Origin of the sequence: Specibacter sp. NPDC078709, assembly GCF_040686795.1 — a bacterium.
Lineage (GTDB): Bacteria > Actinomycetota > Actinomycetes > Actinomycetales > Micrococcaceae > Specibacter.
In genome coordinates, this window is record NZ_JBFBLU010000009.1 from 1 (window position 1) to 57,671 (window position 57,671).

General features: G+C 62.0%; 52 protein-coding genes (1 of these 52 running past the window's edge). 31 read left to right on the top strand and 21 right to left on the bottom strand.

Annotated elements, in window-relative coordinates; translation table 11 throughout:
- Nucleotides 1–65: 65 nt before the first annotated feature.
- The 3 genes from AB0P14_RS15175 to AB0P14_RS15185 all read right to left on the bottom strand — a co-directional run bounded on the left by AB0P14_RS15175 (nt 66) and on the right by AB0P14_RS15185 (nt 2,784).
- Nucleotides 66–878 carry an ABC transporter ATP-binding protein gene (locus AB0P14_RS15175; protein ID WP_363843995.1) on the bottom strand — a complete coding sequence of 271 codons (813 nt, stop codon included), beginning with the start codon at nt 876–878 and terminating at the stop codon, nt 66–68.
- Nucleotides 879–887: 9 nt separating this feature from the next.
- Nucleotides 888–1,913: an ABC transporter substrate-binding protein gene (locus AB0P14_RS15180; RefSeq protein ID WP_363843997.1), complete on the bottom strand. Its 1,026-nt coding sequence runs from the start codon at nt 1,911–1,913 to the stop codon at nt 888–890.
- A 67-nt stretch (nt 1,914–1,980) separates the two neighbouring features.
- Nucleotides 1,981–2,784 carry an ABC transporter permease gene (locus AB0P14_RS15185; protein WP_363844000.1) on the bottom strand — a complete coding sequence of 268 codons (804 nt, stop codon included), beginning with the start codon at nt 2,782–2,784 and terminating at the stop codon, nt 1,981–1,983.
- 389 nt (nt 2,785–3,173) lie between these two features.
- On the opposite strand from AB0P14_RS15185, the gene AB0P14_RS15190 reads away from it, so the two are divergent.
- The 3 genes from AB0P14_RS15190 (at nt 3,174) to AB0P14_RS15200 (ending at nt 6,739) form a co-directional block, all read left to right on the top strand.
- Nucleotides 3,174–3,596, top strand: coding sequence for a hypothetical protein (locus AB0P14_RS15190; RefSeq protein WP_363844003.1), 423 nt, complete (start codon nt 3,174–3,176; stop codon nt 3,594–3,596).
- A gap of 148 nt (nt 3,597–3,744) precedes the next feature.
- A complete protein-coding gene (locus tag AB0P14_RS15195; protein ID WP_363844006.1) occupies nt 3,745–5,142 on the top strand; it encodes an FAD-binding oxidoreductase in 1,398 nt (465 codons plus the stop codon).
- A 121-nt stretch (nt 5,143–5,263) separates the two neighbouring features.
- Nucleotides 5,264–6,739, top strand: a complete 1,476-nt coding sequence (locus tag AB0P14_RS15200; protein ID WP_363844009.1) for a stealth conserved region 3 domain-containing protein — start codon at nt 5,264–5,266, stop codon at nt 6,737–6,739.
- A gap of 120 nt (nt 6,740–6,859) precedes the next feature.
- Here the strand turns inward: AB0P14_RS15200 and fdhA are convergent, their stop codons facing one another.
- From fdhA to AB0P14_RS15230, 6 genes are all read right to left on the bottom strand, one after another.
- Nucleotides 6,860–8,071: a formaldehyde dehydrogenase, glutathione-independent gene (fdhA, locus tag AB0P14_RS15205; RefSeq protein WP_363844012.1), complete on the bottom strand. Its 1,212-nt coding sequence runs from the start codon at nt 8,069–8,071 to the stop codon at nt 6,860–6,862.
- Between the two features lie 670 nt (nt 8,072–8,741).
- Complete coding sequence (locus tag AB0P14_RS15210; RefSeq protein ID WP_363844014.1) at nt 8,742–9,272, bottom strand: DinB family protein; 531 nt, start codon at nt 9,270–9,272, stop codon at nt 8,742–8,744.
- 91 nt (nt 9,273–9,363) lie between these two features.
- A complete protein-coding gene (locus AB0P14_RS15215; RefSeq protein ID WP_363844016.1) occupies nt 9,364–9,999 on the bottom strand; it encodes an LUD domain-containing protein in 636 nt (211 codons plus the stop codon).
- Complete coding sequence (locus AB0P14_RS15220) at nt 9,996–11,522, bottom strand: LutB/LldF family L-lactate oxidation iron-sulfur protein (protein WP_363844018.1); 1,527 nt, start codon at nt 11,520–11,522, stop codon at nt 9,996–9,998. Before AB0P14_RS15220 ends, AB0P14_RS15215 begins: the two co-directional genes overlap by 4 nt.
- Entirely contained in the window at nt 11,519–12,316 is a 798-nt protein-coding gene (locus tag AB0P14_RS15225; protein ID WP_363844020.1) for a (Fe-S)-binding protein, read from the bottom strand. Before AB0P14_RS15225 ends, AB0P14_RS15220 begins: the two co-directional genes overlap by 4 nt.
- Nucleotides 12,317–12,439: 123 nt before the next feature.
- Nucleotides 12,440–12,895 (bottom strand): Lrp/AsnC family transcriptional regulator, encoded by a 456-nt coding sequence (locus tag AB0P14_RS15230; protein ID WP_363844022.1) that lies wholly within the window; start codon nt 12,893–12,895, stop codon nt 12,440–12,442.
- 144 nt (nt 12,896–13,039) lie between these two features.
- Here AB0P14_RS15230 and AB0P14_RS15235 point away from each other — a divergent pair, with 144 nt between their 5' ends.
- Nucleotides 13,040–13,777: a LysE family translocator gene (locus tag AB0P14_RS15235; protein ID WP_363844024.1), complete on the top strand. Its 738-nt coding sequence runs from the start codon at nt 13,040–13,042 to the stop codon at nt 13,775–13,777.
- 57 nt (nt 13,778–13,834) lie between these two features.
- On the opposite strand, the gene AB0P14_RS15240 is transcribed toward AB0P14_RS15235, so the two are convergent.
- Complete coding sequence (locus AB0P14_RS15240) at nt 13,835–14,869, bottom strand: adenosine deaminase (protein WP_363844026.1); 1,035 nt, start codon at nt 14,867–14,869, stop codon at nt 13,835–13,837.
- A 306-nt stretch (nt 14,870–15,175) separates the two neighbouring features.
- Between AB0P14_RS15240 and AB0P14_RS15245 the strand changes: the two genes are divergently transcribed.
- From AB0P14_RS15245 to AB0P14_RS15310, 14 genes are all read left to right on the top strand, one after another.
- Nucleotides 15,176–16,285 carry a DUF475 domain-containing protein gene (locus tag AB0P14_RS15245; protein WP_363844293.1) on the top strand — a complete coding sequence of 370 codons (1,110 nt, stop codon included), beginning with the start codon at nt 15,176–15,178 and terminating at the stop codon, nt 16,283–16,285.
- 49 nt (nt 16,286–16,334) lie between these two features.
- Complete coding sequence (locus tag AB0P14_RS15250) at nt 16,335–16,928, top strand: TerD family protein (RefSeq protein WP_363844028.1); 594 nt, start codon at nt 16,335–16,337, stop codon at nt 16,926–16,928.
- 69 nt (nt 16,929–16,997) lie between these two features.
- Entirely contained in the window at nt 16,998–17,579 is a 582-nt protein-coding gene (locus AB0P14_RS15255; protein ID WP_363844030.1) for a TerD family protein, read from the top strand.
- A gap of 103 nt (nt 17,580–17,682) precedes the next feature.
- A complete protein-coding gene (locus AB0P14_RS15260) occupies nt 17,683–18,264 on the top strand; it encodes a TerD family protein (RefSeq protein ID WP_363844033.1) in 582 nt (193 codons plus the stop codon).
- A 75-nt stretch (nt 18,265–18,339) separates the two neighbouring features.
- Nucleotides 18,340–19,533 carry a toxic anion resistance protein gene (locus tag AB0P14_RS15265; protein WP_363844036.1) on the top strand — a complete coding sequence of 398 codons (1,194 nt, stop codon included), beginning with the start codon at nt 18,340–18,342 and terminating at the stop codon, nt 19,531–19,533.
- A 35-nt stretch (nt 19,534–19,568) separates the two neighbouring features.
- Complete coding sequence (locus AB0P14_RS15270) at nt 19,569–20,126, top strand: hypothetical protein (protein WP_363844039.1); 558 nt, start codon at nt 19,569–19,571, stop codon at nt 20,124–20,126.
- Nucleotides 20,114–20,665: a TerD family protein gene (locus tag AB0P14_RS15275; RefSeq protein ID WP_363844042.1), complete on the top strand. Its 552-nt coding sequence runs from the start codon at nt 20,114–20,116 to the stop codon at nt 20,663–20,665. The genes AB0P14_RS15270 and AB0P14_RS15275 overlap by 13 nt, the downstream gene beginning before the upstream one ends.
- Before the next feature lie 348 nt (nt 20,666–21,013).
- A complete protein-coding gene (locus AB0P14_RS15280) occupies nt 21,014–21,742 on the top strand; it encodes a hypothetical protein (protein WP_363844045.1) in 729 nt (242 codons plus the stop codon).
- A gap of 112 nt (nt 21,743–21,854) precedes the next feature.
- A complete protein-coding gene (locus tag AB0P14_RS15285; protein ID WP_363844048.1) occupies nt 21,855–22,979 on the top strand; it encodes an HpcH/HpaI aldolase/citrate lyase family protein in 1,125 nt (374 codons plus the stop codon).
- Complete coding sequence (locus AB0P14_RS15290) at nt 22,976–24,520, top strand: phosphoribosyltransferase domain-containing protein (protein ID WP_363844051.1); 1,545 nt, start codon at nt 22,976–22,978, stop codon at nt 24,518–24,520. The genes AB0P14_RS15285 and AB0P14_RS15290 overlap by 4 nt, the downstream gene beginning before the upstream one ends.
- Nucleotides 24,517–25,686 carry a cysteine protease StiP family protein gene (locus AB0P14_RS15295; RefSeq protein ID WP_363844054.1) on the top strand — a complete coding sequence of 390 codons (1,170 nt, stop codon included), beginning with the start codon at nt 24,517–24,519 and terminating at the stop codon, nt 25,684–25,686. The genes AB0P14_RS15290 and AB0P14_RS15295 overlap by 4 nt, the downstream gene beginning before the upstream one ends.
- The gene (locus AB0P14_RS15300; protein WP_363844057.1) at nt 25,683–26,498 is read left to right on the top strand and encodes an HAD family hydrolase; all 816 of its coding nucleotides are present in this window, start codon (nt 25,683–25,685) and stop codon (nt 26,496–26,498) included. The genes AB0P14_RS15295 and AB0P14_RS15300 overlap by 4 nt, the downstream gene beginning before the upstream one ends.
- Before the next feature lie 133 nt (nt 26,499–26,631).
- Nucleotides 26,632–27,756, top strand: a complete 1,125-nt coding sequence (locus tag AB0P14_RS15305) for a DUF1524 domain-containing protein (protein ID WP_363844061.1) — start codon at nt 26,632–26,634, stop codon at nt 27,754–27,756.
- Between the two features lie 77 nt (nt 27,757–27,833).
- Nucleotides 27,834–28,241, top strand: coding sequence for a hypothetical protein (locus tag AB0P14_RS15310; protein ID WP_363844064.1), 408 nt, complete (start codon nt 27,834–27,836; stop codon nt 28,239–28,241).
- A 4-nt stretch (nt 28,242–28,245) separates the two neighbouring features.
- Here the strand turns inward: AB0P14_RS15310 and AB0P14_RS15315 are convergent, their stop codons facing one another.
- On the bottom strand, nt 28,246–28,872 hold the full coding sequence (locus AB0P14_RS15315) for a LysE/ArgO family amino acid transporter (RefSeq protein WP_363844067.1): 627 nt from the start codon (nt 28,870–28,872) through the stop codon (nt 28,246–28,248).
- Between the two features lie 64 nt (nt 28,873–28,936).
- Here AB0P14_RS15315 and AB0P14_RS15320 point away from each other — a divergent pair, with 64 nt between their 5' ends.
- From AB0P14_RS15320 to AB0P14_RS15330, 3 genes are read left to right on the top strand one after another with little or no spacing between them, the layout of a single operon-like run.
- Nucleotides 28,937–29,824 carry a LysR family transcriptional regulator ArgP gene (locus AB0P14_RS15320; protein WP_363844070.1) on the top strand — a complete coding sequence of 296 codons (888 nt, stop codon included), beginning with the start codon at nt 28,937–28,939 and terminating at the stop codon, nt 29,822–29,824.
- A 9-nt stretch (nt 29,825–29,833) separates the two neighbouring features.
- On the top strand, nt 29,834–31,180 hold the full coding sequence (locus AB0P14_RS15325; protein WP_363844073.1) for an MFS transporter: 1,347 nt from the start codon (nt 29,834–29,836) through the stop codon (nt 31,178–31,180).
- A gap of 22 nt (nt 31,181–31,202) precedes the next feature.
- Nucleotides 31,203–31,901 (top strand): hypothetical protein, encoded by a 699-nt coding sequence (locus tag AB0P14_RS15330; protein ID WP_363844076.1) that lies wholly within the window; start codon nt 31,203–31,205, stop codon nt 31,899–31,901.
- Between the two features lie 37 nt (nt 31,902–31,938).
- On the opposite strand, the gene AB0P14_RS15335 is transcribed toward AB0P14_RS15330, so the two are convergent.
- Nucleotides 31,939–33,426, bottom strand: coding sequence for a TIGR01777 family oxidoreductase (locus tag AB0P14_RS15335; protein WP_363844079.1), 1,488 nt, complete (start codon nt 33,424–33,426; stop codon nt 31,939–31,941).
- A gap of 144 nt (nt 33,427–33,570) precedes the next feature.
- On the opposite strand from AB0P14_RS15335, the gene AB0P14_RS15340 reads away from it, so the two are divergent.
- Both AB0P14_RS15340 and AB0P14_RS15345 read left to right on the top strand, forming a co-directional pair.
- Nucleotides 33,571–37,260: a TM0106 family RecB-like putative nuclease gene (locus AB0P14_RS15340; protein WP_363844082.1), complete on the top strand. Its 3,690-nt coding sequence runs from the start codon at nt 33,571–33,573 to the stop codon at nt 37,258–37,260.
- Nucleotides 37,261–37,267: 7 nt separating this feature from the next.
- The gene (locus tag AB0P14_RS15345; RefSeq protein WP_363844085.1) at nt 37,268–37,918 is read left to right on the top strand and encodes a DUF1345 domain-containing protein; all 651 of its coding nucleotides are present in this window, start codon (nt 37,268–37,270) and stop codon (nt 37,916–37,918) included.
- 25 nt (nt 37,919–37,943) lie between these two features.
- Here AB0P14_RS15345 and AB0P14_RS15350 read toward each other — a convergent pair whose 3' ends face one another.
- From AB0P14_RS15350 to AB0P14_RS15370, 5 genes are all read right to left on the bottom strand, one after another.
- On the bottom strand, nt 37,944–39,218 hold the full coding sequence (locus tag AB0P14_RS15350; protein WP_363844088.1) for a M18 family aminopeptidase: 1,275 nt from the start codon (nt 39,216–39,218) through the stop codon (nt 37,944–37,946).
- A gap of 56 nt (nt 39,219–39,274) precedes the next feature.
- Nucleotides 39,275–39,961: a response regulator transcription factor gene (locus tag AB0P14_RS15355; RefSeq protein ID WP_363844296.1), complete on the bottom strand. Its 687-nt coding sequence runs from the start codon at nt 39,959–39,961 to the stop codon at nt 39,275–39,277.
- A gap of 32 nt (nt 39,962–39,993) precedes the next feature.
- Complete coding sequence (locus AB0P14_RS15360) at nt 39,994–40,827, bottom strand: histidine kinase (protein WP_363844299.1); 834 nt, start codon at nt 40,825–40,827, stop codon at nt 39,994–39,996.
- A 499-nt stretch (nt 40,828–41,326) separates the two neighbouring features.
- Entirely contained in the window at nt 41,327–42,217 is an 891-nt protein-coding gene (locus AB0P14_RS15365) for an ABC transporter permease (RefSeq protein ID WP_363844090.1), read from the bottom strand.
- A 2-nt stretch (nt 42,218–42,219) separates the two neighbouring features.
- Nucleotides 42,220–43,167 carry an ATP-binding cassette domain-containing protein gene (locus AB0P14_RS15370; protein WP_363844093.1) on the bottom strand — a complete coding sequence of 316 codons (948 nt, stop codon included), beginning with the start codon at nt 43,165–43,167 and terminating at the stop codon, nt 42,220–42,222.
- A 180-nt stretch (nt 43,168–43,347) separates the two neighbouring features.
- Here AB0P14_RS15370 and AB0P14_RS15375 point away from each other — a divergent pair, with 180 nt between their 5' ends.
- A complete protein-coding gene (locus AB0P14_RS15375; protein ID WP_363844096.1) occupies nt 43,348–44,034 on the top strand; it encodes a phosphatase PAP2 family protein in 687 nt (228 codons plus the stop codon).
- Here the strand turns inward: AB0P14_RS15375 and AB0P14_RS15380 are convergent.
- Nucleotides 44,031–45,230 (bottom strand): MFS transporter, encoded by a 1,200-nt coding sequence (locus tag AB0P14_RS15380; protein ID WP_363844099.1) that lies wholly within the window; start codon nt 45,228–45,230, stop codon nt 44,031–44,033. The genes AB0P14_RS15375 and AB0P14_RS15380 overlap by 4 nt on opposite strands.
- A gap of 180 nt (nt 45,231–45,410) precedes the next feature.
- Entirely contained in the window at nt 45,411–47,093 is a 1,683-nt protein-coding gene (locus AB0P14_RS15385) for an ATP-binding cassette domain-containing protein (protein ID WP_363844101.1), read from the bottom strand.
- 115 nt (nt 47,094–47,208) lie between these two features.
- On the opposite strand from AB0P14_RS15385, the gene AB0P14_RS15390 reads away from it, so the two are divergent.
- The 7 genes from AB0P14_RS15390 to AB0P14_RS15420 all read left to right on the top strand — a co-directional run bounded on the left by AB0P14_RS15390 (nt 47,209) and on the right by AB0P14_RS15420 (nt 53,705).
- Entirely contained in the window at nt 47,209–48,579 is a 1,371-nt protein-coding gene (locus AB0P14_RS15390) for a histidine kinase (RefSeq protein WP_363844104.1), read from the top strand.
- Nucleotides 48,576–49,280, top strand: a complete 705-nt coding sequence (locus tag AB0P14_RS15395) for a response regulator transcription factor (RefSeq protein WP_363844107.1) — start codon at nt 48,576–48,578, stop codon at nt 49,278–49,280. Before AB0P14_RS15390 ends, AB0P14_RS15395 begins: the two co-directional genes overlap by 4 nt.
- 130 nt (nt 49,281–49,410) lie before the next feature.
- Nucleotides 49,411–50,292, top strand: coding sequence for an ATP-binding cassette domain-containing protein (locus AB0P14_RS15400; protein WP_363844110.1), 882 nt, complete (start codon nt 49,411–49,413; stop codon nt 50,290–50,292).
- Entirely contained in the window at nt 50,289–51,056 is a 768-nt protein-coding gene (locus tag AB0P14_RS15405; RefSeq protein ID WP_363844113.1) for an ABC transporter permease, read from the top strand. Before AB0P14_RS15400 ends, AB0P14_RS15405 begins: the two co-directional genes overlap by 4 nt.
- A 12-nt stretch (nt 51,057–51,068) precedes the next feature.
- Complete coding sequence (locus tag AB0P14_RS15410; protein ID WP_363844116.1) at nt 51,069–51,530, top strand: hypothetical protein; 462 nt, start codon at nt 51,069–51,071, stop codon at nt 51,528–51,530.
- 150 nt (nt 51,531–51,680) lie between these two features.
- Nucleotides 51,681–52,991 (top strand): sensor histidine kinase, encoded by a 1,311-nt coding sequence (locus AB0P14_RS15415; protein ID WP_363844119.1) that lies wholly within the window; start codon nt 51,681–51,683, stop codon nt 52,989–52,991.
- Between the two features lie 57 nt (nt 52,992–53,048).
- Nucleotides 53,049–53,705 (top strand): response regulator transcription factor, encoded by a 657-nt coding sequence (locus AB0P14_RS15420; protein WP_363844121.1) that lies wholly within the window; start codon nt 53,049–53,051, stop codon nt 53,703–53,705.
- Nucleotides 53,706–53,790: 85 nt separating this feature from the next.
- Here AB0P14_RS15420 and AB0P14_RS15425 read toward each other — a convergent pair whose 3' ends face one another.
- Both AB0P14_RS15425 and AB0P14_RS15430 read right to left on the bottom strand, forming a co-directional pair.
- Nucleotides 53,791–56,904: an NPCBM/NEW2 domain-containing protein gene (locus AB0P14_RS15425; RefSeq protein ID WP_363844302.1), complete on the bottom strand. Its 3,114-nt coding sequence runs from the start codon at nt 56,902–56,904 to the stop codon at nt 53,791–53,793.
- Nucleotides 56,790–57,671 carry the 3' portion of a TIM-barrel domain-containing protein gene (locus tag AB0P14_RS15430; RefSeq protein WP_363844124.1) on the bottom strand. The gene runs 687 nt beyond the window's last position, so the window shows 882 of its 1,569 coding nt (coding positions 688–1,569); its start codon lies beyond the right edge, outside the window; the stop codon is at nt 56,790–56,792. The genes AB0P14_RS15425 and AB0P14_RS15430 overlap by 115 nt, the downstream gene beginning before the upstream one ends.

Consider the following 57,671-nt stretch of genomic DNA (forward strand, 5'->3'; position numbering starts at 1 on the left):
CGGGTCATGACGGTCTTATAAGACCGTCATGACCCGCCAACGCCGTCTTTTTTCACGTGGGCTGCTCAGTCCTCTGCGTGCGTGGCCCCCAACAAGTCTCGGACACGCGCAGAGATATCGCCAAACTCCGGCAAAGCCAGTGTTTCGCCAAAGTCCCGATTGCTGCCGAATGGGACGTCGATGATCTCCTGAATCCGGCCGGGCCGAGGACTCATGACTACCACCCGGTTGGCTAAGTAGACCGCTTCCGAAACCGAGTGCGTCACCAAAATGACAGTGGTCCCGGTTTCACGCCAGATCCGGTGTAGCTCAATGTTCATTTTCTCCCGAGTGAGGGCGTCAAGAGCACCAAACGGCTCATCCATGAGCAGTACATCGGGTTCATGTAGCAGCGCGCGGCACAGTGAAACACGCTGCTGCATGCCGCCGGAAAGCTCGTGCGGGAGTGATTTTTCAAAGCCTGTCAGTCCCGTCATGGCGATCAGTTCATCAGCTCGCCTGTTTGCGTGAGTCCTGTCCATGCCACGCATCTCTGCCTGCAGCAAGATATTGGCCCGCACATTACGCCACTCCAGAAGCGCTGCCCTCTGGAAAACGTAGCCAATGTCCTGACGCGGGGCCGTCACTTCGGATCCACGCAGACGCACAGAGCCACTCGTAGCTCGGGTCAGTCCGGCAACCACCTTGAGCATGGTGGACTTTCCGCAACCAGACGGTCCTGCAATCGAGACAAATTCTCCTTGCCGAATGGTCATCGAAGCGTCCTCGACAGCCACCACCCGGTGTCCTTTCTTGGAGGAAAACGTGACGTTGAGGTGCTCAATTTCAACCACAGGATCCACCTGCAGCTTTGATTTCTCCGGTGACATTGCGGTCATGACCATTCCCTACTTAGGTGCGAATGCGGCATTGAAGTACTTGCTGGTCTCGCCACCAGAATCGATTAGACCAGCATCTGCAAGTGTCTTGATCGTGGCAGTCCAGTCCTCGTCTGCGTTGAACCCAGGGCGCTTGCCCTCAGTGTTCGTGGTGGTCAGCAGTTTGATGGTCTGCTTCCACTGTTCCTGGACCACATCCTGGGCCGGAATCTGCGGGTCCTTGCCGTCCATGGCCTTGGCTGCTTCTTCCGGGTTCTTGATGGCTTCCTCAAACGACTCGGAAACAGCGGCAACCATCGCCGTGGCCAGTTCCGGGTTCTTCTCGAGGAATCCGTCAGAGGCCACCAGACCGTTGGAGAAGAAATTCACACCCGCATCCGAGTAGCGCAGATACGTCATTTCCTTGCCGCTCTTCGCTGCAATGGTTGGACCCTGATCGTGAGCGAAGCCAATCAATCCGTCCACCTTGTTGGACAACAATGCCGCCATTTTCCCCGCCGCGTCGAGGTTCTGCTGGTTGACATCACCTTCGGCCAGACCAGCAGCCTTCAGGAAGATCGGGAATGTGGTGGTGGGGGCGTCTCCGGCCGAAACGGCAATGGTCTTGCCTTTCAGATCCGCTGGAGTCTTGATACCGGAATCTGTGAACACCTGAACAGCTGACGGGGTTGTTTGTAGGAACACGCCAATGCTCTTGACCTTCACACCCTTGTCAATATTGGCCAGCAGAGCCGGAGTGTCCGCCCATCCGAAGTCGACCTGATCCTGGCCTGCCGCCTGAACAGTCTTGGTGGATCCCTGGCCAGCCTTAATGCTCAAGTCAATGCCGTGCTTCTTGAAGATTCCCTTTTCAACGCCGTAGTAGAGGGCTGCATGTTCACCATACGGGTACCAGTTGAGCATCAGTGTTGCTGCGGTGGACCCACCCTCTTCTGGCTTCGGCTTGGCAGCGTCATTGCCACCACAGGCAGCTAAGCCCAGAGCAGCGGCTGCAGCGAGGGAAGTAGTGAGGACAGAGCGACGTGAAATGTTCATGTTTTCTCCCATTTGGAAATTCTGTTGGTGCTGTTTGAACTGCTGCTAAATGATTCTTGCTGGGCAATCAGCCTGCCGTGGCGGCCGATCCCGTGACCCTCCGTGAGGAGTGCCACGGGATCAGGAACCACTCGGCGATTTGGATAAGCGCAAAGAGGAGCACTCCCATGAGGGACATGATGATCAGTGCTGCGAAGAGCATCGCCGTGTCGATATTGCCGTTGGCTTGGAGAATGACGTAACCAAGTCCTTCGTTTGCCCCCACAAATTCACCGACGACGGCGCCAGTCACAGCGAGGGTGGCCGCCACCTTCAAACCCGAAAATAGTTGGGGCAAGGATGCCGGCAGCCGCACCTTCAAGAATGTTTTGATGGAGCTTGCACCCATAGTGGAAGTCAGTTCCAGAATCTCCGGGTCAACCGATCTCAGGCCGGCCATACCAGAAACCACGATTGGAAAGAACGCCATGAGGACAGCAACCACAATTTTTGGTTCCATGCCGAATCCCAGCCACACCACGAACAAAGGGGCTACTGCAATTTTCGGAATGACCTGCGCGAACAAGATGAGCGGATATGCGGTTTTTTCAATGGTCTTGGAGTAAATCATCAGGACGGCAACAAGTTCTCCGATGACCACCGCGATGGCAAACCCGATGACGGTTTCAATGGTGGTAACCCAGGTATGACCGCCCAAATAGGCAGCATTTTCCACCATGGTGGTCCAGGTATCCACCGGACTGGGGAGGATATAGGGAGCAACCCAACCGTTTTCAGTGACCATCCACCAAGCGCCAAACAAGATGACGACAAAAACTACGGGCCTCCAGAGATCCAAGAGCCAGCCACGAGCCTTAGAAGGCTTTTTCAAACGTGGGGCCGGGGGAACAGTCGACCGTTTTGCTTCATGGGCTGACGAATTCTCGACTTCGCTCGCAAGCTGCATTGCCTCTACCTTTACATCTTTGTGAGGGCCATTCATGATCACTTCTTCCCGGATAGCCACTTGGGAAAGCGCTGTCCCGGTATGCAGAACACTATGTGCCGAACATCACAGATGTCAATTTGGAGTAGTCTCCGAACATTGTGGATGCCGTTTTCACGTGGGCTGCTCAGTCCTCTGCGTGCGTGGCCCCCAACAGGTCCCGGACACGCGCCGAGTTATCGCCAAACTTCCACACCCCTAGCCAACAGGCACGTGCCCGCCATAGTGTGAAAGCTGAAAACACTGCAACTTTTTCATGAACTCAGGAGAACCCCATGGGATTCAGCATCAGCAACGCCGCACTACGACTGGTGTCCGGAGCGTTCATCCTCAACTCCGGTATTGGCAAGCTCAAACTCGCACCCGAACACGCCGCGGGCTTGCAGTCAGCGGCGGAACGGGTCATTCCCCTGGTGAGCAGCTGGACCCCGGCAGAATTTGGCAGCCGGCTCGCTTACTCCGAGATCGCCGTTGGAGCAGTCGTCTTGGCCCCGTTCGTACCGAGCCGTCTGGCCGGGCTGGCGCTCGGAGCATTCTCCGGCGGACTCGTGGCCACCTATCTGAAGTCCCCCGGGATGACCGAGGACGACGGCATCCGCCCCACCTCCGCCGGGACAGCAATGGCCAAAGATTTTTGGCTGGCCGGAATCGCCGTGGCGCTCCTATTCCACCGCAAGAAGCGGCCGATGGCAGGCTGAGCCGGGATCCGGCGTCGGACTTCAGCGGTGGACTTCAGCGTGAACTTCAGTACGGGCCCTAGCCAGATCAGCCCAGCGGTGACAGGCTTGGAAACAGGCCGTCTGGGGGCCTGACGCATTGTGCGGCGGCCTTCATTGAAAGGGCATCATGGAATCGCCTCAAGCGCCGGAACCCGCCACTGTCCCCACCATCGATTTTGGCGCATTGGGCCGCAATCTAGCCGGTGCGCTCTTTGAGCCGGGCGCCCCCGTGTACGACGAATTAGCCACGCCATGGAATCTTGCCGTGCAAACCTCTCCGGCCGCCGTGGTGGAAGCCGCCAACGCCGCAGACGTGGTTGAATGCGTGAAATTTGCGGCCGCGAACTCACTCCCCGTCGCCGTACAGGCAACCGGACACGGCATTGCCAGCGACTTCGAGGGCGCCCTCCTCATCCACACCCGGTTGCTAGACTCCTGCACCCTCAACAGCGACAGCAACACGGCGCGGACAGGTGCGGGAGTCACGTGGGCGACCGTCCTCACCCAGGGCGCAGACCTCGGCCTGATCGGCTTATGCGGCTCGGCGCCCGGAGTTGGTGTGGCAGGCTACACGAGCGGCGGCGGCATCGGCCCCATGGTGCGAACTTTCGGCGCGGCCTCCGACAAAGTGCGCTCCTTCGATGTGGTCACCGGCGACGGGGAATTGCGCCATGCCACGGCACAATCGGAGCCCGATCTTTTCTGGGGTCTGCGCGGCGGCAAAGGCTCCCTGGGCATCATCACGGGTATGGAATTCGAACTCCTTGAACTCCCCGTCATCTACGCCGGCGCCCTGTTTTTCGACACGGCCCACGTCGAAAACGTACTCCGCACCTGGGCCCAATGGTGCCCCACTCTCCCCCACACGGCCACCACCTCGGTAGCCATGATGCAATTGCCGCCCATGCCCGGCGTGCCCGAACCACTCGCGGGCAGGTTCACCATCGCCGTGCGGTACGTCTTCGTCGGAACAGCGGACGAGGGCGCCACTTGGCTTGCGCCGATGCGCTCGGCTGGGGTGTTGCTGATGGATGCCGTAGGGCCCATGCCTTCCTCCATGATCGGGTTGGTCCACTCCGATCCTGAAGATTCCCTGCCCGCTGCGGAGAGATCCACGCTGTTAGCTGACTTCCCCCTTGAGGCCGTCGAGACACTGTTGGAGGCTGCCGGACCCGACAGTTCCTCCCCGCAACTGATGGTTGAGATCCGGCAACTTGGTGGGGTCCTGCCTCAGCTGCCGGAGGCGCCAAGCGCGCTGTGCCACCGGGAAGCCGGGTTCGGGCTGCACTCGGTCGCGGTTGGTCCACCTCCGGAGTTGCCAGCCTTTGGCGCGCACGCGGAGGCGATGATCCAAAATATGGCTCCCTGGGCACATGGAGGAAGTCTCGCCAACTTCGCAGCTGGCAACGGAAGTGGCGCATTTGCCGAAAGCTACACGCCTTCCGTCCTGGAGAAACTATCCACCCTGGCCCGGCACTTTGACCCAGGGAACGTCTTCAGATTGGGTCAGGTCCCGACCCGGTAGGCTCGTAAGCGCCCCACCGGCCAGCCTTCAGGAGTCCGCAGTGCCCAGCAAGCCCACAACGCCCGCGTCACCTGCGTCTCCCGCGTCACCTGCGTTTGAAGCTATCCGCTCGCGTCGAGACGTGACGGTCAGCCGCGACAGACTTGCCCTACTCAACACGGCTGGAGTTACACCCCAAGAGGCCATGGTCGCCGATCTTTTGGCCGTTCGTGCGGCGCTGGATAGTGGCGGGATCGAGTACCTGCTGGTGCGCGGCAACGACGAACGGCCAGTGCTGGCGATCGAGCGTTCCCTGCGCGAACGCCTCGAACGGTGCCTGACGGCCGCCTTCATCCAAGAACCGTTTTATGCGCGCAGCGTTGACACCCGCAAATCCACCGTGTTGTTGGCCGAGGGATTGCTGGCCAAACTGCCCGAAACACAGATCGTGCGTCTCTTCCGCCCACGAGTAGCTCCCACTGGAGGGCTGTATTACGGGGCGGCATGGGGAGTACAAATTGAGTTGTGGGCCTTTTCCGCGGACCACATTGACCTGCCGCTGGAAAACTCGCTCACGCGCCGAACGGTGGAACGTGGGGAAGCTAAGCGCAGCACCGTGGAGCTTCACGGATTGAACTGGCCCACCATTGAGAACATGTTCATTGATCATGCCTTTGATGTCCGCTTCGACATCGACATGGTATTTTCCTGGGTTGACGGCAGCGCCGCCTCTTACCAGTCAGCGCGCCGGGAGCTTGAATCAGAAGCGTTGCTAGGCGAGGGCGATGACCATGAAGCCCGGTTTCGCCAAGTAGATGAACTGAAGTACGCACTACGTTCGGTGCATCTTTTTGCCCCGTGGATCCGGCACATCTTCATTGCCACGGATTCGCCGGCTCCGCAGTGGCTTGCCGAGCACCCGAAAGTCTCCCTGGTCCGCAGCCAGGAGCACTTTGCCGACACCTCAGTCTTACCAACGCACAATTCCATGGCGGTGGAGTCTCAGCTGCACCACATCGAGGGCCTAGCGGAACACTTCCTATATTCCAATGACGACATGTTTTTGGGTCGCCCGCTTTCACCGGACCTCTTCTTTACCCCTGGAGGAATCACCCGCTTCATGCTCTCCCCCAACCGGATCGGGCTGGGCGAAAGCGATGTGCAACGCAGTGGTTTTGAGAACTCGGCCCGCGTCAACCGCAGGCTTTTATGGGAGCGCTTCGGCACCTTCACAACCCATCATCTGGAACACAGCGCGGCGCCGCTGCGTCGTTCGGTCCTAGCTGAACTGGAACAGGAATTTGCGCCGGAGTTCGCGGCCACGGCCGCCAGCACATTCCGGGCAGCAGGAAACATTTCGGTGACCAACTCCCTGTACCACTACTACGCCTTGCTGACCGGCCGGGCCGTCATGCACAAGGACGGTCGGGGCGTTTACGTGGATACGGCAAATATGGCAGGGCTCGCCGACTTGCCGCAGGTGCTGGCCCGGCGCAATGCGGATTTTCTGTGCCTCAATGACGGTAGTTTTGGCGACGCCGACCCCGAAAGGCGCAGGGCACTAGTCACCGACTTTTTGGAACAGTACTTCCCGTTCAATGCGCCGTGGGAAAAATGATGGGGGGCAGGCAAACGCCGGTTCAGCTGAGCCGAGGTTTCTCGCAAAAAGCCAAACCGGCGTATGCCTGCCCAAGGCGCCTGAACAACCTTAGTTAGTTGCAGCGCCTAGTTGCCCTGCCTAGTCCAGGTAACCGTTGGGGTTCAGGACGTATTTGGTGGCTGCACCGGCGTCGAACTCGGCATAGCCGCGCGGCGCGTCGGTGAGGGAGATGGCCTGGGCGTTGACGTTCTTGGCGATGGAGACCTTGTCATGCAAGATCGCCATCATCAGACCGTGGTTGTACTTCATGACCGGGCACTGCCCCGTGGTGAAGGCCAACGACTTTGCCCAGCCGGTGCCCAAACTCAACGACAAGGAGCCCTTCTGAGCTGCCGCATCGATGCCGCCCGGATCGCCGGTCACATACAGCCCGGGAATGCCAAGGGAACCACCGGCAGCCGTGATGTCCATGAGGTCGTTGAGCACCGTGGCCGGCGCCTCACCGGCCCCGTCGCCGTGGCCCTTAGCCTCAAACCCGACGGCGTCTACGGCACAGTCGACCTCGGGCCTACCCAGGATCTGCTCAATTTGCTCCGCCGGCCCACCCTTGCTGAGGTCCACGGTCTCACAGCCGAAGGACCTTGCCTGGGCGAGGCGGCCCTCGTTCATGTCAGCGACAATGACGACGGCGGCACCCAGCAGATGGGCGGACGTTGCCGCGGCGAGGCCAACCGGTCCGGCACCGGCAATGTAAACGGTGGAACCAACACCTACCCCTGCTGTGACGGCGCCATGGAATCCGGTGGGGAAGATGTCGGAGAGCATGGTCAGGTCCATGATCTTCTCCAGTGCCTGATCCCTGTCCGGGAACTTGAGCAGGTTCCAATCGGCATAGGGAACCAGCACGTACTCGGCCTGCCCACCGACCCATCCACCCATGTCGACGTAACCGTAGGCGCTGCCTGGCCTGTCGGGGTTGACGTTCAGGCAGATGCCGGTCTTGCGCTCCTTACAATTACGGCAGCGGCCACAGGCGATGTTGAAGGGGACCGAGCAGATGTCCCCCACCTTGATGAATTCGACGTCGGGGCCCACCTCGACCACTTCGCCGGTGATTTCGTGGCCCAGAACCAGATCCGACGGAGCCGTGGTGCGTCCTCGCACCATGTGTTGGTCGGAGCCACAAATGTTGGTGGCCACTGTGCGCAGGATGACGCCGTGAGGAACTTTTCTTCCCACATTGGCAGGGTTGACGCCCGGCCCGTCCTTGAGTTCAAATGTTGGATAGTCGATGTCAATGACCTCGACGACTCCGGGTCCCTTGTAGGCAACTGCTTTGTTTCCTGACATGGTTTTTCCTTCCCAGTTAGTTCAGAAGACACCTAATTGGCGCTTCAAGTGCAACGAGAAATCAACCCCTGCCGTGTAGAGCGGCACACTGAAAATGCGCGCCTAGGGCGCGTGATTAGTAGTGGTTAATGGGGTCGTTGTCAGTCTAGGTCTGGGCGGGGAAATATGTAAGGGGCTCCGGTCTCGACACGCTCGATCACCGGCGGGGCTCCACCTGAAGCGAGTACGCAGGCGCCTGAGCGTCCGGCGCACAAGCTACAAACTTTGCATCCGCGTGTTATGCCGATATCGGCATAATGCGTACGGTTACAACGTAACGGTGCGCCACTCGTGAAGCTGCGCACGGTTACGTGCTAACCAGACACAGCTCCAGTGCCATCTCCGGCTGCGCGGAATGGGCAGTTGCAGCAACCGTTTGAGTCAGCTGATTGCTGGGTTTCCAAAAAGCCGGCTCAGGACTTTAGTTATACGCGGGCCGGTGGGTCTGCGTTGCGGTGCTGTAAGAGTGGCGCAGCTCAGCCGGGCGTGGCGTGCGTATAACCTAAGTGGATCTTCTTGGGCCAGCAACGACACCTCGCACCTCGCACCTGCGTATTATGCCGATATTGGCACAATACGTACCGTTAGGCCGTAACCGTGCGCAGCTCATTGAGTGGCGCCTCATTGTGTCTTAACCACGCGCAGGCGCAAAGTCACTCTGAGTCAGCAATCCCTTGACATAGGCCGCCTGACCGCCGTGTTGCACGCAGTCATCGAGAATGCTGATGAGCCGAACACCCAGCGTCACCGGCGGATCCCAGCGTTCATCCACGATTTGGTCCAGCTCGGCATCGCTCAACCCACCAACATATTCCAAACTTCGGGCCAGAACCGCCTGCAGGTACTCGCGCAGCAGTTCCGTGGAATCCACATGAACGGCCGCCGCCTGCTCTGCCGTGTGTCCGTAGCCGGTATCGGCGGGGTCCAGCCCAAAAGCAAAGCGGGCAGCGTACTCTCCGCTGCGCCACACAGATTCAGTCCCGGCCACCTCGGCAATTTGTTCGTCTTGCCCGCGCGACAGGTGCCACACAAGCCAGGCTATGGAATTGCCGCTCCCGCCCGGGCGCCAATTCGCGTTCTGTGGCTCCAGACCGTGCAGGACACCGCCAACAATGGTGCCAATCCTGCCGAAAGCGTCAGTCAACAACTCCGAAGGTCTCATGACGTTCATGCTTTCACCGGGAGCGGCAACTGTCGAGAGGTGGCCTCGACAGGCTCGATCGCCGGGACCCGGCGATCGAGCAGCGGAGACGCTACGTCAGGATGATGACGTCCAGGGTTCGCGGCCCGTGGACGCCCTCAACACGTTCGAGTTCAATATCGCTCGTGGCGCTGGGCCCGCTGATCCAGGTTTGCGGTCGGGTTGCTTCCAAACGGGCAATCGCCTCCGGCAGCACCTCCACAATGTCCCCCGCACGCAGGATGCAGATGTGCCGATCCGGAACGAGGGAGATGATACGCCGACCCTGATCATCACTGCCATCCAGCATGATGGTTCCGGTCTCGGACACGGCCGTCGCGGCAGCGGTGACCACGGCGTCCACAGCATCCAGTTCCGCTACGGTGAGGCGGCTCTCCGGCGAGTCAACATGCACAGCCAACGTCCCGGCGTCGTTCTTCAAAGCTGCAAGCCACTCCTGCTCCAGGCCATGCGGCACCACAATCGAGGCACTGCCGGCGAGCAGTTCGGCCAGCCGCGCGGCAACGTCGGCGACGGGCGTGAGGAACACGTTCGCCTTGTAGTCCACCAGCCTGTCCACGAGCTGCTCCAGGCGCTGCGCCGCGGTCATGTCCGAGCTGCGGCGGTAACCCCGGGGCACCACGGGCGTCACCGGCGCATCCCGCAGGGCCGATTTGATGCGGTTCATGATGTCCTCGCGGGCGCTCATGCCTGCTCCCCTTCGCTCTTTGTTGAGCCAAGTACGACGGCGGCGCCTGGCTGATGTTCTTTGTCCCACCACTGGCGGAACGACTGGCTGGGTGGGGCCGGGATGTTCCTACTTTGGGTCCAGCCGCCAGCGATGCCGGGGAGCCGTTTGATGACTTTGGCGCGTCCGGCAACGAGCTTGCCCAAAGGCAAGCCCTTCTCCAGCAGGGCCAAATGCGAGCCCTTGGAGAACGCCCATTCGGCGCCCTTCATCATGAGGTCCATCTGGGTGGGGATCTTGACCTTGGCGCGTTTGGAATCAACGTCTTCGCCGCGTAAGTGGACCAGGATTTCGGGGATGTTGATCTTCACGGGGCAAGCGTCAAAGCAGGCGCCGCATAGTGAGGAGGCGTAGGGCAGGGAGTTATTTTCCTCGCTCTTGATACCTGTCATTAGGGGTGAAAGGATGGCGCCGATGGGACCCGGGTAGGTGGATCCGTAAGCGTGTCCTCCGGTGCGTTCGTACACGGGGCACACGTTCATGCACGCCGAACAACGGATGCAGTTCAGTGCCGTGCGGCCGTATTCATCGGCGAGTGCTGCGGTGCGGCCGTTGTCCAGCATGACCAGGTGGACGTTTTGTGGGCCGTCGCCGGGGGTGACGCCGGTCCACAGCGAGGTGTAGGGGTTCATGCGCTCGCCCGTGGAAGACCGGGGCAGCAATTGCATGAATACTTCAAGATCGGTCCACGACGGCAGCAACTTTTCAATGCCCATGACGGTGATGAGCGTTTCCGGCAGGGTCAGGCACATGCGGCCGTTCCCTTCGGATTCCACCACGGTCAAGGTGCCGGTGTCGGCCAAGCCGAAGTTGGCACCCGAGACGGCCACCTTGGCGGAGAGGAACTTTTTGCGCAGGTGTGTGCGGGCGGCTTCGGCCAGACGGGCCGGGTCATCCGTCAGGTTTGGGTCCACCACGGGCATTTCGCGCAGGAAGATTTCGCGTACCTGGCTGCGGTTTTTGTGGATAGCCGGGACCAGGATGTGACTGGGCTTGTCGTGGTCTAGCTGGACGATCAGCTCAGCCAGGTCAGTCTCGTAGGCCGCTATGCCCTGCTCTTGAAGGTATTCGTTCAAGCCGATTTCCTGGGTGGCCATGGACTTGACCTTGACCACTTCAGTTTCACCGGTCTCGCGGATCAGGCAGGTGACAATCTCGTTGGCTTCCTGGGCGTCGCGGGCCCAGTGAATGATGCCGCCGCGGGCGGTGAAGTTCGCTTCGAACTGCTCCAGCAGGGCTGGCAAATTCGCCATCGTGGCGTCCTTGATGGCGCTGCCGGCGTTGCGCATGTCTTCCCAGTCGGGAAGTTCGGCAACCACTTTCAGCCGCTTGTCGCGAATGGTGTGGGTTGCGTGGCCCAGGTTGGCCCGCAATTGCTCATTGCCGAGTTCGCGGTGCGCGGCCTTCGGGAAGGGCTCGGTGGCGTTGAGGTTACCGCTGCCAAAAACAGGCAGTGTGGGCATGCCCAAAAAGGTATTGCTCATCGCTTGCTCCCTGCCAATTTCACGTCGCCAGTGACTGTTATGGGGTTTTCAAGAGTGCTCGCCAGGATCTCAGCAAAGTGCAGGGTGCCCACCTCGCTGCCCTGCCGCGAGAGCCCGCCGCCAATGTGTAGCAGGCAGCTGGCGTCACCACCGGAACACAGCTCGGCGCCGGTGCCGCAAATATTTGCTGCCTTGTCGGCGTTCATGGCGGCGGAAACATCGGCATTCTTCATGGAGAAGGTACCGCCGAAGCCGCAGCACTGATCAGCTTGAGGCAACTCCACCATCTCGATGCCACCCACGCTTGCCAGCAGGGTCAGCTGGCGGTCTTCCAGACGCAACAGCCGCATACCGTGGCAGCTGGGGTGGTAGGTGACCTTGTGGGGGAAGTATGAGCCCAGCTGCTCGGCCGCGTTGGTGATGCCGAGGACGTCAGTCAGCAGCTGCGAGAGTTCATACGTTTTGGCGCCTACCTTGGCAGCTCTGGCCTCAAGTGCAGCATCACCACAGCGGCGGGCCACCATCTCATGCTGGTGCTTAACACTGGCAACACAGGAACCTGAAGGTGCCACGGCGACGTCGTAATCATCGGTGTCGAAGGCTTCGACATGGTTGGCCACAACGGCGTGGGCTTCCTTGAAGTAGCCGGAGTTGACGTGCATCTGACCGCAGCAGGCCTGCCCAGAGGGGAACACAACCTCATGTCCGAGCCGTTCCAGAAGGGCCACAGTGGCCTGTGCCGTGCGCGGGTACATGGCATCGACAATGCAGGTGGCGAAGAGCGCAATTTTCATGATTTCAACTGTAGGGCAAAACACATTGAATGTGGACTGACCACACCCTAACTTCAATCATAGCGCCACTCCATGGAGTCACTTTTGTACCAGGGCAGGTCCACAAAATCCGGGGCGTGGAGACTAGAGCGGCAGTCCAGCTCCTGGTTTCAGATTCTTCATGACAAGGGTGGAACTGACGCGCTGCACACCCGGGAGGACCGTCAGCTCATTGTCGAAGCACTGCTGATAGTCACTGAGATCCTTAGCCATGACTCTCAAAATATAGTCAGGGTCGCCAAATAGTCGCTGGGCTGAGGTAATACGAGCATTGGCCGAAACCTGCGCCTCGAACTCGTCCATGGTGGAACGGTCAACGCGCGCAAGAGTCACAAACACCAGCGCCTCAAAACCCAGTCCTACAGCAACCGGATCAATGATGGCGCGGTAACCACTAATGGCGCCGGACGACTCTAAATCTTTGAGCCGACGGTGACATGGCGCAACGGTCAAACCCACCTCAGCAGCCAAGGCAGTCGCACTCATTCGACCGTCGTTTTGAAGTGTGCGCAAAATTTCTTTATCAATGGCATCAATCACAGATATATCTTATCGCGGCAGTCGTATTTATGGACAAAAAAGGTAAGCACTTGTGTCTCCATTTTCCCTAAGCTTGCCGTAGAAGATCAACAACAATGATCAACAACCGCAGTGATCACGACGAATCTAGGCAGCAGGAGCATCATGGAACCGCAGGCACTCGTAGGCTTCCTCATAGTCGCCATCACCCTGACCTGCACACCTGGCCCGGATTGGGCTTTTGCGATCGCTTCCGGTCTGGGAAAACGCAGTTTCGTGCCTGCCATTGCAGGGCTTTGTGGCGGCTACGTCCTGCATACCATCTTGCTGGCGGCCGGGATCGCGGCACTCATGGCAGCCATGCCTAGTTTGTTGTTGTGGCTGACAGTTGCCGGAGCCCTCTACCTTTTGTGGCTCGGCTTCATGACCACCAGATCATGGCGAGGCGCCGGATTTGTCACCGTGGGACCGAACGGAGAACTGCCCGTGAATCCGGCTGCGGGAAAAGCCATGACGCCTGAGGACTTGACCCCTACAGCCTCCGCACTCGGCAAACCCAACTCAGCCTGGGGACCGTTCCTGCAAGGCTTTGGTACCAGCAGTATCAACCCGAAGGGGCTGCTGCTGTTCGTTGCCCTCACCCCGCAGTTCATCAAGGTCGACGCCGCATTTTCAGTACCACTTCAGTCGGCCATTCTGGGGCTGTCCTTCGTCGCTATGACCGCCGTCATTTACTCGCTCGTGGCAGTCGGCGCTCGGAAATTGTTGCGATCACGTCCAGCTGCGGCTCGCGGCGTGACACTGACAAGCGGCCTCATCATGTGTGCACTAGGCACCCTCCTACTCATCGAGCAGGTGGGCCCGGTGACACAAGCGGCCGGGGATCTGCTTGCCCTCGGCTAACTTCCCGCCAGCCACGTTGATTCTGCCCGACCATATCCAGCGCACGCCACGAAGAACTCAGTCCTGTGCAGCACTCCAAGCAGCAAGCTCACCCAGCAGTTGCTGCTTGCGCTCGTCAGAGGCAAAAGAGGAGCGGATGGAGTTGGCCGCCAACAGCTCAACTGTCGCCGAGTCCCATTCAAACTCCGCCACGAGAGCCGCAAAGTTAGCCCCAACGTAGCCGCCAAAATATGCGGGATCATCGGAGTTGACGCAGACGTTCAGCCCCGCCGTAATCATCTGCGGCAGCGGGTGGGCGGCCAGGGTGTCCACGGTACGCAGCCGGACGTTCGAGAGCGGGCACACCGTCAAGGGAACCTGCTCAGCCACCAGCCGCTTAACCAAGTATTTGTCTTCTACAGCCCTAATTCCATGGTCGATCCGCTCCACACCGAGCAGGTCCAACGCGTCCTCAATATAGCTGGGCGGGCCCTCTTCGCCGGCGTGAGCAACCAAGCGCAGCCCTGCTTGTGCGGCACGCTTGAACAAGCGGATGAACTTCGACGGCGGATTGCCCACCTCTGCTGAGTCCAGGCCAATGCCGATAATGGGCGCGTTCATAGCCAGCAGCTGCTCCAGAACGGCAAGCGCAGACTCTTCAGATTCATCACGCAAGAATGCGGCGATGAGTCCTGTCGTGATACCAAAGTCTGCCTCGCTGGTGGCGAGGGCAGCGGCGATACCGTTGACCGCCGTCGAAAGTTCCACTCCGCGAGCAACATGAGCCTGGGGATCAAACATGATCTCCGCATGGCGGACTCCAGATTCCTTGGCGCGGGCCAAATAGGCCCCCGTCATGTCGGTAAAGTCAGCCTCCGTGATCAGCACGGCCATGTTGGCGTAATACAGGTTCAGGAACGATTGCAGATCGGTGAACTCATACTGTTCCCGTAATGCTTCCAGTGTGGGAAACGGCAGTGTGATGCCGTTGCGCGCCGCCAGCGCCAGAATCAATTCCGGCTCGAGGGTGCCCTCAATGTGCAGGTGCAGTTCGGCCTTGGGAAGCGCAGCCACGGCTGCAGGATCAACGTTTTCAACAGGAGCCTGGGTCATGAATCCAGTCTATGTGGGAGCCCAAGACCTAGCCGACCGCAACAACCCTCCCCCGCGCCCCGCAAATACGGCCCAAAACACCCAATGTCGGAGGGGTACGGCAAGATGATGCTCAGCAGATTCAATGACAACCGGGAACTTTTCGGAACGGCCAACCATTAGGAATATGTAGCGTGAATGGAGATAATTGAATTTGAACAATCCGGGCCCGTGCCGTGAGGCTTCGTGGCACCGAATCCAGATCGATGAAATCCCTGATCCGTGGCAGGTCTTAGGATTTCCTGAGGAGCTTTTTAGCGCGTGTTCATGAGAACTTTTGGCTGGTCCTTCGGGATCACCGCAGTAGCGCTCACCCTCGCCTTTTTCTACGGCGGCATCGAAGCGCTTATCCTCTGTGCCATCCTCGGTGTTTTGGAAGTCAGCCTCAGCTTTGACAATGCCGTAGTTAACGCCCGCATCTTGGAAAAGATGAGCGCGTTCTGGCAAAAAATGTTCTTGACGGTCGGTATTTTGATCGCCGTTGTCGGTATGCGCATCGCGTTCCCGCTCTTGATTGTTGGCGTCACGGCCAACCTCAACCCGATCCAAGCCGTGCAACTGGCGCTGGAAAAGGGCGACATCCATACAGAAGGCAGCTACGCCTACCTGTTGCACGACGCGCACCCGCAAATCGCTGCCTTTGGCGGTGTCTTCCTGCTCATGCTATTCCTCGACTTCATGTTCGAGGAGCGCGAAATCCACTGGCTTAAGTGGCTCGAGAAACCTCTAGCTTTCATTGGTCGCCTGCATGGCGCATCAATGGTCATCGCCCTGCTGATCTTGGTGGCCTCCGCCGCCATGGTCCGCCCCGGCAAGGAAATCGACGTTCTCATCGCAGGCATTCTGGGCATGGTCACCTACATGTTGGTGAACGGCCTCGGTGACCTCTTCGACGTCGACGGTGACGGTGATTCGGACGCAGACGATATTGCTGCCGAGGCGGCAAAAATCACCAAAAAGTCCAACAAGGGCGTCGGCAAGGCAGTGGGCAAGGCCGCGTTCATGCTGTTCCTCTACCTTGAAGTCATTGACGCCTCGTTCTCCTTTGACGGCGTCATCGGCGCCTTTGCCATCACCTCCGACCCCATCATCATCGCCCTTGGCCTCGGCCTGATCGGCGCCATCTTCGTCCGCTCACTGACGGTGTTCCTGGTCCGCGAAGGAACCCTCGATGACTACGAATACCTGGATCATGGCGCCCACTGGGCCATTGGCGCCCTGTCCATCATCTTGCTCTTGACCATCAGTATCGAGGTCAACGAGGTCATCACCGGAATCATCGGCGTGGTCTTCATCGGCGCCTCATTCTGGTCTTCCATTGTTCGAAACAAGCGAGCTGCAGCAGCAGAAATCAAGGTTGAGCAGCTCACTAATTAGCATCAACACCCACGTTTTTCCACACCTATTCACCAAGGAGCTACACGCTATGGGACTTAGTTTGCAAAAGGGCCAGGCCCTTTCACTGAAGAAGAACGACGGCGCCGCCCTCACCCGGGTGCGGATGGGACTGGGCTGGGATTCTGCAGCCCCCGTCAAGCGCGGACTGTTTGGCGGCCTGAAGAAGGCAGCCGATATCGACCTAGACGCCTCAGCCATTTTCTTTGACGCCAGCGGTAAGGCCCTTGACACGGTCTTCTTCAATCAGCTGAAGAGCAAAGACGGCTCCACCCAGCACACCGGTGACAACCTGACCGGTGAAGGCGACGGTGACGACGAGACCATCCTGGTTGATCTGGCCAAGGTCTCACCGGCCGTGTCCCAGATTGTGTTTGTTATCAGCAGCTACAGCCGCCAGACCTTTGACCTGGTAGAGAACGCATTCTGCCGCCTCGTTGACGATTCAACGGCTGGCTCCCCTGAAGTTGCCCGTTTCCAGCTGACCGATTCAGGCACCCACACCGCCATGATCATGGCCAAGGTGTCCCGCGAGGGCACCGGCTGGGCGTTCACTGCTATTGGCGAGCGAGCCAACGGACGCACCGCGATGGACCTGATCCAACCGGCAGCAAACTCACTGTAGGGTTTCGCCAAAGGCTATTTCGTTTTAGTTTGTAAGTGGCACTTCAGTTATTAGAGGAGTTCAGTTCAGATGGCATCTTTGACACTTTCCAAGGGCAGCAACCTTTCCCTAACCAAGGCTGATCCCGGCCTGCAGATGGCCATGGTTGGCCTGGGCTGGGATCCGCGCACCACCAGCGGTCACCAGTTCGACTTGGACGCATCAGCATTGCTGGTTACCGCCAGCGGCAAGGTCCGCAATAACGATGACTTCATCTTCTACAACCAGCTGGAATCCAAGGATGGCTCGGTTGTTCACCAGGGCGATAACCGCACGGGTGAAGGTGACGGCGACGACGAGCAGATCCTGATCAATCTCGCCACGGTTGCCGCCGATATTGAACGTGTGGTCATTGTGGTCTCAATCGACCAAGCGGAAGTCCGTGGCCAGAACTTCGGTCAGGTTCGCGACGCCTACTGCCGTGTGATCAACCAGGAAAACGAACAAGAAATTGTTCGCTACGACCTTTCCGAGGACGCCGCGTCGGAGACCACTATGGTTTTCGCTGAAATCTACCGCAACGGCGCAGAATGGAAGTTCCGCGCCGTCGGCCAGGGCTACGCCAGTGGCTTGCACGGCATCGCCACCGACTACGGAATTGTTCTGGACTAGTTCACCGTGGTGCGCGGAGGAATCCGCGCACCACACCGCTTTGACGGTAACCGGCAACCCGCCGGCAGCTCACAAACCATTTACAATGTAAGGACGCGATTTCATGGCTGGACTTTCGCTTGCCAAGGGCAACAACCTTTCTTTGACCAAGACCGACCCCGGCCTGCAACAGGCACTCATTGGCTTGGGTTGGGATCCCCGCACCACCACGGGTGAGGCTTTTGACCTGGACGCCTCAGCTCTGCTGGTCGCCGCATCCGGCAAGGTCCGTTCCGGCGATGACTTCATTTTCTACAACCAGCCTGCTGCCAAGGACGGTTCGGTGACTCACCTCGGTGACAACCGCACTGGCGATGGCGCAGGTGATGACGAGCAGATCCTGATCGATCTGACCAAGGTTGCCGCAGATGTAGAACGCATTGTCATCGTGGTTTCCATCGATCAAGCCGAAGCCCGAGGCCAGAACTTTGGCCAGGTTCGCGGAGCCTACTGCCGCGTGGTCAACCAAGGCAACGAGCAGGAAATTGTGCGCTTCGACTTGAGCGAAGATGCTGCTCCCGAGACGTCCATGCTGTTCTCGGAGATCTACCGTAATGGCAGCGAATGGAAGTTCAAGGCCGTAGGCCAGGGCTACGCCTCCGGGCTGGCCGGCATCGCCACCGACTTCGGCGTCCCTCTGGGCTGACCCCTCACCGTTTCGGCCTTCTCCGTTTCAGCAACGCTTCAACAACCTCCAACTACTTGGAAATTGGATCTCACCATGACTTCACCTTTGACCCCGCCCACCGAAACCGAAACCGCACTGGTACTGAAAGCCCCCGACGCTCCGGCGATCGTCGCGGCTGAAGAAGCCCCCGGCATGGTTCCGGTGCCTGCCGAACGCCAGGCCGAGATCAACCGTCAGGCCAAGGACTACATCGCCGAGATCGCCACGTTCGATGCCCGCAGCCCCGAGTTCACCTCCAAGGTTGATGGCATCTCCAAGCTGGCCGGTTCGGAAATGACCAACTCCTCGAATGCTTCCAGCCGCATGTTGGAGCGCTCCTCAACTTCTGTTGCCGGAGCCAAGAAGAGTGGCAACAGCGCCCAAGCCCAGGTTGCGGGCACTTTGAATGATCTGCGCAGCACGGTGGAGGATCTGACCCCGAACAACGCAGATTTGACCGTTGGCCGGAAGATTCTCGGTTTCATTCCGGGTGGCAACAAGCTGGCCAAGTACTTCCAGAAGTACGAGTCCGCCCAGACCCAGCTCGATGCCATCATCAAGTCGCTCATGGCTGGCCAGGACGAGCTCCTCAAGGACAACGCCAGCCTGGCCGGGGAAAAGGTCAAGCTCTGGGAGACAATGCAGAGCCTGAGCGAGTACGCCGTGTTCGCCAAGGCCCTGGACGCTGCCTGTGTTGAGAAGATCGACTCTACCCGCGCTTCGGGTCAGGTTGAGCAGGCGCAGAAGCTTGAAGCCGATGTGCTGTTCCCCATCCGCCAGCGCCACCAGGACATCCTGACGCAGCTGGCTGTTTCGGTGCAGGGCTACCTAGCCATGGATCTGATCCGTAAGAACAACCTGGAACTCATCAAGGGTGTTGACCGGGCCCGTACCACCACCATTTCGGCCCTGCGCACTGCCGTGATCGTGGCCCAGGCCCTGGCTAACCAGAAGATGGTGCTGGACCAGATTGACGCCATCAACACCACCACCAACAACATGATTCTCAAGACCAGTGAGATGCTCAAGGATCAGACGGTCCGCATCCACCAGCAGGCGTCAACATCCGGCGTCAGCGTGGAGACCTTGCAGAAGGCCTTTGATAACGTCTTTGAAACCATGGACGCCATCGACACCTTCCGCGCCTCGGCCGCCAAGAACATGGAAGGCACCGTGGTAGCCCTGGAAGCCGGCCTGGAGCGGGCCAAGCCTTACTTGGAGCGCTCCCGCCAGTCGGAACGCGAGTAGGCTAAAACGTACGACGACGAAACTAGGGTAATGCGATGATTGGCCGTTTTGTGGGGGGCAGGTTCGGCGGAGGCCAGGCGCCCCAAGTACCTGCCCCGCCGGTAGTTGACCCGGTCGCGGAGGAAATTGCCCAAATGGGTGCCTCCGTGGACAGTTTGCGCGCCGCCGTGCGCCGATCCGGCAGCAGGCTGCCTCCCTTGCTGACTTCACAGTTGCGCCATTTGGGCGACCTCATGCGTGAGGCAGTGGCGGACATTAGCATCAGGGGCTGTTCCACGGAGCAGCGCGTCCTGCTCAACGCCATGATTTGTAGTTACGTCCCTACGCCGTTGCAGTCGTACCTATCGCTACCTCCGGCACACCACGACGAGGAATCGTCGGCAACCTTCATGTTCGCCGAGCAATTGGCCACGCTGGAGGAAACTTTGGCGGATCTACTCAACCAGATCCGCATTGGCGCGGTGGAAGAACTATCTACCCACGGCCGCTTCTTGGCGGATAAATTCTCCGCTCAGGATGCTGCCCTGCAGCTTCAACAACCAGCATCAGAGAGGGACCCATTGCGTTTGGAGGGCCAGTCTTGGCAACACTAGTGGCAGGGGCCAACGCGGCCCTAACGGCTGAAAATCCGGGCCTGGATCAGGTCCTTGTGGCCATGGGGTGGGACATCATTCCCAGCCGCGGCCCCCAGGCCGAGCTGGTCCCTTTCGCTATCATGTGCGATTCAGATGGCAAGGCGGTCTCCAATGAGCACCTGGTGTACTTCAACCAGCTTGCCAGTGCCGATGCCTCGGTGACCTTTGTGGGCTCCGGCGATCAGGAGCAGATCGATGTCGAGCTGGGCAGGATCCCGGCGGACATTTCCAAGATCATCTTCCTGGCTTATGTGGACCCCGAATTTCGTGGTCAGGGCACCTTTGGCGCGGTACGAAACGCCCACATTCGTGTGGCCACGGCAGAGAACCGCGAACTGGTCCGCTTTGACCTGGCCGTCAGCCAGCTGGATTCAGTCACGGCCATGATCTTTGGTGAGCTGTACCGGCACCGCGAGGACTGGAAGTTCCGTGCACTGGGGCAGGGCTACAGCACAGGTCTGGCCGGAGTGGCCAAGGACTACGGAATCAGCCTGTAGGGCCTCACCGTGAATAATCCTTCAGCTCCGCGCACCGACCTGCCGTTTCTGCGTCGCCGAATCAAACCAGGCCCAGCCCAACCGGTTCAGCCCTGCGTTACCTCGGCTATGTCCTCGGCACAGTCGCCGACACAGGTCCCTCGGCAAGCCCCGGCGACCGCACCCGCCGCACCTATGCAGCCATCGTCCGGACCGTCCTTGACTCTGCGCCACGCATCGACACCGGCCACTGCACCCGCGCAACCCTCGGTCCGGCCCCAGGTTTCTGCACCCGCACAGTCATCCTCAGGGCCTTCCTTGACGCTGCGTCAGCCTACTCAGCCGCCGTCTTCCAGCCAGCCTGCTCCGGTGGCTGCCCCCCGTCTGCAACCGAGCGCGCCGGCAACCGCCCGCCCCACGTCGCAACCATCCGCACAGGCGGCTTCCGGCGTAGCCTCGCCTCCCAGGACCAGCCCGTCCGGGTTGGTCCTGGGAGGTGCGGCTCCGGCGTCGTCCACGAGTCCCCGTGCCAAGAAACTGGCAGCACAGCGAGAAAAGGCGAAGCTGGAGGATCATGAGGTTCGGCTGTTGTTCCCGGCCCCCGGGATCCGGGACATCTACGAGCTGAACCTGGTGGACCGTGTGCTCAGGCTGACGGTGCTGGAATCGTCGGTGGGCACCTTGGTGGTCAGCGGCAGCACGGCCGTTGCGTGGGAGGATGTGCGCCGGGTGACCGGCGGAGCGACGGTGGATGGCCACAAGGCCGGGACCTCCGTTATGACTTCCGGGAACCGTGAATTGGTGGGTTACCACGGCCGCGATGCGCTGGTTTCCTTGCGCCATGTGCGTGAACTGCGCCGGGCCGTGTTCATCAATCGCAGCAGTGCCGCCATGGGTGTGCGGCTATTCTCCGGTGAATCCGTGGCGCTGCCACCTGCGGCCGATGGCACGCAGATGGTGATGTTGCTACACAGGATCGGCAACGTCCTAGAGATGCGGGCGGAGCCGGTGCCTCATACCTGGACCGACCAGCAGATCTGGCACGAGTTCGACTTGTCCATGACGCATAGCGCGCCCGCCTCCGCCTACGGGCGCTAGGGCATATGCCTCGCGGGCCATATTTTATTTCAGGATTACTTTGAAAGGGCCAATGCGACATTTTCGCTCCTTGACCGCGCTCCAATCCTCTACCCTTTTTCATCGTCTACCTGTGGAATTGACGGCTCATAGCTCGCCCGAGCTGCAGGCCGTTGCCCTTGGCGGGACGCTATATACTCCCGCTAACCGGCCGAATCTAGTCAAGGACATTCTGCGCCAGCGCGATCTCGGCTGCGTGTCTATGGTGCTGTGTTTGGAGGACTCCATCCCCGATGCGGATGTAGCCAGCGCAGAGGACAACGTGGTCTCCACGCTTGAAGTCCTCGCCGAATATGACGAGGCCCTGCCGCTGCTTTTCGTCCGGGTCAGAACGCCCGAACAGATGCTCTCGGTGGGCCGCCGGGCCGGCGCCGCCACAGGCGTACTGACCGGCTTTGTGATCCCTAAGTTCGATAACGAATCAGGGGTAGCTGCGGCCTTCCTCGAAGTGTTGCACATCATTCAGGCCGAGCTGGGCCTGGACGGCAACCACTCAAGCAACACTCGCAGGCTGCGTGTCATGCCCATCTTGGAATCACCGTCCGTGATCCACATCGAGACCCGGGCCGCCGCGCTGACCAACATTTACACGCTGCTCGCCGCCAACCGAGAGGATATCCTCTCGGTCCGGATTGGCGCCACGGACATGTCCAGCGCCTTTGGCCTTCGCCGCTCACGGGATCTAACCATCTATGACGTCAACGTGGTGGCCAGCGTCATTGGCGACATTGTGAACGTATTGGGCAGGCCCGACGGCGGCTTCGTCATCTCCGGCCCCGTCTGGGAGCACTTCGCCAACACCGAACGCGTGTTGCGCCCACAATTGCGCGTCACCCCGTTCGTGGGCCCCCAGGAAATTGAGCTCCGTCAACGCATCATGACGGCAAACCTGGACACCCTCATTCGGGAGATCGAGCTCGATCTTGCGAACGGACTGCTCGGCAAAACTGTCATCCACCCCACCCACGTGGCCCTGGTCCATTCCATGAGCGTGGTCAGTCACGAAGAATATTTGGATGCCTTGGCCATCGCCGGCAACACCAACGGCGGCGCCGCGGCCTCCCCCTACGGCAACAAAATGAACGAGATGAAGCCGCACCAGGCCTGGGCGCAACGTACCCTGCTGCGCGCCGACGCCTTTGGTGTGGCCGCCGCCAACATTAGTTTTGTCGACCTGCTGGAAGCGAGCATGGCGTGAGTGAGCCGGGCGTAAGTGTCTGGAGCGGCGGTTTTGTTGCCGATCAACTCAACGTCGCCATCCACAGTGACCCCTCCAGTGCCGTTGCCATCGAGGATCTGGTGGGTCTGGCCCTGCGCCGCAACCCCAAGCGCGCCCACCTGCTGGTCTCCCGGGTGTTGGCCAAGCATGTGCCCACCGAGCCGGGTTTGGTCATCGCGGCCGGCGAGCTGCTGGGGGCGTTTGTCGCAGCTTGCCTCTCCACCCTGAAGCACGACGCCGGGACCCCACCTCTGGAATCGGCCCGCGCCGAGGCCATTGCCTCGGCCGCGGACCTGCTCACCGCAGCCCTGCGGGAACGGCCCGGACAGCGGCAGGCGGCCATCGCGTCCCTCACCGCCGCGGTGGCGTCGTTGCGCACACAGGCGCCAGACGCCGTCGTGATTGGCTACGCCGAAACGGCCACGGGTTTGGGGCGGTTGGTGGCTAATGCACTGGGCGCCTATTACATCCATTCAACCCGGCATGCCACGCCCGAGGTGGAGTCGGTGGCCGGGTTTGAGGAGGGGCATTCACACGCCACATCGCACGCCATGGTTCCCACGGATCCGCAGTGGTTGGCGACGAGCGGGCCGGTGGTTCTGGTCGATGACGAGTTCAGCACCGGTTCCACCGTCATCAACACCATCCGCGAGCTGCATGCCCTGACGTCGCATGAGATTTACGTAGTGGCCGCACTCATTGACCTCCGCAGCGCCGCCGACCGGGCTCGCTTCGACGCCTTGGCGACGGAGTTGGGTTGTCAGATCCAGGTGACAGCGTTGGGCACGGGATGGATCGAGCTTCCCGACGATGTGCTCATCCGTGGCCAAGAATTAGTGGAACAAATGCCTGCCGCGGAATCTACCGAGCCCACCGACGAAACTGCCGGGGAAGCTGCCGGGCGGGTGTCCTTCCTTGAGTTCGATGCCGGTTTCATTGCCCCGGTGCGCAGCGACCGCTTTGGCAACATCGCCCCACCTCCGCCGGCCACCGTTGAGGCCATTGCCGGGCATTTGGCTGAACAACTTGCTAGGACCGGCTGCCAGGGTCCGTTCGCAGTGTTGGGCTGTGAAGAAAACATGTCTTTGCCATTAGCCGTGGCACAGGTCTTGGACCGATTGCGCCCGGACGATGACGTGCGTTTTTCCACCACGACGCGCTCACCCATCGCTCCCCTCGACCGGGCTGATTACGCCATTGCTGGCTCCTTGAGCTTCGCCAGCCACGATCTCACCAACGACGGCCCCGGCCCCCGCTTTGCCTACAACCTAACGGGTTCTGGGCAACGGCCCGGAACCATTGTGGCTTTCCCTGAACCTGGCACGGACCGAGAGCAGCTGCTGCACAGCTCAGTCCCGGGCCTTCCCCCACTGACTGTGGTGCTGGCCGCAGCAAGTGATGACACAGTGGTGGTTCTGCTTCCCGTTGATTCCCCCACAGCCGCAGCTCCCAGCCACGCCGCTCCCAGCCAGACAGTAGCGACCCCCACACACCCCAGCCAAACAGAGGATGCTCCATGAGCCTGCCTGCCCTGCCAACACCCCTAACCGGGCCGGATTTTGGCTCCTACGCGGCCGAAGAGGTCACCTGGCTACTGAAGGATTTGAGCCATCTACAGCTGGAAGCACCCACCGCGGAGCGGGAGCGTGCCATCCAGTCCGGTGCCGCCAGCTACGCCGAATCGCTGCCGGTGGAGTACTCGCCCAGTTCCGAATACCAGGAGCTGTACCAAGTTGCTGTGGAGCGTGCGGGTGAGCGAATTGCCACAGCCGTAGGCGTGGTGACGGAGTTGGCGCTGGCCGCCCGCAACAACCAGCCCGTGCTGGTTTCGCTGGCCCGTGCGGGCACCCCCATTGGCATCTTGATGCGGCGTTGGGCTAAGGAGATTCACGGCCTGGATTTGCCACATTTCACCATGAGCATTGTGCGCGGTGTGGGCCTTGACCCAACGGCATTGCGGTATCTGGCTGCCAACTTTGATCCGGATAGAATCCTTTTTGTGGATGGTTGGACCGGCAAGGGCGCCATTTCCCGAGAGCTCACGGCTGCCTTGGATGACTTCGCCGCCAGTTCCGGCACCCGCTTCCCCGACGATCTTGCCGTCCTGGCAGATCCCGGACATTGCGTATCCATGTTCGGCACCCGCGAGGACTATTTGATCCCCTCGGCTTGCTTGAATTCCACGGTTTCGGGGCTGGTCTCGCGCACCGTTTACAACGTGGAGCACATTGGCCCGCACGAATTCCATGGCGCCAAGTTCTATGCGGAATTGGCTCCCAACGATGTCTCCAATGACTTCCTGAACGCCATTGGCGCGCACTTCCAGCGCATCCACTCGGAGGTACTGCGCCTGACCGCCGAACACCAGGCAGCAGCACCGCAACCGAGCTGGATCGGTTGGCAGGCCGTGGAACGGATCAGCTCCGAGTACGGCATCAACAACGTGAATCTGGTCAAGCCCGGGGTGGGCGAAACCACCCGCGTGCTGCTGCGCCGAGTGCCGTGGAAGGTGCTGGTCAATCCTGAGGCGATGACCGACGTCGCACATGTACTGTTGCTAGCCCAACAGCGTGGAACCCCTGTGGAGGAAGTCCCGGGCCTGCCGTACAGCTGCGTCGGGCTGATCCATCCGCAGTTCGACAAGAGCGCCGTGGGCGCCGACGGAAAGGCCGTGCCGAACGCATGAGCACCCCCCATGTTGTTGCCTGCGACCTTGACCGGACGCTGATTTACTCCAAAAACTCGCTCTGGCTCAGTGGTGCCGATAAGGATGCGCCCGCGATGGTGGTGGTGGAGGTTTATGAGGGCGCTCCGCTGTCGTTCATGACGCGCGCCGCCGAAGAATTGCTCATTGGCGTCAAAGCGGCGGCCACGTTTGTTCCCGCCACCACGCGCACACAGGCCCAGTACGAACGTGTTCAGCTGCCCGGTCCGGTCCCCGAATACGCCATCACCTCCAACGGCGGGGTGCTGCTGCATCACGGTGCGCCGGACACCGCGTGGAGTGCGCAGCTCACGGCCCACATGGCGGCAGATTGCGCGCCCCTGGAAGAGATTGAAGCGCATCTGGCCAAGCCGGAATTCGCGCCGTGGATCCTGCGACTGCGCCGCGCCGAGGACCTTTTTGCCTACGCCATCATTGACCGGGATGCCATGCCCTCCGCCTTCTTGGCGGAGCTCGTCGAGTTGTGTGACGCGGCAGGCTGGAGCGTTTCGGTGCAAGGCCGCAAGCTCTATTGCGTTCCAAAACCCATCAACAAGGCGGCGGCTTTGGCAGAAGTTATCCGCCGGACAGGTACCGAGAACGTCATTGCAGCCGGCGATTCGCTGCTGGATGCGGGCATGTTGGACGTTGCCCAGCTCGCTTTCCGTCCCATTCATGGAGAACTGCACGACGCCGGACACATGGCTGAGCAGCTCCGTCTCACCTCGGTGCGCGGGGTTCTTGCGGGCGAGGAGATCCTTCGTGAGATCCTGGCCGAAGTCACCGCAGCCTAGCTCACCATCTCCCGCCGTCCCCTCCCGGTCAGGCCGCGAAAGGTCAGTAGTGGGCCCGTCGTGGCAAAGCAATGTCAGTACTCACCGATAGGCTGGAAATTACCGCTGTTCCTAGCTTGGGGAGATCTCCGTCTTGTCTGTACCACGCCCGACTCGCTCATTTGGGGCCGTCGATTTCATCATGATCCCGCTGTTTGCTTCCGTATTGCTGATGACCACAGCGTGCGGTGGCGCAGCGACGCTTGAGGTGGCGCCGGCGTCGGCCGCGTCAGCACAGAGCGCAACTCAGAGCACCACACCAACCCATACCCCGAGTTCCACCCCCACTGCAGATGACGTAGCTCCCCTCGACGGTGAGGAAGTCCCCGATGCCGGTGGTGCCGATCTGGCGTCGAACCAGCAACCCGCCTTTGCCGCGAAGGCGCTTGAGGTGTTGGCGACGCTGCCTGTCAAGGGCCGAGCGCCCAAGACCGGCTACGACCGGGCCATGTTTGGGCAAGCGTGGGCGGATGTGGACCGCAATGGTTGCGATACCCGCAATGACATTTTGGATCGGGACCTGACCGCAAAAACCTTCAAGCCCGGCACGCGCGACTGCCTGGTTCTCACCGGTATTTTGGCCGACCCCTACACAGCCACCACGATTGATTTTGTGCGCGGCTCCGCGACCAGCAGTGCGGTCCAGATCGACCATGTGGTGGCCCTCAGCGACGCGTGGCAGAAGGGAGCGCAGCAGCTGAGCGTGGAGGTGCGTACCGCGTTCGCCAATGATCCACTGAACCTTTTGGCCGTTGACGGTCCCAGCAACCAGCAAAAAGGAGCGGGCGACGCCGCCACCTGGTTGCCGCCGAACAAGAGCTATCGCTGTGACTACGTGGCTCGGCAGATTTCCGTCAAGGCCACCTACAAACTCTGGGTAACCCAGGCCGAACATGACGCCATGGCCAAAGTGTTGGACGGGTGCGCTGGCGTTGAGGTTCCGACGAACCAGACGGCGCCACCAGTTGAACACGTTACCTTGCCCCCTGTTGCCCCGGTTGCGCCGGTGCCCGCAGTGGAGGCGGCACCCGTTGCGCCGGCGGCACCGGCTCCGGCCCCGGCTCCGTTGGTCCAGGCACCAGCACCAGCGCCGGCCCCAGCGCCTTATTACCAGAACTGCTCCGCAGTCCGGGCTGCTGGAGCGGCACCCATCCGTGTGGGCCAGCCGGGGTTCCAGTCCAAGTTTGATCGTGATGGTGACGGGGTGGGCTGCGAATAAGCGTCTAGGGAACTTGGAGTGCCGCCGCCGCGCAAGTCAGCTCTGGCACCCCGTGTAGTTCTGACTAGACTTAAAGTGTGAGCTCCCCTAGCGACCAGCCGCTGATCCCAGCTGTATGGCAGCGTCATGACACGGTGATCCTGCCGTTGTGGCGCGAAAGGTTGAGCGCCGAAATGGGCCCGGTGGTGGCAGCCCGCTACGCTGCCGGACTGTTTTTTGAGGACCGACGCAGGCCTATCGCCCAATGGTTTAACCCGGCGTTGGGTGCTGCCCTGCTGGTGGGCATCGAGACCTCTGCTGAATGGCCAGTGCAGCGTTTTGCCCTTTTCTATGCCCCTGCAGGCGGAGGTGTCACCCGGGTCCATACGAACCTCCACGAGTGGTATCTGCGCACTCCGAAGAAATCTCCCACGGAAGAAGAAGCGTTCGCCGGGGCAATCCGTTCTGCAGAGTCATTCCTGCAAGTGGAGATGGACTGGCTCTGAGCCGTCACGCCCCCAAGGCCATCTTCACACCAAGAAAGAGCATGATGGCGGCAATCAGCCCGTCCAAGACGCGCCACGCACCGGGCTTGGCAAAAATGGGCCGCAAGAGTTTTGCCCCGTACCCCAGGGCACTAAACCAGATGATGCTCCCAACAGCAGCTCCTGCACCGAACCACCAGCGCAATTCGCCGTGTTGGTTGGCTAGAGTTCCCAGCAACAGCACGGTGTCCAAATAGACGTGAGGGTTTAGCCAGGTCAGCGCTAGGGCAGTGACCAGGACTGCTTTGCGGCTCAGGCTCCCCTGCCGGTCCCCGGTAGTCAGCACCCCGGGGCGGAATGCGCGTTTAGCGGCAAGCCCTGCGTAGGCGATCAGAAAGGCAGCTCCACCCAATCTGATCACCACAACAACGGCAGGCACCGCAGCGATCACGGTTCCAATTCCAAAGATTCCCGCGCCGATCAGGACCACATCGCTGAGCATGCAAACCAAGACCACCAAGCCGACGTGTTCGCCACGAATGCCTTGCCGCAGCACAAAAGCGTTCTGAGCGCCGATGGCAATGATGAGGGCCAAGCCGGCGCCGAGCCCGGTAGCCAGGGTGGCAAAAATATTCAGTGTAGTCACAAGCATTGAAACTACTAGACTGAACATCAACAGTACAGCTAATGTTTTTCATGCTACCTAAGGAAATCTAATGATCAGGTTTCAGTCAGAACAACTCCGGACCTTTCTGGCGGTACTGGAGAGCGGCACTTTTGATGCCGCTGCCCATAGCCTGCACGTCACAGCCTCGGCAGTGTCGCAGCGCATCAAGGCCATGGAACACGTTGCCGGACAGGTCCTCCTGCTCCGGGGCACGCCCATCACCGCCACGCAAGCCGGGGACGTGGTGCACAAGCTCGCCCGGCAACTGCGCCAGCTAGAAGACGATGCGGCCGCAGAATTGGGCCTAAACACCGGCAACCACGGATCCATCGCCGTCGTGGTCAACGCCGATTCCCTCGCTACCTGGTTCATGGACGCCCTCGCCCTGCTGCCGCCAGAGAGAAACATGAGCCTGGAACTGGTCCGCGAGGACGAACAGCACTCCGTCAATTCGCTGCGCTCCGGCGCGGTCATGGCCGCCCTCACCGCCACGGCAACACCGGTTCAGGGCTGCTCCTCAACCCCGCTGGGCACCATGGACTACCGGGCCGTTGCCTCCGTCAGCTTCATGCAAAAGTGGTTTCCAAACGGTTTCAAGGCCGAAGCATTCGCAGCCGCCCCCACCGTCCAGTTCGACCGCAGCGACACCCTCCAAGACAACTTCTTCGCACAAGTCACCGGCCGGCGCCGCTCCGGCACACAACATTTCATCCCCGACACTATCCAATTCGCTGAGGCCGTGAAGCTCGGACTGGGCTGGGGCCTCATGCCCGAGGCCCATTGCCGGGACGGGCTGCGCTCTGGCCACCTCGTGGAATTAATCCCCGGACGCCTCTCCCGAATCCCGCTATTCTGGCAGCGCTGGAAGGTCCAATCGCAAGGACTCGATACGCTCTCGGCGGCCGTGGCCCAAGCCGCCGCCCAGGCCCTCGGCTAGGATCCACTTATGATTTCTCTTGACCGTCAGCGCCGCAACCAAGGTGTGCTGGTTGTTGGCCAATTGCTGTCCGGCGTGGGTGTCGCCTCGGGAGTTGCCGTGGGCGGAATCTTGGCCGCTCAATTGGCAGGCACGACGGCGGCCTCCGGTTTTGTGCAGACGGCGTCGGCTCTGGGCGCGGGGCTGGTTGCCGTACCGTTGGCCAACCTCGCCGTTCGGGCCGGGCGCCGCTGGGCTCTCAGCACGGGCTTTGCGCTCGGTGCCATGGGTGCCGGACTAGTGTTGCTGGCCGCCTCGCTGGGTCAGTTCTGGCTCATGGCGGCCGGCATGTTGTTCTTCGGTTCGGCCACGGCGTCCGGGCTGCAGGCACGCTACGCCGCCGTTGACGGTGCCGCCCCAGAAAAAGCGGGCCGCGCCATGGCCATCGTTATCTGGGCCACCACTATCGGCTCGGTGGCTGGACCCAATTTGTCCGAACCTGGCCGATTGTTCGGCATCTCGCTGGGCCTGGTGCCACTCTCCGGCCCCTTTGTCTTCTCCCTGATCGCCTTCATCACCGCAGCGCTCGTCATTGCCGTCTTCTTCGTGGCGCCGGCAGCCAGCACAGCGGCAGGTGACACAGCTACGGCACTAGCGGGGCCGGCGTCGTCCGCTCCCCAACAAGCCAAGCCAACCTCCCCCGCCAGCACAGAAAAGCCGAAGAACCGGGCGAAAAGGGCGAAGCGCCATGGCGCGTGGCGGGCGCTTCGGCTGGCGAGCCACAATCCACGAGCGCTCTTTGCCCTCGCGGCAGTCACGGGCGGGCACGCCATCATGGTGGGCGTGATGGTGATGACCCCCGTAGCCATGGACGCGCATGGGCATTCGCTGGAGATCATCGGTATTGTCATCAGCCTCCATATTCTGGGCATGTATGCTGCCAGCCCGCTATTTGGTTGGCTCGTGGACAGGCTCGGTGCGATGCCCGTGGTCATGCTCGGCTGCGGCATTTTCCTGGCCGCCATTACGCTGGGGGCCATCGTCTCGGAGGGCAACGATCCGGTCCTGATGTCGATGGCGCTGACTATGCTGGGGTTGGGCTGGTCGGCATGTTTGATCGGTGGATCGTCCTTGCTGAATCAGTCCGCACCTGAAGATTTGCGTGTCCCGCTGCAGGGCGCCAATGACATGACCATGAACTTCGCTGCCGCTGGCATGGCCGCTTTGGCCGGGCCAGTGTTGGCGGCCGGCGGATTTTTCTGGGTCAATATGATGGCGCTGGCGGTCCTCATCGTCATGGTCACACTCGGCGTGCGCGCTTGGCGAACGACGCCGGATCCTGCCACCATCGAGCACGTCACCGATGCTGTGAGCTAGGCCAGCTGGTAATCTGGCGGGCATGTACCCGCCTCCTCCACCCAAACCAGCATCGACCACCGGGCCCAAAATTCTCACCTTCAGCGGCATCGCCGTCCTGCTGATAGGACTCGTGGCATTGATCTTCGCCATCACCTCAATGGTCTCGACCCTTCCACTGAACGTCATTACTTCCCAGGGTCAGCCCGGCAGCGGAGCTCTTGCCGGCCTGACGGTGGACGAAGACCATGAGTTCACTTCCCCTGGTGGTTTGTCCTACGATCTGTGGGAAGTCCAGCAGAGCCCGAATGGGCAATTTGGTTTGGACCGTAAGAGTGTCACCGTCATCGGTCCGGATGGCGCCCGCGTGACCGTCCGGGGATCCGAGGTCAGCGGAAGTAGCACGCTAGGCGGCTTCAAGGCACAGTCCTTTGCTTCCTTCTCCGCGCAGCAGGCTGGCAGTTACACCATCACCATCACCCCGGGGCCCCGCTATTCCGGTCCCAGCAGCAACTCTTCCGGCGCCGAAGGATTCGACGCCAACGACACCGAAACGGTCGACGCCGTCATCACCGAAAGTTCTGAATTCACCACTCTCTTCACTGGTGTCTTCACGTTCATCGGCGGCATCATGGTGGGAATCGCTGGCCTCCTGCTCGGGGGCGGCCTGACCATTGGCGGAATAGCGTGGTGGATCAACGCCAATGGGCGCCGCAAAAGAGGATTCGCCCCCGGAGTTTGATGCTCTGCCGTAGTTTTTGCCGCCCGTTTGCCGCCCGTCAGTGCGACTCTTTGGCGCCCAGAATGTGGCGCAGGGCCGATTCGAGGTCCGTGTGACGGAACTCGTATCCCGAATCTTGGATCTTTTTAGCGGAAACGCGCTGGCTGGCGAGGGCCAGTTCAGCGGCTCCCTGCGTCCCTAGCAGCAGCTTTGGACCAATGGACGGAACCGTCAGCGCGGCGGGACGGTGCAGTACGCGGCCCAGGATGCGCGCAAACTCGCCTGCTGTTACGGGATGTGGCGCAACGCCGTTGACCGGGCCGTTGACCTCCGGTGACAGTGCTGCGTGGGCAAAAATCCCGGTAATGTCATCGATCCCCACCCAGCTTTGCCACTGCTTCTCTCCGAGCGGGCCACCCACGCCAGCCAGATACAGCGGGAGCAGCCGCTGCAAAACGCCACCACCGGCAGAGAGCGCAATGCCTGTGCGGACATTGACCACCCTGACCCCGGCTTCGGCTGCTGGCGCGCACGCGGCTTCCCAGTCTTGGCAGACCTTGGCAAGGAAGTCACTGCCAGCAGGATCGGACTCCACGAGTGCCGCGGGCAGCCGACCCTCAGTGGAGGCGTGCGGATCCGCGCCGTAGTAGCCCACGGCGGAGCCGGAGACCAAGGTGCGTGCCACGCCGTCGGACGCTAGAGACGCCAGAGTCTTGGCCAGCAACCCGGTGCCGCGAACCCTGCTCTGGTGAATGGCCCCCTTGTTGGCCTCCGTGAACCGCCCACCGATGGGGTGCCCGGCCAGGTGGATCACAGCGTGGCAGCGGGCCAGCGCGGCGGAGTCGATCACGCCAGCGTCCGGGTCCCAGAAAATCTCATCATTGGCCCGCGGCGCATGCCGAACCAATTTCAACACCGTGTGTCCGCCGCCGCCCAGCAGCGCACAAATCTGGCGGCCCAGTAAACCCGACGCGCCACTGACCGCGATGACTTGCGGCTCGCCCGCATGTGCGGCATGAAACGCCAGATCAGCCTGCAATTGCCGCTCACGGAAGGCAAACATGCGCCCAAGTTCGCCCTGCATCTGCCGGTGCGTCCAGCTTCCGCGGGCTAGTTTTGGCAGCTCGAAGCGCATCTCGTCGTGCATCAGCGTGGTGCCAGGTTCACCGTCGGAAAAGGTGTGGGTGTGGCTGCTCGATGCCAGTGGCCCCTGGTCCATGACATCGGTGAAGCTGACATCGGGCACCAATTCGGTGTGCAGCGCGTGCCAACGAATCTCCGGGCGAGCCCACGGCAAACGCGCCGGGGCAAAGGGCAGTATGCCGCGCACCGTTCCAGCCGCGGATCCCAGCCACATCCCCAGCCCGCCCGGCAGGCCTACTCCCATGACCGCCGTCGAACCTGGATTGATGCCGTCGCTGGGTTCGGCGTGAATGGTCCCAAAGAACGACGGCGTGAGCCGCACCAGCGCGCCGGGCCGGGTAAACCACCGGAATACTTCAGCGCGAGGGTAGGGAAGGATCGTGTCATAACGGAACGTGGGCATGGCTTCTCCAAGTCTGTGTCACCCCCATCTTGCCTCACATGCTGCCCAGCGCGCACCGCGAAAGCGGCAATGTGGGTGGGCCTTGCTAGATTCAAGAGCAGCAACGCTGCATTAAATTACTAGGTACGGCACGGAAGGCACACAATGTTTTTGCTTGACTCCCCCGAGGGCAACAAAACGCTGATCTTTTCGGCGTCGGACCTAGTGACGGCCAGCGAATGCCAGTATCGGACGCTGCGGATTCTGGATGAAAAGCTCGGTCGGACCACCAAGCCGGGCTTCGCCAAGGACGAGATGCTTGAACGCGCCGCTAAACTGGGCGACGCCTTCGAGGACAAGATCCTGCATGAATACAAAGAAGAGTTCGGCGAGTGGGATGCGGCAACGGGGAAAGGCGTGAAGGTTGTTGAGCGCACCAAGGGTCCGGACGGCAAAGCTGCCGCCCCCACGTGGGCCGATCTCGACGCCAAGCGTGAGGAAACGCTGGAGGCGCTGCGGATAGGTGCTGATGTGGTTTTCCAGGCCACGTTCTTTGACGGTTCAATGGTGGGATTCGCGGATTTCCTGATGAAACAGGACGACGGCTCGTACGCCGTCCACGACACCAAACTGGCCCGCCATGCTCGCGTCAGCGCGCTGCTGCAGCTGGCCGCTTATGGGGATCAGCTGGAGAAGTACGGGATTCCGGTGGCACCCGTGGCCACGCTGGTGCTGGGCAACAGGGAGCACAGCAACCACTCGATGGCGGATTTGCTGCCCGTCTTCCGTGAACACCGGGAACGGTTTCTGGCTCTCACTGCCGCGCACCGAGCCCAACCGCTGCCCGTTGCCTGGCTGCAGAACGGCATTAGTTATTGTGGGCGCTGTGACTACTGCTCGCAGCAGGTGGCCGAGCATCAGGACTTACTGCTGGTCAATGGCATGACCGGCTCCCAGCGCCGCAAGCTCATGGCGCAAGGCATCACCACGGTCCAGGCGCTGGCGGACCTGCCTGAAGACCAGGTCAAGGGTCCGCTGGTACGTCTGCGCGATCAGGCTCGCATGCAGCTCGGGCTGGAACCTGATGTCAAGACAGTCACCGCGGGCACGGGCGACGGCGCCCACCCCGTCAGTTACAAGGTCCTGCCGACCATCAGTCGTTTGCCAAAGCCAAGCCCCGGGGACATCTTCTTCGACTTTGAGGGCGATCCGCTCTGGCAGGATGCCGTGAGCGAAAAGTGGGGACTTGAGTACCTCTTCGGCTCCATCGAGGCTCCAGACCCAGCTGCTCCGGCCGGAACACCGGAGAAATTTGTGCCGTTTTGGGCGCACTCCCGCGCCGCAGAGGGCAAGGCCTTCAAGGACTTCATCGCCTACGTCGAAGCTCGGCGCGCAAAAGACTCCGCCATGCACGTCTACCATTACGCACCCTATGAGAAGTCAGCACTGCGCAATCTGGCAATCCTGCACGGCGACAAGGCGGCCGAGGACACCGTGGACGATTGGCTGCGCAGCGGTCTCCTCGTTGACCTACTGGATACCGTCCGACAGTCGGTGCGCATCTCCGAGAGCTCATACTCGATCAAGAAACTAGAGCCGTTCTATATGGGCGAGAACACCAGATCCGGCGATGTTAAGGATGCCGGCGCATCTGTGGTTGCCTATGCAAACTACTGCAAGGCGCGCGACGCCGGACTGGCCGGGGACGCCGAACAGGTACAAGAAGCCACGAAGATCATCGCGTCCATCTCCGACTACAACGAGTACGACTGTCTCTCGACCCTGCGCTTGCGCGACTGGCTATTTGAGATTAAGGCCGCCGTTGAAATCGAAACATGGACCGAAGGCAGCGGAAAGCTACCAAAAACGGACGACGAAAAGCCGAAAGCGAGCAGCTTTGAACCCACCGAAGGTGAGCTCAAGCTGGATGCGTATATTGCGCAGTTGACGGCCCAGGACAGCACGCACAAACTCAGTGATGACGAGAATGCCATCGCCATGGTGTCTGCCGCGGCGAGCTACCACCGCCGTGAGGATAAGAAGTTCTGGTGGGGGCACTTTGATCGGTTGGAGAAGGGCCCGGAATCGTGGAACGAAGAGCGGAACATGCTCCTGATCCAGGATGTAGAAGTACTCGAGGACTGGGCCAAAGCCACTCCCAAAGCAAAGACCGAAACACGCACACTCAAAGTGACCGGCACCGCCACCGAAGGCTCTGATTTCCGCCCTGGCACATCATGGTTTGGCATGATCGCTGGCCCGCTTCCTGAGGGGTTGAGTGAAGACTCCGAGTATCCAAAACAGCGCGATGGCCTGTTCAATATCACCATCGTGGAGGACGTCTCGGATCCTGCCACACCGGAGCTCACCACGCTGATCGTCAAGGACAAATCCTCTATGAAGGTGCCGCCTTACAAGCAGCTCCCCATGGCACTGACACCCGACCAACCAATCAACGCCAAATCAATCAAGGCTGCTCTGGCTGAGTTGGCCGAAAAAGTTGGCAACAATCTTCCGCACCTTCCCAATCACCCGGGCATCGACATCTTGCGCAAGACCACACCCAGGTTCAACGGCGGCGCAAGTCTCCCGTCCGCCGTCGTGCAAGAAGATGGGCACAGCATCCGCGAATACGACTACATCGGTGCCATCACCGAGGCGGTGCTGAAGCTGGACCACTCCTACCTTGCTGTTCAGGGCCCGCCCGGAACGGGCAAAACGCATGTAGGCTCGCACGTCATTGCCAACCTCATCAAACAGGGCAAGAAAATCGGTGTGGTGGGGCAGTCGCATGCGGTGGTGGAGAACATGCTCCGCGCAGCCATTGAAAAAGCCGGCGTTGATCCGGAGCGCGTGGGCAAAAAGCTCGCTGCCCCGCACGATGTCCCGTGGAAAATCACTGACGATAAGCAGTTCGGCAAGCTCCTCTCCAGTCCTGAGGGTGCGCTGATCGGTGGCACGGCGTGGACCATGACCGGCGCCAATGTCCCTGAAGGCTCCCTGGATTTGCTGGTCATTGACGAGGCGGGACAGTACTCGCTGGCCAACACCTTGGCCGTGGCCCGGTCCGCGAAGAACCTGCTCCTGCTGGGCGATCCGCAGCAACTGCCACAGGTCACGCAGGGCTCCCATCCGGCACCTGTGGATGAATCGGCGCTGGGCTGGTTATCGAAGGGTCACGCCACACTACCCGAGGAGATGGGCTATTTCCTCGCCGATTCCTGGCGCATGCACCCCGAGTTGTGCGCCGCGGTGTCTAGGCTCAGCTACGAAGGAAAACTGTTCTCCGCACCGGCGGCGTCCCTGCGTCATCTTGCCGGCAAGGCCCCCGGCGTGGAAACCATCTATGTGAGCCAAAACCCGGGGAGCGATAAGGACAACAAGCAGTCCTCCCCCGAGGAAGCAGCGGAAGTGGTCGCCCAGGCGAAAGAGCATCTCGGCCTAATATGGACACCGGGTCCTGACAAGCAACCCCTCCCGTTGGGCCAGGAGGACATCTTGGTGGTGGCCGCCTACAACGCGCAGGTCAATCTGGTCCGGGAGATGCTGGATGAAGCGGGACTGCCCGATGTCAGGGTCGGCACCGTGGACAGATTCCAGGGCCAGGAGGCTCCAGTGGTGTTGGTGACCATGGCCTGCGCGGACCCGTCGGGGGCACCGCGCGGCATGGAATTTTTGCTGAATCGCAATCGCATCAACGTTGCCGTCTCACGGGGGCAGTGGCGGGCCGTCATCATCCGCTCCCCCGAACTGAGCAACTTCATGCCAGGACGCCCCGAAGGCATGGCAGAACTGGGCGCCTTTATCGGCCTGTGCCGCGGGGATACCGCAACGGGGGCTCCGCCCATGGCATGATCACAGCATGAACCAAGATTCCTCGGCCCGGGCCCGGCACCGGCAACTGCGTATTGCCGCAATGCTGGTATGCGGAGCCGCCGCTATCGTTCTCATGGGATTGTTGGGCGCCTGGGTCTACGCCCCAGCAGTGGGTTGGGCCGTCGCTGCACTGATCTATAACGCCACGGTGTGGCTGCAAATTGCCCCGATGGATGCAGCACAAACGGCCACCCATGCACAGGAGGAAGATCCGGGTCTAGGCACCACCGATCTGCTGATCTTGTTGGCAGCGCTGGGTTCTTTGGCCGCCGTGGTGCTCGTCATGGTGGGCAGCAAGGACGTGCAAGGGACCGAACGGTTTCTACTGGCCATGCTCGCGCTGACCGCTACAGCCATGTCCTGGCTCATGGTCCACACACTATTCACGCTGCGCTACGCCACGATTTATTACAGCGGCGAGCCCGGCGGAATTGGCTTCAACCAGGACGCGCCACCGCAATATACGGATATTGCTTACATGGCCTTCAGTGTCGGCATGACCTATCAAGTCTCCGACACCAGTATCACCACCCGCGCCATGCGCTCGGCCGTACTGCGGCATAGTCTGCTGGCGTTTGTTTTCGGTACCGGAATCCTGGCCACCACCATCAACCTGGTGGTCAGTCTCGCAGCCTGACTTGCGCTTGGATGGCGGCCCGCGCTTAGACGGCAGACCCGAAGAACGTCTGCACAATGCGCGCCAGATGGAGCGGGTCATCCACTCCGCATAGCTCCCGCGCCGAGTGCATTGACAGCAACGGCGTGCCCACGTCGAGCGTTCTGATACCCAGCCGCGTCGCCGTCAACGGTCCAATCGTAGACCCGCACGGAACATCGTTGTTGGATACAAACTCCTGATACGGAGCATTCGCTGCGGCGCAAAGCTTGGCCCACACTGCCGCGCCCACCGCGTCGGTGGCATAGCGCTGGTTTGCGTTGATTTTCAGCAACGGTCCGCCGTTGAGCACCGGCAGGTTGGCGGGATCATGGCGCTCGGAATAGTTGGGGTGGACGGCGTGCCCGGCGTCAGCCGAGACGCAGAATGAGCTGGCGAAAGCACGACGTCGTTCACTCACCGATGCGCCCAAACCATCCGACACCCGGGTCAAGACATCCTCCAAGATGGGACCGCAGGCTCCAGAGCGTGATCCGGAGCCGATCTCCTCATGATCAAAGGCCGCCAGTACCGGAATCACCCCGGAAAGGGGTGCTTGGGCTGCCGCGATCAAGGCCACTAGACCCGCATGCACGGAGCTCAGATTGTCCATGCGCCCGGCGGCGAAAAATTCGTTGTTGGCCCCAAATACTTGGCCGGGCTGGGTGTCGGCCACAACAATGTCGTAGCCACCGATCGTGCCCGCATCCACGCCCGCGCGCTCTGCGAGCAGCCCCAAAAGGTCCTCATCCGGCGCATTGCCCTGCCCCCACACGGGATTCATGTGGTGCTGCTTATCGAGTTTGAGCCCATCGTTGACGCCCCGGTCCAAGTGAATGGCCAGCTGCGGGAAACGCAGCAGCGGCCCGGTGGCCACCAACGTTTCAACCCCGATAAGGCTCACCAAGCGGCCTGCGAATTGCAGTTCACGGTCCAGCCAGGAGTTAATGAGCGGCCCGCCATAAACCTCAACTCCGGCCTGCAGCCAGCCAAATCGGCCCGTGGTGGGCTTCGGTTTGAGCTTGAATGATGGTGAATCCGTGTGCGCACCCAGAATGTTGAACGGCGTGGTGACGGTGGCGTGCTCGGGCACAATCCATGCCATGATGGCGCCGTCGCGGATCATGAAGAATTTTCCGTGCACCGGCCACGGCTCGGTCTCGTTCAGCTGCGTGAAACCTGCCCCGGCGAGTCGGCGGCCAGCTTCACCCGCCGCATGAAAGCTCGATGGTGAGGCATCAATGAAATCGCGCAGGTCCAGGATGTGTTCCACAGAAGTCATACTTCGATTCAATCACGAAGGGTGGCGGCCGGTGCACACAGGCTCTACGTGGCCAGCTAGTAGTCCGGATTGCTGGGGACCACCATGCCGGTTTCGTAGGCATACACCACCACTTGGACCCGATCACGCAGGTGCAGCTTGGTCAAAATACGCCGAACATGGGTTTTGACTGTGGCTTCGGAAAGGAAGAGCGCATGGGCGATCTCGGCATTGGAAAGCCCCTGGGCAATGCACTGAGCAACCTCAAGTTCCCGTGGCGTGAGCTCTTCCAGCAACGGGTCGGGATGAAGATTTTGGCGCGGCGGGCTGTTGCGAACAAAGTTCTCAAGGAGCCGCTGCGTGACGCGCGGGGCCACCACCGCGTCACCACTGGCCACGAGCCGCACGGCGTGAACCAAGTCCGACGGCGCCACGTCTTTGAGCAGGAAGGCGCTGGCCCCAGCCTGCAAGCCGGCAAAAGCGTACTCGTCGAGGTCAAAAGTGGTCAGAATGATGACTCTTGCCTCCGAAGGGGATGCGCTGATTTTGCCGGTGGCTTCGATTCCGTCCATGAGCGGCATCCGCACATCCATCAGCACCACATCTGGTTGCAGGCCCTCTACAGCCCGCAGCGCTTCAATGCCATTGGAGGCCTCACCCACCACCTGCATGTCATCTTCGCCCTCAAGAATCAGCCGGAAACCCATCCGCAGCAGTGGCTGATCGTCCACGAGCAGGACCTTGATGGGACTGTCCGTCCTCACGGAATTGATCAAAATATCCCCCTTCAAAAAATTCACTCCGAACATTCCGTAGGATGCAGGACTGCCGCCACGAGCCACCCGCCCCGTGGAGCCGGTCCGGCGTCGACCGTTCCTCCGTAGATTCGCGCACGTTCCTGCATACCCACAATGCCACGTCCCGTCCCAATCGAAGCATCGAGGGTCCCGCGGCCGTTGTCAATGACCTGTACCGTGAGTTCGCCGTGGATCAGGTTGTTCTCCACCACCACCACAACCCGGGACACCGAAGCGCCGTAGCGCAACACATTGGTCAGCGACTCCTGCACGATCCGATAAACGGTCAGTGCCAGTGCCGGGTCTTCCGGCAGTGGCGGCCCCGACTGGGTGAAGGTGAGGGGCAGCCCGGCTTGGCGGAAACCTTCGATCAAGGCACCCATGTCTGTGTGGTCGGGCTGCGGGGAACGGATGCTGCCGGCATCTTCGCGCAGCACGCCCAGCACGCGGCGCATATCCGCCAACGCCGTGCGCCCCGTCTGGGACAGCTGCCCCAGCACGTCTCCCGCCTTGGCCGGATCACGTTTAACCACGACGGCGGCCCCATCGCTAAGTGCCACCATGACGGTCAGCGAGTGAGCCACCACGTCATGCATTTCCCGGGCAATCCTGTTCCGTTCTGCCACGGAGGCCAGTTCGGCGGTGCGGACAGCCCACTGGCGCAATTCGGCTTCATGTTTGCGACGGCTACGCACTGCGGCACCAATTCCAGTGGCAACGATGTTTGACAGCAGGATGACAATCGCTGAAATGACATTGCTGGCGGCGGCGCTCGGGCCACCTTCGGGAAGAAGCCCGGCCGGGTACTGGTAGAGAAATAAGATGAAAACCATCAGCGGTACGCCGGACACCAGCCCCAACGCAAAGCTGATCACCGCTTTGTACCGCACGGCCACGGAATACAAGGCAAACCAAATGCCAACACCAATATTGCCGGCCGTAGGTACCACCACAATATTGAGGACTTCAAAAACAGAAACGATCGCCAGCACTGCCAGTGGTTTATCGCGGCGGAACATCAGTACCGTGGCCGAGGCCAGGACGATGACCACGTGCTCGCTCAGATTGACGTAAAGGTCACCGCTGAGGAAAATTCCTGATCCCGCCAGCAGATACGCAAAAACCACCACCACGTCCATGACGCGGGGGTGGTTGTAGAAAAAGGTTCGCAAAGCACCACGACGGCGGGCCGTGAATTCATCGGCCCGCCGTTCAGCGGAAGGTACGTCGGCGGGGGAAACGGCCGTTCGTTCCGCGGCCCCCGCCTGGTCTTTTGTGCGCATAAGTCAAAGCTTAGGTTCCCCAGCAAATCGCTGGAGACGTCAGCGTCTCTTAGACGTCACGAGTCTTGAGGGAAATCAAGGCCGGGATCATGAACAGCAGGATCCAGCCCACGAAGATCATTCCGCCTGCGAAGGGGGTGATAAACGCCGCCTTCTCAATGATCTCCAACATGCGGCCGCCGGCCACACTGGGTACGTACTGGTTCAGGTTCTTCCAGAATTCACCAGGCAGCAATGTCAGCAGCTGAGTCCCAACATCTAGGAGGAAGAAGACCACAACGAGGACAATGATGCCGCCGGCGGAGCTGCGCAGCAGCGTGCCCAGGGACAAACCAATCAAGGAAACACCGGCCACATACAGGCCACCCATGAGGATGGAGTACACAACACCGTCCGTGCCGAAGGACAACTCAACGCCGTAGGCGCTGAAGATGGGCATGGCCACCAAGGTGGTGACGATGGCGGCGAGCAGGGTCAGTACGTAGGAAACCACCACCAGCACAACTGCTTTGGCGAAGAACGCAGGGAGCCGCTTAGGCACAGCCGTCATGGTGGAGCGGATCATGCCCGTGCCAAACTCCGAGGAGATCAGCATGACTGCCAAGGCACCCAGGATCAGGATGCCGATCTGCAGGCCCGCGTTGGGAATTGCGTAGAGACTAAACCCTAATGCCTCTTGAGCTTGATCCAGGGTCATGGTCGTGGACGGTTCGCCTGGCATACCCATACCCATACCGCTCTGCATCACCCCTTGAACGGTCCAGGCTTGAACCCAGGCTACGAAAATACCTATGCCCGCCACCGCCAGAAAGGTGAAGGCCAGCAGCAACTGGGTGGAGCGCAGGGACCGGAACTTAATCCATTCGCTGCGCAGCACACCGGCAAAAGTCAGTGAACCGCCGGTAGCGCGCTGAGGTGAGGAAATCGTCGTCGTGCTCATCTTTAGAGTCCCTTCACAGCGGCCGGAGCCTGCGCATTGTTGTTCAGATCCTGCGAGTGGTACTCCACCGCATCCTTGGTCAGGTTGAAGTAGGCGTCTTCCAGGGAGGTGGTCAGCGGCATCAGCTCATAGACCAGGACCTGGTTTTGCAGCGCCACTTGGGCGATCTGGCGCGGGTCGAGCCCGGTGACTTCCAGGGTTTCGTTCTCGTGACACTGCACCTGAACGCCCTGGTTAGCCAATAGCTGGCTCAGCCGGGTTACCTCAGGAGTGCGGATCCGCACCTTGGCCTCCTGCGTGCCGGCGAGGATCTGCTCGATCGGGGCATCGGCGATGATCTGGCCGCGGCCAATCACAATCAGGTGATCCGCGGTCAGCGCCATTTCACTCATGAGGTGCGATGACAAGAACACGGTTTTACCCTGTGCGGCAAGGTGCTTGGCGAGGTTACGCACCCATTGCACACCTTCGGGATCCAGGCCGTTGACCGGTTCATCCAAGATCAGCGTCTGCGGATCACCCAACAGGGCTGAGGCAATGCCGAGCCGTTGGCCCATTCCGAGGGAGAAGCCACCGGCCTTCTTCTTCGCCACGGCGGCCAGACCGGTCATATCGATGACCTCGTTGACGCGCTTGGTGGGGATGCTGTGCGTGGCGGCCATGGCCAGCAGGTGGTTGTACGCGCTGCGCGAGGTGTGTACGGCCTTGGCGTCCAGCAGGGCACCCACTTGGTGCAGCGGATCGTGGTGCTTTGCGTAGGGTTTGCCGTTCACGGTGACCGTGCCGCGGGACGGCTTGTCCAGTCCCACGATCATGCGCATGGTGGTGGACTTGCCGGCGCCGTTGGGCCCCAGGAAGCCGGTCACCATTCCCGGCTTGACGGTAAACGTGACACCGCCAACCGCGGTCTTGGCCCCATAGTGCTTGGCCAGGTTTACTGCCTCAATCATGTGGACATCCCCTTTGGATGAGCGCCGCCACGTCCATGGCGAGCGTCTTTTTTCGAATCTATAACAACCGTACGCACTCACACCGCAGATATCTTCCATCTCAGGGATGATTCAGGGTTCATTCAGGGTAGTCCTATTGGATGACACGTCCAGCAAGGATCCGCCCCCTAAACTTGAAGGATGCCCCACTCCACCTCTCCATCTGCTGCGCTGCATCCCTTGGCATGGTCGCGGCCGCGACTGTTGTGGGTTTCGCTGCCCGCTCTAGCGGTTCTGCTGGCCGGGGCTTGGCTGATGTTGGCCACCGGCAACCATCCCCCTTTTCAAAAGTTCGACGACGGCTGGTACCAGCTGATGCGCAGCTCCCGGACACCGTGGCTCACCGACGCCAACCGGGTGTTGGATTTTGCTGGCAATACCGGCATGGTCATCTACTCTGTGCTTTTACTCTTGGTGCTATTGCGCCGCCATTGGCGCTTGGCGCTCTTCACGGCGGCCGTCAATCTAGGCGCCCTGGGGCTGACTCACCTGATCAAATATTTAGTGGACCGCCCACGCCCGGGAGATCATCTGGTCCCCGTTGACCACGGCTCTTATCCCTCGGGGCACGTCAGTGGAACGGTAACAGCCATGGTGGTCACGGCTGTGGTTCTGGGCAGAGTGTGGATGTGGGTCAGCGGCACCATTCTCAGCGTCGCCATGATGTACAGCCGCACCTATCTGGGTGTCCACTGGGCCTCAGACACCATCGCCGGAGCCCTGTTGGGTGCCGGACTGACACTTCTACTCTGGGCCTTATTGAGAGATAAATGCCTGGTTTGGAATATTCGTGCGGGCAGCATTCAAAAGAACTCGCAGGCCGCTTAGTTACTGCTCTTTTCAAACTCCGACTCTGGCAGTGGTTTCGCCGCTGGTGCGGTCAGGATCGAAGCCACAATGGCAACGGCGATCGCCAGCAGCGCCCAGCGAATGGTGACATGATCGCCAAGGAATCCCAGCAGAGGCGGGCCCGCCAAAAACGCCACATAGCCAATGGTGGAAACCACTGAGACTCGGACGGCGGCCCGTGCAGGATCATCGGCAGCCGCGGACATACCCATCGGGAAGCCCATCGCGGCACCGGCACCCCAGAGCACGGCACCCATGCCGGCCAGCAGCATGTTCGGCGCCAGAACAAAAATGACCAGGCCCAGCAGCGCTGATCCCAAACTGCCGTACAGCACCGGAACCCGGCCAAACTGGTCAATCAAGCGGCCGCCAAAGAACCTGAAGAGCGTCATGGATGCAACAAAGACAGCGAACATGATGGCGCCTTGGGCTTCGGTGGAGCCGAGCCCGTCAACGGCAGCCTTGGCAATCCAGTCATTGGCCGCCCCCTCGGTCAAGGCCGCACCAAGCACCACCAGCCCCACCAGGAGTGTTCGCTTCTCGGTCCAAGCACTGCGGCCCTTGAGAACCGTGGTGGCTTGTGTCTGCTGGCTGGCGTTGTTTGCCCTCTCCGGCAGGAAGTGGCGCGGCACAAACACCATGGAGATGCTGACGCCTATGACGATGACGAACAAATGGGCGGACATGCTGACATCGAGAGCCGAAAGGCCGGCGCCCACGAGCGCTCCGATGAGGGCGCCGCCGCTGAAACCTCCATGGAATTGCGGCATGATGGTCTTGCCGCGATGCCGTTCAACGTCTGCGCCCTCAATGTTCTGCGCCACGTCCCAGAGGCCAATACCAATGCCGAAGAAGAACAGGCCAACACCCGTCAAGAGGACCGAGTGCTGCGCCAAGGCGATGGCAACAATGAGGCCACCAACAGCAACTGTGAAGCCGCCAACACGAATCGTGTTCGCCGTGCCGATCCGGCCCACAACAGTTCCTGCCATCGGGAGCGCAATGACCGAACCCGCGGCGATCGTCAGCAGGAGCAGACCCATTTCGCCCGATGTCAGATCGAGGATACGGGTCACTGCCGGAATCCGTGCAGCCCAACTGGCAAACACAAAACCATTGATGGCGAAGACGGCAAAAGTGGCGATGGTGGCCGCGCGGACCGCCTGCTTATTCATAGGGGATTTACTCTTTACACAAGGCTGACCAAAGACATGTCGCCGAAGTTTTTTGCGACGTTGCGTCAACTCTAGCGGCATGTCCTGCGCAGCTATGAAAAATGCCATAGTTTGACGAAAATGCCACGGTTGTAACCGTGGCATTTTCGTCAAACTATGGCATTTCTTGCCTTGCTTGGCTTAGCGGGCGCGCTCGACGCGCTTTTCGTCCCATACCGGCTCATCAGATTCGTAGACTTTACCGTCGGAGCCGAACACCAAGAACCTATCGAAGGACCGGGCGAACCAGCGGTCGTGAGTGACCGCCAAAACAGTTCCTTCAAAGGAATCGATGGCCTTCTCCAGCGCCTCAGCTGAGTGTAGATCCAAGTTGTCAGTAGGCTCATCGAGCAGGAGCAAGGTGGCACCGGAGAGCTCCAGGAGCAGAATCTGGAAGCGAGCCTGCTGACCACCGGAGAGGGAATCGTACTTTTGCTCCGAGCTGGACGCCAGACCATAACGATCCAAAGCACCGGCAGCGGCTTCGCGCCCCATGCCGGAGCGGTGTTCGTCCCCGCGGTGCAGAATATCCAGCAAAGTGCGTGTCAAAAGGTCCGGGCGGGCGTGCGTCTGGGCAAAGAAGCCGGGGCGGATGCGTGCACCGAGTTTCACGGAACCTTCATGGGGCACGGGTGCAATGGTGACGTCGGAAACCGGCTCGTGTTCCTTGTCCGGATCCGAACCTCCCGCGGCCAGCAGTCGCAGGAAGTGGGACTTGCCCGAGCCGTTGGAGCCGAGGACGCCCACGCGGTCGCCAAACCACACCTCGGTGCTGAACGGCTTCATGAGCCCTGTCAGCTCCAGCTTCGTGGCGACGATTGCACGCTTCGCCGTGCGCCCGCCCGTGAGCCGCATCTTCACGTTCTGCTCGATCGGCAGTGCTTCCGGCGGACCCTTCTCGAGGAACTGTGCCAGCCGTGATTGCGCGGCCTGGTAGCGATTGGCCATGTCGGAGCGGAAGGCCGCCTTGGTCTTGTACATGTTGACGAGTTCCTTGAGCTTGATGTGCTCCTCGTCCCAGCGCTTGCGCAGCTCCTCAAAACGGGCGTTGCGGTCCTCGCGCGCCTTCACATATGACTCAAATCCGCCGCCGTGCGTCCAGCTCGAGGCGCCGTTGATGCCCGGCTCCAGCGTGACAATCCGGTCCGCGGCGTTGGCCAGCAGCTCCCGGTCGTGGCTGACAAACAGCACGGACTTGTCCGACTCCGCCATCTTCGCCTCGAGCCAGCGCTTGCCGGGCACGTCGAGGTAGTTGTCGGGCTCATCGAGGAGCAGAAGCTCGTCGGGACCGGAGAACAGCGCCTCCAGCACGAGCCGCTTCTGCTCGCCGCCGCTCAGCGAGGCCGCCTTGCGGTGCTGCGCTGAGTAGAAGTCCATGCCCATGGCGGCCATGGTGACCTCGTCCCAGGTGGTCTCCATCTCGTAGCCGCCCACGTCGCCCCAGTCGGCGATGGCCTGTGCGTACGCCATCTGGCTGGGTTCGTCGTCACGCTCCACCATGGCCAGCTCGGCGTCGTCAACGGCCCTGCCCGCGGCCGCAATGTTGTCCGATGCCACCGACAGCAACAGGTCGCGCACCGTGCTGTCATCGCGGACCTGCCCCACGAACTGGCGCATCACGCCCATGCTCCCCGAGCGCGAAACAGCACCCTCGTCCGCCTTGATGTCCTGGCAGATGATGCGCAGCAGCGTGGTCTTGCCGGTGCCGTTGGGCCCGATCAGGGCCGTCTTGGTGCCGTCGGAGACGCGAAAGTTCACCCCGTTAAGCAGCTGCCGGCCGTCGGAGAGAAAATAGTCAATGTTTGCAACGTCAATATGTCCCACACGGCAATTCTCCCATCTTGGCGGGTGCCGGGCGGACCACGCCCCGATGCACCGGCCGGTGATGGGATAGGTTTTGCAGTGGTTGGGTCCCATCCGGCCAGTTTAGGATTGCACGATGAAACTACAGGCCCTGCGCGATAGATTCCTGCCCGGGGATTTCCCTCCCCCGGAATGGGAGCGGACGCAGCCTCCGGCGGCACTGCTGGTCCGTGACGTCTGGGTTGCCCTCGGCGTCATGGCCATTTCCCTGGCCGGCATGGAAATGATCCTGAGCTTTGGCCCGTCCGACGGCGCCCCCGACCGCCTGATGAGCTACCTTGCCATTGCGGCCATGACCGCACCGCTGGCCCTGCGGCGGCGGTTCCCCATCATGTCCATGTTGGCGCTCTCGGCGGGCTTCATCGGATTCGGCATTGTGATCCCGCAGGTCGCGGTGCAGATGGCACCCCAGATCGCCTATTTTGTGGGCCTGTACTCCGCCGTGACCTGGGCCCGGGACAGGCGCGCCCTGGCGGTGGCTCTGTGGAGTGTCATTGCTGCCATGTTCCTCTGGCTGGTCCTTTCCATCACGAATGCATCCTTGGTGTTCGGTTCGGATCTGGCCCTGCCCGCTGCGGCGGACACCTCGGGCGTCATTGATCCCGTGCTGGCCTTTGCGGGCTACAGCTTCCTGGTGAATATTTTCTTCTTTGGCGGCGCCACGTTCCTGGGACACATGTCATGGCGCAGCGCGTGGCAGCGTGATGTCCTGGTGGCCCAGACGCGCCAGCTGCAGGAGCAGTCGGCGGAACTGGCCCGCCGCGCCGTCATTGACGAGCGGCTGCGCATTGCCCGCGAACTCCATGATGTCGTGGCACACCACATCTCCGCCGTCGGCGTGCAGGCCGCAGCAGCCCGGCTGGTCCAGCCCAGGGACCCGGAGCGGACAGCGGAACTGCTGCACGGAATCGAAGGGTCTGCCCGGGCGGCCGTGGGGGAAACCCGGTCCCTGCTGCGTGTGCTGCGCCATGAGGACCGCGCGGGCAAGGGCGGACCCGGAGAAGCTGCCGGGCGCGCCCCGGAACCCTCGCTGCGGGACATTCCGGCGCTGCTGGAACAGTCCCGGCAGACCGGTGTGGAGGTGGAACTGATCGTGGTGGAGCACCGGCCGGGATTCATCGACTCCCTGGGGGCTGGCCTGAGCCTGGCGCTGTACCGGATTGCCGCGGAATCCCTGGCCAACGTCCGCCAGCATTCCACCGCACGCAGCGCGGTGCTTTCACTGCGGAGCGGCCACGGCGGCCACGGCGACTGGGTTGAAGTGGAAGTGACGGACAACGGCGCTGCCCGCCCGGGCACGGGGGGCAGCGGGTTCGGGCTCAGGGGAATCCAGGAGCGGGCGGAATTGCACCAGGGGCTGGTGGACATCGGCCCCCGCACACCTGCCGGCTGGCGCACCCGCGCCCGACTCCGCGTCCTGTCCAGCACCACGGAGGCCCGGGCATGAGCCGCATCCGGGTTCTCATCTGCGACGACCAGGCGCTGATCCGCTCCTCGCTGGAACTCATCCTGGGCACCGACCCGTCGCTGGACGTTGTGGGCACCGCGGCCAACGGCGTCGAGGCTGTGGAATCTGCCAGGGCCCTGCGGCCGGATGTGGTGCTGATGGACATTCAAATGCCCGTGCTCGACGGCGTGAGCGCCACCGCGCAGATCGCTGCCGAAGGCGGGGCAAAGGTCATTGTGCTGACCACCTTTGACCGCGACGACTACCTCTTTGCGGCACTCGATGCCGGTGCCAGTGGCTTCCTTCTCAAGAACACGGAGCCGGAGGTGCTCATGCAGGCCGTCCATGCCGTTGCCGGCGGGAATGCGCTGCTCTCCCCCGAGGTGACCCTGCGCATCATCCGCCGGGGCACCTCGCCGTCGCCGGCCGCACCCGCGCCCGCCGTCGCGGCGGCGGCCCGCCTGCAGATCGGGGAGCAGGAACAGCGTGCGCTCGACGCACTGACCGGCAGGGAACGGGAGGTCCTGGTGGCGCTGTCCGGCGGCCTGTCGAATGCGGAGATTGCCGCCCGGCTTTCCCTCTCGGAGGCCACTGTCAAGACGCACCTGTCCAGCATTTTGGCCAAGGCCGGCCTGCGCGACAGGGTCCAGGCCGTGGTCTTCGCCTACCGCGCCCGCCTCATCCCTTTGGAGGAGGGCTGAGGCCTGCGGCCCGCCCGCCGCGCAACAACTTCATTCTTCCGGCCGATCCGGTTGCCGCTGCCTGCCGAATATATTGGGAGGCAAAAGCAATCCCCTGCAGGGCCATCCGCAATCCAAGGACTCGAGACCAGTGCTGGAAGTACACAACCTCACCCGCCGATTTGGCGAACGAACCGTCCTGGATGACGTGTCGTTCACCGTCCCGGCCAACGGCATGACCGGCTTTGTCGGGGCCAACGGCGCCGGCAAGACCACCACGATGCGCATCATCATGGGCGTGTTGAAATCCCATGCCGGCTCCGTGCATTTCAACGGCAGCGCCATCACCGGCCAGGACCGGGCACGTTTTGGCTACATGCCGGAAGAGCGCGGGCTCTACCCCAAGCAGCCCGTCCTGGACCAGCTGCAATACCTGGGCCAGCTGCACGGCATGAGCCGCGGCGATTCCCGAACGGAGGCACTGGGCCTGCTGGACCGGTTCGGCATTGCCGACCGCACCAGGGACAAGCTCGAATCGCTCTCCCTGGGCAACCAGCAGCGGGTGCAGGTCGCAGCATCGCTCATGCACCACCCCACAGCACTGATCCTCGACGAACCCTTTTCCGGCCTCGACCCGCTGGCCGTGGATTCCATGACGTCCCTGCTGGCGGAGCGTGCCGCAACGGGCGTGCCCATCCTGTTCTCCAGCCACCAGCTGGACCTGATCGACCAACTTTGCGACAACCTGGTGGTCCTGGCCAACGGCTCCATCGTGGCCTCCGGCACGGCGGAGGAGCTCCGCAACCGCGCCGGTGCCCGGCACGTGCTGGTGACGCCGCCTGATGCGGGCTGGCTGCGCGAACAACCCCGGGTGCGCGTGCTGGACGTCGACGGCCCGCGGGCCGTGGTTGAGTTCCCGGACCATGCCGCCGCCCAGGGAATCCTGCGTGCGGCACTGGAGCGCGGCGACGTGACCGAGTTCGCCCCGCAACGCCCCTCCCTGGCCGCCATCTACCGTGAGGTCATCCAATGAGCACCACGCTGAAAACCACACCCGCCGGCCGCCCGATTCCGCCGGCACCGGACACCGCAGCCCCGCCCACGGCACCCTGGCTGATCGTGACGCTGCGGGAAGTCACGGTAAAGGTCCGGGACAAGTCCTTCATCATCTCCACGCTCGTCACCCTCGCCCTCATTGTCGGTTCCGTGGTGGTTTCCGGGTTTCTTGCCGGCAAGACCACCGAATCAACGGTGGGAATGTCCGACGGCGGTGCTGCCGCGGCCCTCGTTTCCGCCGCCAACGAACTCGCCATCGAAAAATCCCAGTCGGTGGAGCTGACAGCCCGCACCTTTGACAGCGACGGGCAGGCCTTGGATGCCCTGCGGGCCGGCGACATTGACCTGGTGCTGCTCCCCGATTCCGGCGGCTACAGCCTTACCGGGCTTAAGGACGTTCCCGGCTCGGTGGAACAGCTCCTGGCTGAGGCGGCGGGCAGCCAGGCGCTGGCCCGCAACGCCGAAAAGCTGGGCGTGGAGGTCCAGACACTGACGGCGGGCTCCACAGTCACCGCGGTGCTGCTGGAGGGCAACCACGAACGCAATTCCATGGCCCAGGCCATGGCATTCATATTTTCCTTCCTCTTCTACATGTCGGCCATGATCTTCGACATGCCTATCGCCAACTCGGTGGTGGAGGAAAAGCAGAACCGGGTGGTGGAAATCCTGGCCACGGCCATCCCCATCCGCCAGCTGCTGGCCGGAAAGATCCTGGGCAACCTGATCCTGGCCATGGGCTAGCTCAGCGTCTTTGTGGGCATCGGCCTGCTGGCACTTGCCCTGATGCCCGCCGAGGTCCCGTTCCTGGCCGTGGTCATTGGAACATCCGGCTGGTTCCTGGCCTTTTTTCTGGCCGGTTTCCTTATCCTGGCCGCCGTCTGGGCCGCGCTCGGGGCCATGGCCTCACGGGTGGAGGACCTGCAGCAGTCCACCGGCCCCGTCATTGGCCTGCTGGTCGCGATCCTGTTCGTCGGGATTTACGCCAAGGGAAGTTTCCTGCTCGCGGCTTCCTACATACCGGTCATTTCCTCGGTGGCCATGCCCATCCGGCTGCTCAGCAGCGATGTCCCCTTGTGGGAGCCCGTGCTGTCCCTCGCGATTGCCGTCGCGGCCGCATGGGCCATGGTGCTGTTGGGCGAACGCATTTACCGCAGGGCCATCATGGCCACCGGCGGGGCCCTCTCGTGGCGGAAAGCGCTCAAGCTCGAGGACTGACACGGCCTGGATGGTTGGCCTCCGGCCCGCCCACCCTCCAACGCCCCGGGAACAAGGTGGTGCTGCGTCGGAAGGGGTGGGGCTATCCCCACCCCCGTTTCACCGGCTGGCATGATGGTTTCAGGACACCGCCGCAACCAGAATTGATTCATGACCAACCACACTGAACCCGCCCTCCGAAAGTCGTGGCCCATCTGGCTCCCCGCCACCTGGCGCCAGATCGGCGCCGACCTGGCGTACATCCTGCCCGGCTTCTTTGTTTCGCTGGCCTCGTTCACGGCACTGACCACCTTGTTCACCCTTGGCATCGGCACCCTCATCATTTGGGTTGGCCTGCCCGTGCTGGTGGCCTGCCTTGCCACCGCACGCTGGTTTGCCAACGTCAACCGCGGCGCCTTGCGGCGCTGGGCCGGGGACATCCCGCCGGTCCACTACAGGGTCCCGCATAAATACACGGTGGGCGGCATGTTCAAAAACCTTGCCGATCCGCAGCTGTGGAAGGACTTCATCCACGGGTTCCTTGTCACCTTCCCGCTGCGCACCGCAACCTTTTGCATTGCCATCAGTGTCTGGGCTGCCGCCCTCGGCGGGTTGACGCAGTGGTTCTGGATGAGGTTCCTGCCCCAGGACAACACCACCCTGGCCGAACTAATCGGCCTGGACACGTATTTGAGAGTCAGCCCGGAAACCGCCGAGTCGTGGTTTGGCCTGGCCTACGGGGTGCTTCTTTTGCTGCTGCTCCCCTTCATCACGCACCTGCTGGCCGCTGCCGACGCCGCCACAACCCGCGCCCTGCTCACGAACGAAACGGCCGCCCTGCGCGCCCGCGGCGAGGAGCTGGCCGCCAGCCGCGCCCAGGTGGTTTCCGAGGAGGCCAGCACGCTGCGCAAGATTGAACGCGACCTCCACGACGGCCCGCAACAGCGCCTGATCCGGATGCAGATGGACGTGGAGGCCGCCCAGCGCCGCCTCGCCACCGACCCCGAAGCCGCCCGCGAACTCATGGACGGCGCCCTGGAGCAGAGCCGCGAGGCCCTGGCCGAGCTGCGCCAGCTCTCCCGCGGCATCGCCCCGCCGCTGCTGGCCGACCGCGGCCTGCGCACCGCCGTGGAGTCCCTCGCCGCAAAGTCGCCAGTACCGGTGGCGGTCACCGGAAACCTGGACCAGGGCGCCAGGATCGCCGAGGGCGCCGAAAACGCCGCCTACTTTGTCGTCTCCGAAGCCCTGGCCAACATTGCCAAGCACTCGGGCGCCACCCGGGCCGCCGTCACGGTGGACGCCGGCCATGCCGGGCTGCTCCTCGAAGTGACGGACGACGGGGTCGGCGGCGCCCATGTGGGCAAGGGCCACGGCCTGGCGGGGCTCGTGGACAGGCTGGCGGGCGTGGACGGCTCATTGGAGGTCACCAGCCCCGACGGCGGGCCCACCACCCTGCGTGCCAGCATCCCCCTCGGCACCTGAGCCGCCCAACCGCCCCTCCTGTGCCGCGCACGAATCTCCGGGCGCTACGCTAAAGCCATGCGTGTTGTCATTGCCGAAGATTCCGTCCTGCTCCGCGAGGGGCTCGTCCGCCTGCTTGGGGAGATCGGTGCCGAGGTGTGCGCGGCGGTGGGAGACGGCGTCGAACTTCTCAAGGCGGTGGACGAGCATGTCCCGGACCTGCTGATCACGGACGTGCGGATGCCGCCGTCGCACCGGGACGAGGGCTTGAAGGCGGCCCTCAAGGTCCGGGCCAAACACCCCAAGGTGGCGGTCATGGTGCTCTCGCAATATGTGGAGCTCAGCTATGCGAGCGAGCTGCTGGCGGGGGCGTCATCGGGTGCCGGGCTCGGCTACCTGCTCAAGGACCGCGTGGCCCGGTTCGAGGACTTCAGCGAAGCCATCTCCCGCATAGCGGCCGGCGCAACCGTGATCGATCCCGAGGTCATCGGCGCCCTGTTCGCCAACCGCACCGCGGCCGACCCCCTGCGCAGCCTGAGCCCGCGCGAGTCCGAGGTGCTCGGGCTCATGGCCCAGGGCCTGACCAACGCGGGCATTGCCAGGGCGATCGTGGTCAGCGCCGGCGCCGTGGAAAAGCACATCGGCGCCATCTTCACCAAGCTGGGCCTGCACCCGGGCCCCGACGACCACCGCCGCGTCCTGGCCGTGCTGGCGTTCCTGCAGGACCGCAGCTGAGCCGTCAATGGGGAAGGGCCCGTCCGCGCGGACGGGCCCTTCCTTTTTTACTGTCTACCGTGTGCTGCCTGGCTGGCCATGCAGCTTATGCACGACGGCGGCGCGTGACAACCATGGCCACACCGCCTCCCAGCACCAGCAGCAGGGCGATGCCTGCCGGCAGCAGCACCTTGGCACCGGTGCTGGCCAGGCCGTCACCGTTGCTGCCGTTGTTGCCGGCATTGCTGCCGCCGTTGCCCGACGGGGTGGTGGGCTTGGGCGCGGCGGTGTCGCCCGGCTTCGGGGTGGACGGGTCCGTCGGCTTGTCGGTGACCGGGGGGTCAACCGTTCCGGCGGTGACCACGATCGCCGTGCGTGCGGCAACTTCGCCGTTCTGTTCCAGTGTCAGCTCGTGCGCACCGGCTGCGAACCCTGCCGGGATGGCTGCCTTCACCGAAATGGCACCGTCGGCGCCTGCCTTCACGGTTGCCAGCTTGGCCGGCTCCGAGTGGATCCACAGTTCGTAGCTTTCACCGGCGGCCAGGTTCTTGGCCGTGACGGTGATTTCCGAACCGGCAGCAGCCGTGGCCGGTGCCGACATGGTGGGCGCGGACGGTTCCGGCGTCTCCACCGGGGCCACCACCGCATCAACCGTGGAGGAGGCGGACAAGCCGGCCTTGTCGGTGGCCCGGTAGGCGACGGACACGCCGTCGTCCCCTGCCTTGATGACGGCCGTGTAGGCCTTCCAGGTGGCGCCGCCGTCGGTGGAGAACTCCACCTTGTCGATTCCCGAGCCGGAGTCCGCGGCCGCCACCGTGATGGTGCGGGCATCGGCGTCGACCGTTGCCGTGACGGCGGGCACCTGGGTGTCAACCTTCAGCGCGGCGGTTTCCTTGGCCTCTTCAACGTTGCCTGCGGCATCGCTTGAGCGGTAGCTGAACGCGTTGACGCCCTCGGGAAGGGCCACGGCCTCCGTGTACGCGGTCCAGGGACCTTCACCAATCCGGTATTCGGTCTTGGTGACGCCAACATTGTCCGTTGCCGCCAGCGTGACAACCGGTGCGCTGGTGTACCAGCCGGAGGGGGCCGGTGCTGCAGGTTCCACGGTTGCGGTGGTGACAGGGGCGGCCTCGTCGGCCGGTGCGGGCTCGGAGCAGAGGAACTTCGCGTCCCCCCACACGCCGTGGGCGCCGTTGATGGCACCTTCGGAGATCGGGTCAACCTTCAGCTCAACATAGGAGACGCCGGTCAGGTCCACCACGGGGTGTTCCGGGGCGAATCCGCTGGTGAATGTGCGGCTCTGGTAGAGCACCTTGCCATCGCCCAGGATGGTGAAGATGATCTTGCCCTGGAACGCGCCCTCCAGGCCAACAAAGCTGGAGAAGCTGCTGCACTGGCCGCCCACGTAGTAGTTCAGGTTGGACGGCGCATGGACGCCCAGGCCCTTGGAGTAGGTGCTGGTCACCGGCTTGGCCGGGTCCGTGGCCTTGTCAATGATGGTCAGCGGCACATCCGGGGAGGCAGCTGAATCCTTGTTGACAACGTCCTTGCCGATGACGCCGTAGCCGTTGGTGGCGCTGACGGGTTCCAGGTCGGAGGCGTAGGTGTCCTTGTCGGGAGCGGTCGGCAGCGGGAAGTCCACTACCTGCCAGTCGAAGATCTTCACGTTGTTGGCAACAGGCAGCTGGACGGATGCCAGCTTTTTTGCGGGCAGCAGGCGCAGCGTGGCGGAGTAGATCTGGTACCCGGTTGAGGTGTACTCGGGGTTGTTCTCCTGGCCGGTGCTGTTGCGGCCCATGGTCTTGATGGCCACCTTGGCGCCCTTGGTGTCGCCCTGCGGGAGCCAGTTGGGGTAGTACAGGCTCTGCTTCTGGACGGTTCCGTCGGTGTAGGTGATGGTGAATTCCGGGCTGACGCCGGCCCCGGCGGCTGAGGAACCCAGCACTGCAAGGTCCGTGCCGCTGCCGCTGAGCGCAACCGTCTGGCCGTTCAGCGAGACAGCGTTGTTCTTGTCCGCGCCGGCCTCCGGCCAGGTGTAGTTGACCTCGGTGGCCAGGCCCGCATCCACGGTGACGGTGGATCCGGGGGTGACTCCCGTGTCAGGCAGGGGGGCATTCTTGAGCTGGTCGGCGCTGAAGGAAGCCCCGCCGCCGTCGAAGTTGCCCAGCTTGTCCGCGAAGGAGCCGTTGGCCGTGGTGACGGAGATGTTGTTGAATGCCCCGGCCAATGAACCGTAGGCAACGTACATCTGGTTGGATCCCGAGACTTCCTGGCCAGTGCCCTTGGAGTCCTTGTACGTGGCCTTGGCGCCGACGCTCTGCAGGCCGGCCTCCGAGGAGGCGCCGGGGATGAGGTCAAACGTTGCCTGGACCGTGGCACCGGGCGCAACGGAGGCCACTGTGGCGCCCTTGGTGTTGCTGACCGTCCAGCCTTCGGGAACCACCGGGGTGATGACAACAGCGGTCTTGGCACTGCTGCCGTTGTTGGTAAAGGACGCCGATGCCGAGGTTGCCTGCCCCTGGAAGACCTTCTCCTCCAGGTTCACGGCGACCTGTGCGGCCTTGGCGTCGGAATCGGTGCCGCCCACGGCGGACGTGCCCTTGAGGGTGATCGTTGCGGTTGCGTTGGAGGCAACAGCCCCGGCCTTCACATGCACCGTGCCGCCCGCGTCGGCGGCGTCGTAGTACCAGCCCGTCTCGGCGGCGTCGAAGGCTGCAGCGTCGGCGACCTTGTCCAGGATGGTGGCCCCGACCAGCACGGCCGACGGCTGCGAGCCGCTGTGGACGTCCAGCTTGTAGGGGCGGGCGGCAGCCTTGCCGGCGTAGTCGCCGTCGCGCTTGCCAATGGTGACGGCGACGTCGCCGCCGTCCTTGGCGGGTGCGGTGACGGTGAACGCCTGGCGGCTGGTGGCGCCGTTGCGGTATTCGCGGGTGACCTTGTCGTCCTCGTTCATGGTGAAGGAGGAGTCGCCTGAGGGGTAGACGTCAACCGTGATGGGTGAGTCTTCCGGGATGAGCGAGGCGTTGCGGGCGATCTCGCCCTGCGGCACCACGGATCCGGCCCTGACGAACATGGGCAGCGTCTCCAGGGGGGCGCTGTAGCCGTTCAGGATCTGGCCGCCTTCGTAGACGGTGCCGGTCCAGTAGTCGACCCACTGTGACCCTGCCGGGAGCACGATTCCGTTGCGGACAGGGTTGCTGTTGGAGATGGGTGCGACCAGGTAGTCGCGGCCCAGGAAGAACTGCGTCTCGGCTTCCTTGGTGTAGGAGAGCGGGTCGTTGGGAACTCCAGCGGCATGGTGCGCATCATGCCCACGCCGGTGTTGCTGGCGTCAACCGCCAGCGAGTAGATGTAGGGCATGAGCTCCTGGCGCATCTGCAGGTACTTGCGGTTGATCTCCGTGGCGGTTTCGCCGTAGAGCCAGGGCCGCTTGTCGGTGGGTGCCCAGCCGCTCATGGAGTAGAGCTCGGGGGCGAAGGCCTTCCACTGCAGGTCGCGGACGTAGCTTTCGGCGCTGCCGCCGAAAATGCCGTCCACGTCGGAGGTGGTGAAGGCCATGCCGGAGTTGGTGGCACCGGCGAGTGCAGAAACACCCCAGCGGCCCTGGTCCAGGTTGCCGGAGTGGTCGCCGGTCCACTGCACGCCGCAGCGCTGGGAACCGGCCCAGCCCTCAACCATGAGGGTGTTGGCCCGGCCGTTGGAGTACGTCTCGATGCCGTCCTTCGCGCTTTCACAACCGGTCAGGGCGAGACGGTAGCCGGCGCCAACCCAGGCCACGTCCAGCTTGCGCAGGGCGATGCCGTCGTTGCCGACCTCGGATTCCTGGGCGGTCAGGGAGCGCTGCGTCCACAGGCCCGTCTTCAAGTCTGCCTCGGCCTTGATGGCCTTCACGGTGCCGCCGAGTCCCTTGTCGGGGTTGGCGGGATCGTAGGGTGCGTTCTTGTCGTAGCCTGCCGGGTCCGGCGTGTATTCACAGCCGTAGCCGTC

Coding starts and splice junctions, on each gene's coding strand:
- AB0P14_RS15175 (WP_363843995.1), bottom strand. CDS start 878: ATGACCGCAATGTCACCGGAGAAATCAAAGCTGCAGGTGGATCCTGTG.
- AB0P14_RS15180 (WP_363843997.1), bottom strand. CDS start 1,913: ATGAACATTTCACGTCGCTCTGTCCTCACTACTTCCCTCGCTGCAGCC.
- AB0P14_RS15190 (WP_363844003.1), top strand. CDS start 3,174: ATGGGATTCAGCATCAGCAACGCCGCACTACGACTGGTGTCCGGAGCG.
- AB0P14_RS15195 (WP_363844006.1), top strand. CDS start 3,745: ATGGAATCGCCTCAAGCGCCGGAACCCGCCACTGTCCCCACCATCGAT.
- fdhA (WP_363844012.1), bottom strand. CDS start 8,071: ATGTCAGGAAACAAAGCAGTTGCCTACAAGGGACCCGGAGTCGTCGAG.
- AB0P14_RS15210 (WP_363844014.1), bottom strand. CDS start 9,272: ATGAGACCTTCGGAGTTGTTGACTGACGCTTTCGGCAGGATTGGCACC.
- AB0P14_RS15215 (WP_363844016.1), bottom strand. CDS start 9,999: ATGAGCGCCCGCGAGGACATCATGAACCGCATCAAATCGGCCCTGCGG.
- AB0P14_RS15220 (WP_363844018.1), bottom strand. CDS start 11,522: ATGAGCAATACCTTTTTGGGCATGCCCACACTGCCTGTTTTTGGCAGC.
- AB0P14_RS15225 (WP_363844020.1), bottom strand. CDS start 12,316: ATGAAAATTGCGCTCTTCGCCACCTGCATTGTCGATGCCATGTACCCG.
- AB0P14_RS15235 (WP_363844024.1), top strand. CDS start 13,040: ATGGAACCGCAGGCACTCGTAGGCTTCCTCATAGTCGCCATCACCCTG.
- AB0P14_RS15240 (WP_363844026.1), bottom strand. CDS start 14,869: ATGACCCAGGCTCCTGTTGAAAACGTTGATCCTGCAGCCGTGGCTGCG.
- AB0P14_RS15245 (WP_363844293.1), top strand. CDS start 15,176: ATGAGAACTTTTGGCTGGTCCTTCGGGATCACCGCAGTAGCGCTCACC.
- AB0P14_RS15250 (WP_363844028.1), top strand. CDS start 16,335: ATGGGACTTAGTTTGCAAAAGGGCCAGGCCCTTTCACTGAAGAAGAAC.
- AB0P14_RS15255 (WP_363844030.1), top strand. CDS start 16,998: ATGGCATCTTTGACACTTTCCAAGGGCAGCAACCTTTCCCTAACCAAG.
- AB0P14_RS15260 (WP_363844033.1), top strand. CDS start 17,683: ATGGCTGGACTTTCGCTTGCCAAGGGCAACAACCTTTCTTTGACCAAG.
- AB0P14_RS15265 (WP_363844036.1), top strand. CDS start 18,340: ATGACTTCACCTTTGACCCCGCCCACCGAAACCGAAACCGCACTGGTA.
- AB0P14_RS15270 (WP_363844039.1), top strand. CDS start 19,569: ATGATTGGCCGTTTTGTGGGGGGCAGGTTCGGCGGAGGCCAGGCGCCC.
- AB0P14_RS15295 (WP_363844054.1), top strand. CDS start 24,517: ATGAGCCTGCCTGCCCTGCCAACACCCCTAACCGGGCCGGATTTTGGC.
- AB0P14_RS15300 (WP_363844057.1), top strand. CDS start 25,683: ATGAGCACCCCCCATGTTGTTGCCTGCGACCTTGACCGGACGCTGATT.
- AB0P14_RS15315 (WP_363844067.1), bottom strand. CDS start 28,872: ATGCTTGTGACTACACTGAATATTTTTGCCACCCTGGCTACCGGGCTC.
- AB0P14_RS15320 (WP_363844070.1), top strand. CDS start 28,937: ATGATCAGGTTTCAGTCAGAACAACTCCGGACCTTTCTGGCGGTACTG.
- AB0P14_RS15325 (WP_363844073.1), top strand. CDS start 29,834: ATGATTTCTCTTGACCGTCAGCGCCGCAACCAAGGTGTGCTGGTTGTT.
- AB0P14_RS15330 (WP_363844076.1), top strand. CDS start 31,203: ATGTACCCGCCTCCTCCACCCAAACCAGCATCGACCACCGGGCCCAAA.
- AB0P14_RS15335 (WP_363844079.1), bottom strand. CDS start 33,426: ATGCCCACGTTCCGTTATGACACGATCCTTCCCTACCCTCGCGCTGAA.
- AB0P14_RS15340 (WP_363844082.1), top strand. CDS start 33,571: ATGTTTTTGCTTGACTCCCCCGAGGGCAACAAAACGCTGATCTTTTCG.
- AB0P14_RS15345 (WP_363844085.1), top strand. CDS start 37,268: ATGAACCAAGATTCCTCGGCCCGGGCCCGGCACCGGCAACTGCGTATT.
- AB0P14_RS15350 (WP_363844088.1), bottom strand. CDS start 39,218: ATGACTTCTGTGGAACACATCCTGGACCTGCGCGATTTCATTGATGCC.
- AB0P14_RS15360 (WP_363844299.1), bottom strand. CDS start 40,827: ATGGTTTTCATCTTATTTCTCTACCAGTACCCGGCCGGGCTTCTTCCC.
- AB0P14_RS15365 (WP_363844090.1), bottom strand. CDS start 42,217: ATGAGCACGACGACGATTTCCTCACCTCAGCGCGCTACCGGCGGTTCA.
- AB0P14_RS15370 (WP_363844093.1), bottom strand. CDS start 43,167: ATGATTGAGGCAGTAAACCTGGCCAAGCACTATGGGGCCAAGACCGCG.
- AB0P14_RS15375 (WP_363844096.1), top strand. CDS start 43,348: ATGCCCCACTCCACCTCTCCATCTGCTGCGCTGCATCCCTTGGCATGG.
- AB0P14_RS15380 (WP_363844099.1), bottom strand. CDS start 45,230: ATGAATAAGCAGGCGGTCCGCGCGGCCACCATCGCCACTTTTGCCGTC.
- AB0P14_RS15390 (WP_363844104.1), top strand. CDS start 47,209: ATGAAACTACAGGCCCTGCGCGATAGATTCCTGCCCGGGGATTTCCCT.
- AB0P14_RS15395 (WP_363844107.1), top strand. CDS start 48,576: ATGAGCCGCATCCGGGTTCTCATCTGCGACGACCAGGCGCTGATCCGC.
- AB0P14_RS15405 (WP_363844113.1), top strand. CDS start 50,289: ATGAGCACCACGCTGAAAACCACACCCGCCGGCCGCCCGATTCCGCCG.
- AB0P14_RS15415 (WP_363844119.1), top strand. CDS start 51,681: ATGACCAACCACACTGAACCCGCCCTCCGAAAGTCGTGGCCCATCTGG.
- AB0P14_RS15420 (WP_363844121.1), top strand. CDS start 53,049: ATGCGTGTTGTCATTGCCGAAGATTCCGTCCTGCTCCGCGAGGGGCTC.